General features: G+C 31.1%; 50 protein-coding genes, 5 pseudogenes and 1 other annotated feature (1 of these 56 cut by a window edge). Of the genes and pseudogenes, 44 read left to right on the top strand and 11 right to left on the bottom strand.

Annotated elements, in window-relative coordinates; translation table 11 throughout:
- The 4 genes from C1I91_RS16685 to C1I91_RS16670 all read left to right on the top strand — a co-directional run.
- A protein-coding gene (locus C1I91_RS16685; RefSeq protein ID WP_128213874.1) for a hypothetical protein crosses the window boundary here: on the top strand, positions 1 to 1,147 show its 3' portion. 464 nt of this gene lie to the left of the window's left edge; 1,147 of the gene's 1,611 nt are visible here — the last part of the coding sequence; the start codon falls outside the window, past its left edge; it ends in the stop codon at positions 1,145 to 1,147.
- A gap of 20 nt (positions 1,148 to 1,167) precedes the next feature.
- On the top strand, positions 1,168 to 1,632 hold the full coding sequence (locus C1I91_RS16680) for a pyridoxamine 5'-phosphate oxidase family protein (protein WP_128213873.1): 465 nt from the start codon (positions 1,168 to 1,170) through the stop codon (positions 1,630 to 1,632).
- Positions 1,633 to 1,654: 22 nt separating this feature from the next.
- Complete coding sequence (locus C1I91_RS16675) at positions 1,655 to 2,152, top strand: hypothetical protein (RefSeq protein WP_128213872.1); 498 nt, start codon at positions 1,655 to 1,657, stop codon at positions 2,150 to 2,152.
- 189 nt (positions 2,153 to 2,341) lie between these two features.
- The gene (locus C1I91_RS16670; RefSeq protein WP_128213379.1) at positions 2,342 to 3,487 is read left to right on the top strand and encodes an IS3 family transposase; all 1,146 of its coding nucleotides are present in this window, start codon (positions 2,342 to 2,344) and stop codon (positions 3,485 to 3,487) included.
- A 73-nt stretch (positions 3,488 to 3,560) separates the two neighbouring features.
- Here C1I91_RS16670 and C1I91_RS16665 read toward each other — a convergent pair.
- Positions 3,561 to 3,815 (bottom strand): annotated as a pseudogene (locus C1I91_RS16665) (AraC family ligand binding domain-containing protein); the annotation flags it as partial.
- Positions 3,816 to 4,167: 352 nt separating this feature from the next.
- On the opposite strand from C1I91_RS16665, the gene C1I91_RS16660 reads away from it, so the two are divergent.
- The 3 genes from C1I91_RS16660 (at position 4,168) to C1I91_RS16650 (ending at position 8,026) form a co-directional block, all read left to right on the top strand.
- Positions 4,168 to 5,619 (top strand): UDP-N-acetylmuramoyl-L-alanyl-D-glutamate--2,6-diaminopimelate ligase, encoded by a 1,452-nt coding sequence (locus C1I91_RS16660; protein ID WP_128213870.1) that lies wholly within the window; start codon positions 4,168 to 4,170, stop codon positions 5,617 to 5,619.
- A 436-nt stretch (positions 5,620 to 6,055) separates the two neighbouring features.
- Positions 6,056 to 7,003 carry a glycoside hydrolase family 43 protein gene (locus C1I91_RS16655; protein WP_238475808.1) on the top strand — a complete coding sequence of 316 codons (948 nt, stop codon included), beginning with the start codon at positions 6,056 to 6,058 and terminating at the stop codon, positions 7,001 to 7,003.
- A 378-nt stretch (positions 7,004 to 7,381) separates the two neighbouring features.
- On the top strand, positions 7,382 to 8,026 hold the full coding sequence (locus C1I91_RS16650) for a YczE/YyaS/YitT family protein (RefSeq protein WP_128213868.1): 645 nt from the start codon (positions 7,382 to 7,384) through the stop codon (positions 8,024 to 8,026).
- Between the two features lie 220 nt (positions 8,027 to 8,246).
- On the opposite strand, the gene C1I91_RS16645 is transcribed toward C1I91_RS16650, so the two are convergent.
- A complete protein-coding gene (locus C1I91_RS16645; protein WP_128213867.1) occupies positions 8,247 to 9,560 on the bottom strand; it encodes an esterase/lipase family protein in 1,314 nt (437 codons plus the stop codon).
- A 528-nt stretch (positions 9,561 to 10,088) separates the two neighbouring features.
- Between C1I91_RS16645 and C1I91_RS16640 the strand changes: the two genes are divergently transcribed.
- The 12 genes from C1I91_RS16640 (at position 10,089) to C1I91_RS16585 (ending at position 22,128) form a co-directional block, all read left to right on the top strand.
- Positions 10,089 to 10,817 carry a LytR/AlgR family response regulator transcription factor gene (locus tag C1I91_RS16640; protein WP_128213866.1) on the top strand — a complete coding sequence of 243 codons (729 nt, stop codon included), beginning with the start codon at positions 10,089 to 10,091 and terminating at the stop codon, positions 10,815 to 10,817.
- Positions 10,810 to 11,544: a sensor histidine kinase gene (locus C1I91_RS16635; protein WP_164880566.1), complete on the top strand. Its 735-nt coding sequence runs from the start codon at positions 10,810 to 10,812 to the stop codon at positions 11,542 to 11,544. Before C1I91_RS16640 ends, C1I91_RS16635 begins: the two co-directional genes overlap by 8 nt.
- Before the next feature lie 97 nt (positions 11,545 to 11,641).
- Positions 11,642 to 13,480 (top strand): ABC transporter ATP-binding protein, encoded by a 1,839-nt coding sequence (locus tag C1I91_RS16630; protein ID WP_164880565.1) that lies wholly within the window; start codon positions 11,642 to 11,644, stop codon positions 13,478 to 13,480.
- Positions 13,473 to 14,648 carry an ABC transporter ATP-binding protein gene (locus tag C1I91_RS16625; RefSeq protein WP_128213864.1) on the top strand — a complete coding sequence of 392 codons (1,176 nt, stop codon included), beginning with the start codon at positions 13,473 to 13,475 and terminating at the stop codon, positions 14,646 to 14,648. The genes C1I91_RS16630 and C1I91_RS16625 overlap by 8 nt, the downstream gene beginning before the upstream one ends.
- Entirely contained in the window at positions 14,627 to 15,334 is a 708-nt protein-coding gene (locus tag C1I91_RS16620; RefSeq protein ID WP_128213863.1) for an ABC transporter ATP-binding protein, read from the top strand. Before C1I91_RS16625 ends, C1I91_RS16620 begins: the two co-directional genes overlap by 22 nt.
- Before the next feature lie 265 nt (positions 15,335 to 15,599).
- Complete coding sequence (locus C1I91_RS16615) at positions 15,600 to 15,920, top strand: hypothetical protein (RefSeq protein ID WP_128213862.1); 321 nt, start codon at positions 15,600 to 15,602, stop codon at positions 15,918 to 15,920.
- Between the two features lie 2 nt (positions 15,921 to 15,922).
- Complete coding sequence (locus C1I91_RS16610; RefSeq protein WP_128213861.1) at positions 15,923 to 16,267, top strand: hypothetical protein; 345 nt, start codon at positions 15,923 to 15,925, stop codon at positions 16,265 to 16,267.
- 561 nt (positions 16,268 to 16,828) lie between these two features.
- The gene (locus C1I91_RS16605; RefSeq protein WP_128213860.1) at positions 16,829 to 17,815 is read left to right on the top strand and encodes a D-isomer specific 2-hydroxyacid dehydrogenase family protein; all 987 of its coding nucleotides are present in this window, start codon (positions 16,829 to 16,831) and stop codon (positions 17,813 to 17,815) included.
- Between the two features lie 477 nt (positions 17,816 to 18,292).
- Positions 18,293 to 19,120: a GNAT family N-acetyltransferase gene (locus C1I91_RS16600; protein ID WP_128213859.1), complete on the top strand. Its 828-nt coding sequence runs from the start codon at positions 18,293 to 18,295 to the stop codon at positions 19,118 to 19,120.
- 199 nt (positions 19,121 to 19,319) lie between these two features.
- Positions 19,320 to 20,216, top strand: a complete 897-nt coding sequence (locus C1I91_RS16595; protein WP_128213858.1) for an AraC family transcriptional regulator — start codon at positions 19,320 to 19,322, stop codon at positions 20,214 to 20,216.
- 569 nt (positions 20,217 to 20,785) lie between these two features.
- The gene (locus tag C1I91_RS16590) at positions 20,786 to 21,064 is read left to right on the top strand and encodes a CD3324 family protein (RefSeq protein ID WP_128213857.1); all 279 of its coding nucleotides are present in this window, start codon (positions 20,786 to 20,788) and stop codon (positions 21,062 to 21,064) included.
- Between the two features lie 170 nt (positions 21,065 to 21,234).
- Positions 21,235 to 22,128: a GNAT family N-acetyltransferase gene (locus C1I91_RS16585; protein WP_128213856.1), complete on the top strand. Its 894-nt coding sequence runs from the start codon at positions 21,235 to 21,237 to the stop codon at positions 22,126 to 22,128.
- Between the two features lie 68 nt (positions 22,129 to 22,196).
- Here the strand turns inward: C1I91_RS16585 and C1I91_RS28255 are convergent, their stop codons facing one another.
- Both C1I91_RS28255 and C1I91_RS29015 read right to left on the bottom strand, forming a co-directional pair.
- On the bottom strand, positions 22,197 to 22,355 hold the full coding sequence (locus C1I91_RS28255; RefSeq protein ID WP_164880564.1) for a hypothetical protein: 159 nt from the start codon (positions 22,353 to 22,355) through the stop codon (positions 22,197 to 22,199).
- Between the two features lie 168 nt (positions 22,356 to 22,523).
- Positions 22,524 to 22,754: pseudogene (locus C1I91_RS29015) on the bottom strand (IS66 family transposase); the annotation flags it as partial.
- 557 nt (positions 22,755 to 23,311) lie between these two features.
- On the opposite strand from C1I91_RS29015, the gene C1I91_RS16580 reads away from it, so the two are divergent.
- From C1I91_RS16580 to C1I91_RS29005, 6 genes and pseudogenes are all read left to right on the top strand, one after another.
- Positions 23,312 to 30,523 carry a polymorphic toxin-type HINT domain-containing protein gene (locus C1I91_RS16580; protein ID WP_128213855.1) on the top strand — a complete coding sequence of 2,404 codons (7,212 nt, stop codon included), beginning with the start codon at positions 23,312 to 23,314 and terminating at the stop codon, positions 30,521 to 30,523.
- 20 nt (positions 30,524 to 30,543) lie between these two features.
- The gene (locus C1I91_RS16575) at positions 30,544 to 30,873 is read left to right on the top strand and encodes a hypothetical protein (protein ID WP_128213854.1); all 330 of its coding nucleotides are present in this window, start codon (positions 30,544 to 30,546) and stop codon (positions 30,871 to 30,873) included.
- A 276-nt stretch (positions 30,874 to 31,149) separates the two neighbouring features.
- Positions 31,150 to 31,230, top strand: a pseudogene (locus C1I91_RS29805) (RHS repeat-associated core domain-containing protein); the annotation flags it as partial.
- Positions 31,231 to 31,239: 9 nt separating this feature from the next.
- On the top strand, positions 31,240 to 31,836 hold the full coding sequence (locus tag C1I91_RS29600) for a hypothetical protein (RefSeq protein WP_420808431.1): 597 nt from the start codon (positions 31,240 to 31,242) through the stop codon (positions 31,834 to 31,836).
- Between the two features lie 32 nt (positions 31,837 to 31,868).
- On the top strand, positions 31,869 to 32,324 hold the full coding sequence (locus C1I91_RS16565; protein WP_128213853.1) for a hypothetical protein: 456 nt from the start codon (positions 31,869 to 31,871) through the stop codon (positions 32,322 to 32,324).
- A 478-nt stretch (positions 32,325 to 32,802) separates the two neighbouring features.
- Positions 32,803 to 32,886 (top strand): annotated as a pseudogene (locus C1I91_RS29005) (RHS repeat-associated core domain-containing protein); the annotation flags it as partial.
- Between the two features lie 3 nt (positions 32,887 to 32,889).
- Here C1I91_RS29005 and C1I91_RS29000 read toward each other — a convergent pair.
- The 3 genes from C1I91_RS29000 to C1I91_RS16550 form a co-directional block, all read right to left on the bottom strand.
- Positions 32,890 to 33,066, bottom strand: a complete 177-nt coding sequence (locus C1I91_RS29000) for a hypothetical protein (protein ID WP_238476073.1) — start codon at positions 33,064 to 33,066, stop codon at positions 32,890 to 32,892.
- A gap of 266 nt (positions 33,067 to 33,332) precedes the next feature.
- On the bottom strand, positions 33,333 to 33,737 hold the full coding sequence (locus C1I91_RS16555) for a pyridoxamine 5'-phosphate oxidase family protein (RefSeq protein WP_128213852.1): 405 nt from the start codon (positions 33,735 to 33,737) through the stop codon (positions 33,333 to 33,335).
- Positions 33,738 to 34,083: 346 nt separating this feature from the next.
- Positions 34,084 to 34,320, bottom strand: coding sequence for a TIGR04540 family protein (locus C1I91_RS16550; RefSeq protein ID WP_128213851.1), 237 nt, complete (start codon positions 34,318 to 34,320; stop codon positions 34,084 to 34,086).
- A gap of 602 nt (positions 34,321 to 34,922) precedes the next feature.
- Here C1I91_RS16550 and C1I91_RS16545 point away from each other — a divergent pair.
- The 9 genes and pseudogenes from C1I91_RS16545 (at position 34,923) to C1I91_RS16505 (ending at position 42,427) form a co-directional block, all read left to right on the top strand.
- On the top strand, positions 34,923 to 35,462 hold the full coding sequence (locus C1I91_RS16545) for an ABC transporter transmembrane domain-containing protein (protein ID WP_128213850.1): 540 nt from the start codon (positions 34,923 to 34,925) through the stop codon (positions 35,460 to 35,462).
- A gap of 39 nt (positions 35,463 to 35,501) precedes the next feature.
- Complete coding sequence (gene tnpA, locus C1I91_RS29800; protein ID WP_420808470.1) at positions 35,502 to 35,855, top strand: IS66 family insertion sequence element accessory protein TnpA; 354 nt, start codon at positions 35,502 to 35,504, stop codon at positions 35,853 to 35,855.
- A complete protein-coding gene (gene tnpB / locus C1I91_RS16535; protein ID WP_128213849.1) occupies positions 35,852 to 36,214 on the top strand; it encodes an IS66 family insertion sequence element accessory protein TnpB in 363 nt (120 codons plus the stop codon). Before tnpA ends, tnpB begins: the two co-directional genes overlap by 4 nt.
- 87 nt (positions 36,215 to 36,301) lie before the next feature.
- A pseudogene (gene tnpC, locus C1I91_RS16530) lies at positions 36,302 to 37,918 on the top strand (IS66 family transposase).
- Complete coding sequence (locus C1I91_RS16525; protein WP_128212955.1) at positions 37,905 to 38,183, top strand: hypothetical protein; 279 nt, start codon at positions 37,905 to 37,907, stop codon at positions 38,181 to 38,183. Before tnpC ends, C1I91_RS16525 begins: the two are co-directional and overlap by 14 nt.
- Positions 38,184 to 38,339: 156 nt before the next feature.
- Positions 38,340 to 39,449 (top strand): ABC transporter ATP-binding protein, encoded by a 1,110-nt coding sequence (locus C1I91_RS16520; protein WP_128213848.1) that lies wholly within the window; start codon positions 38,340 to 38,342, stop codon positions 39,447 to 39,449.
- 22 nt (positions 39,450 to 39,471) lie between these two features.
- Positions 39,472 to 40,260, top strand: coding sequence for a sugar phosphate isomerase/epimerase family protein (locus C1I91_RS16515; RefSeq protein WP_128213847.1), 789 nt, complete (start codon positions 39,472 to 39,474; stop codon positions 40,258 to 40,260).
- Between the two features lie 333 nt (positions 40,261 to 40,593).
- Positions 40,594 to 41,796 carry an MFS transporter gene (locus tag C1I91_RS16510; protein WP_128213846.1) on the top strand — a complete coding sequence of 401 codons (1,203 nt, stop codon included), beginning with the start codon at positions 40,594 to 40,596 and terminating at the stop codon, positions 41,794 to 41,796.
- Entirely contained in the window at positions 41,789 to 42,427 is a 639-nt protein-coding gene (locus C1I91_RS16505) for a TetR/AcrR family transcriptional regulator (RefSeq protein ID WP_128213845.1), read from the top strand. The genes C1I91_RS16510 and C1I91_RS16505 overlap by 8 nt, the downstream gene beginning before the upstream one ends.
- 85 nt (positions 42,428 to 42,512) lie before the next feature.
- Here C1I91_RS16505 and C1I91_RS16500 read toward each other — a convergent pair whose 3' ends face one another.
- Together C1I91_RS16500 and C1I91_RS16495 are read right to left on the bottom strand one after the other, a co-directional pair.
- Positions 42,513 to 42,692, bottom strand: a complete 180-nt coding sequence (locus tag C1I91_RS16500; protein WP_128213844.1) for an H-type small acid-soluble spore protein — start codon at positions 42,690 to 42,692, stop codon at positions 42,513 to 42,515.
- A gap of 80 nt (positions 42,693 to 42,772) precedes the next feature.
- Entirely contained in the window at positions 42,773 to 43,228 is a 456-nt protein-coding gene (locus C1I91_RS16495; protein ID WP_128213843.1) for a DUF2798 domain-containing protein, read from the bottom strand.
- Between the two features lie 399 nt (positions 43,229 to 43,627).
- Here C1I91_RS16495 and C1I91_RS16490 point away from each other — a divergent pair, with 399 nt between their 5' ends.
- Positions 43,628 to 44,059, top strand: coding sequence for a helix-turn-helix domain-containing protein (locus C1I91_RS16490; RefSeq protein ID WP_128213842.1), 432 nt, complete (start codon positions 43,628 to 43,630; stop codon positions 44,057 to 44,059).
- A 128-nt stretch (positions 44,060 to 44,187) separates the two neighbouring features.
- On the opposite strand, the gene C1I91_RS16485 is transcribed toward C1I91_RS16490, so the two are convergent.
- The gene (locus C1I91_RS16485; RefSeq protein ID WP_128213841.1) at positions 44,188 to 44,538 is read right to left on the bottom strand and encodes an SdpI family protein; all 351 of its coding nucleotides are present in this window, start codon (positions 44,536 to 44,538) and stop codon (positions 44,188 to 44,190) included.
- Positions 44,539 to 44,968: 430 nt separating this feature from the next.
- Between C1I91_RS16485 and C1I91_RS16480 the strand changes: the two genes are divergently transcribed.
- From C1I91_RS16480 to serS, 6 genes are all read left to right on the top strand, one after another.
- Complete coding sequence (locus C1I91_RS16480) at positions 44,969 to 47,107, top strand: chitobiase/beta-hexosaminidase C-terminal domain-containing protein (RefSeq protein ID WP_238475805.1); 2,139 nt, start codon at positions 44,969 to 44,971, stop codon at positions 47,105 to 47,107.
- A gap of 300 nt (positions 47,108 to 47,407) precedes the next feature.
- Entirely contained in the window at positions 47,408 to 48,046 is a 639-nt protein-coding gene (locus C1I91_RS16475; protein WP_128213839.1) for a non-canonical purine NTP pyrophosphatase, read from the top strand.
- 273 nt (positions 48,047 to 48,319) lie between these two features.
- Positions 48,320 to 49,420, top strand: a complete 1,101-nt coding sequence (locus tag C1I91_RS16470; protein WP_128213838.1) for an FIST signal transduction protein — start codon at positions 48,320 to 48,322, stop codon at positions 49,418 to 49,420.
- Positions 49,421 to 49,434: 14 nt separating this feature from the next.
- Entirely contained in the window at positions 49,435 to 50,421 is a 987-nt protein-coding gene (locus C1I91_RS16465; RefSeq protein ID WP_128213837.1) for a methyl-accepting chemotaxis protein, read from the top strand.
- Positions 50,422 to 50,487: 66 nt separating this feature from the next.
- A complete protein-coding gene (locus C1I91_RS16460; protein ID WP_128213836.1) occupies positions 50,488 to 51,255 on the top strand; it encodes an SDR family NAD(P)-dependent oxidoreductase in 768 nt (255 codons plus the stop codon).
- A 189-nt stretch (positions 51,256 to 51,444) separates the two neighbouring features.
- Positions 51,445 to 51,644 (top strand) — a binding site (T-box leader).
- A 233-nt stretch (positions 51,645 to 51,877) separates the two neighbouring features.
- Entirely contained in the window at positions 51,878 to 53,155 is a 1,278-nt protein-coding gene (gene serS, locus C1I91_RS16455; RefSeq protein ID WP_128213835.1) for a serine--tRNA ligase, read from the top strand.
- A 72-nt stretch (positions 53,156 to 53,227) separates the two neighbouring features.
- Here the strand turns inward: serS and C1I91_RS28580 are convergent, their stop codons facing one another.
- Positions 53,228 to 53,839, bottom strand: coding sequence for a hypothetical protein (locus C1I91_RS28580; protein ID WP_205694224.1), 612 nt, complete (start codon positions 53,837 to 53,839; stop codon positions 53,228 to 53,230).
- A 747-nt stretch (positions 53,840 to 54,586) separates the two neighbouring features.
- Between C1I91_RS28580 and C1I91_RS16445 the strand changes: the two genes are divergently transcribed.
- From C1I91_RS16445 to C1I91_RS16435, 3 genes are all read left to right on the top strand, one after another.
- On the top strand, positions 54,587 to 55,432 hold the full coding sequence (locus C1I91_RS16445; RefSeq protein WP_128213834.1) for a methyl-accepting chemotaxis protein: 846 nt from the start codon (positions 54,587 to 54,589) through the stop codon (positions 55,430 to 55,432).
- Positions 55,433 to 55,924: 492 nt separating this feature from the next.
- Positions 55,925 to 56,122 carry a hypothetical protein gene (locus C1I91_RS16440; RefSeq protein WP_205694223.1) on the top strand — a complete coding sequence of 66 codons (198 nt, stop codon included), beginning with the start codon at positions 55,925 to 55,927 and terminating at the stop codon, positions 56,120 to 56,122.
- A 208-nt stretch (positions 56,123 to 56,330) separates the two neighbouring features.
- Positions 56,331 to 57,620, top strand: coding sequence for a helix-turn-helix domain-containing protein (locus C1I91_RS16435; RefSeq protein ID WP_128213832.1), 1,290 nt, complete (start codon positions 56,331 to 56,333; stop codon positions 57,618 to 57,620).
- Positions 57,621 to 57,671 lie beyond the last annotated feature (51 nt).

The raw sequence follows: 57,671 nt of genomic DNA, 5'->3' as shown, positions 1-57,671 counted from the left end.
GCTTATATTTAAAATCGCTTTTTTAAATTCTTTAATTTTGTTAATTGAGATATTATTTGTTAGGTATACAGGGGAATTTTTACAGCTGATTTTTTACAATAAAACTAAGAAGGTGCTAGCGCAAACAAAGATTATTAGTACTTTGGTTATATTGATTTCACTATTTCTAGCCTATGGCCTGCCATTGCTTAATATATCTATTAGTTTTCAGCATATTCTATTTAGACCATTTTTAGTTTGTTTAATATTTATTTTAGCTTTCTTATCTGTAGTATATGTATTTAAGTATAGGAATTACAAGCTTATTGCTAAGAAGGTTTTTGTAAAAGAAAATATCTTTAATCCAGAAACAGCAAAAGTTAAAATGCAGTTTTCTAATGTTGAACTAAATGAAAAGCGAGTTGGCAAAGAACTTTTAGACTCAAGTAGGTTTGACAAAAAGCAAGGGTATGATTATTTGAATTCCATATTCTTTTATAGACACAGAAAGATAATGATATATCCAATAAAAATCAGAGTTTATTTAATTTTAGCCATTTTAGTATTCTTTGTAGGATATCTTGTTATATTTCCAGGTGAAAAGAGTGGAGTGCTGAAGTATATAGATAGAAGTCAGCCTGTTATGGTGTTTATCCTTTATATTATGTCAACAGGAGAGAGGGTATGTAAGGCTATGTTCCATAACTGTGATGTGAGTCTTTTAAGATATGGCTTTTATCGCGAAAGCAAGACTATTTTAAGCAATTTTAACTATAGAGTTAAGAAAATTATACTACTTAATTTAATTCCTGCAGTGGTATTAATGATTTCTATCATGGTTGTTATATTAGTCTGTGGCGCTTCGGGACGTTTATTTTCAATGATACCATATTTTGTATCTATTTTATGCTTAGCCTGCTTTTTCTCAATACATCATTTATTCATGTATTACGTTGTTCAGCCTTATACTGCAGAATTAACAGTGAAAAGTCCTTTTTATAAGATTTCCAATGCTATTATTTACTTTATAAGTTATTTTTGCTTGAATTTTAAAACAAGTTCTTTTTACTTTACAATAGGTGTATTAGTTGTCACTATTTTATACACCATAATTGCTATTTTACTAACTTATAAGCTTGCGCCAAAAACTTTTAAATTGAAGGAGTAACTTTAATAAAGGAGAATATTATGTTTAAAGAAATGAGAAGAAAAGATAGAAAAATTGAAGAAATAGAGATAACAGAAATATTACACAAAGGAGAATTTGGGGTGTTATCAACTATTGGAGAGCATGGTTATCCTTCGGCAGTGCCGTTGAACTATGTATATCTAGATAATAAAATATATTTTCATAGTGCAACTGAAGGAGAGAAGTTAAATAATATAAGTCATAATAACAAGGTGTCATTTTGCGTAGTATCTGACACTGAGGTTTTACCTGACCAGTTTAGTACAAGATATAGAAGTGTAGTTATTTATGGACATGCTACAGAGGTAAGTGGAGAAGTTAAAGATAAAGCATTATATAAGATTATTGAAAAGTATTCTAATGCTTTTCTTGAAGAAGGAAAGTTGTATATAGAGAAAGCAAAACATAGAACAAAAGTTATAGAAATTGATATTGATAAAGTTACAGGGAAGGCTAGAAGGTAGAAAGATGTAGGGAGGGGGTTAAGTGAAGCGGTTTGAGGGGATATTGGAGAACTCAATTATTGTTAGTATAATGTTTGCAATTGTTGCTATTCTCACACCTATGATGGGTAGCAGATTAGCAGCTATAATTTTGCTTACAGCTTCATTAATTTTTGGCTTAGATTTAAAGAAATTTGATAACTTTTTTGAAAGATATTATTCGCTTCTTTATGGTAAAAAAAGATATATAAGCTATAAGAATTTAACTTCAAGAAAGCAGGAAGAAATACAAAAAAGTAGTATTGCTATTTATTTTGCATATTTCTTTGCAAGTATTTCTTATGTTTTTTTTAATAATGAGAGGATAACATATGAAGCTTTATTTCATAATTTTAGACTAGGTATTTTTCTTATACTTTTAACTTTCGCAATATCAATAGTTGGCATTAAATTATACAATGCTTTCATGAGTTCAGCTCAATATATATTATTTTCACTAGCTTTAATAGGTGTTTATATAACTGGATACTTTATTAAATAGTATATAGTTATAAAGTGTTCTAAAGTTCAAAATGTTATATTGTTATAGAAATGAGTTGTCACTGAAAAGGTGATAGCTCATTTTTATAGTATTGAAATTTATAATGGTCTAAGAAAACTCAACAAAAATATGAGTTAAATATAATGAACCTGATATAATAAAAGTATCAAAAGAAAGCAGGTTTTCATTATGAGAAAAAGAACATTCACACCAGAATTCAAAGCTAAAGTAATAATAGAGCTACTAAAAGGCGAAAAGGAGTTGAGCCAGCTGGCAAGTGAACACGAGATTGCTCCAAACCAGTTGCGTAACTGGAAGAGCGAATTCCTCGAAAACGCCGCCAATGCCTTTGATAATAAAAAGGATGAAAAGCTTAAAGAAAGCCTTAAATCAAGCGAAGCGGAGAAGGATGATCTATATAAGAAAGTTGGTCAGTTAACTACGCAGGTTGATTGGCTCAAAAAAAATCTGAAGAACTCTTTGGACCTGATTGGGAGAGTAAATTTACTCCGCGCCCAAAAAGATAGCAAGGAACTCCCTTTATCCACAGTAGCTGAATTACTGGACGTAAACCGTACCAGTGCATACTACAAGAGTAAAAGTCCGTCTGAAACAGAATTAGCTATAAAAGACTCCATAGATAGAATGCACACTGACAACCCATCCTGGGGCTCCAGGCAGATTTCAAAGCAGCTGCAGCGCCAAGGATTCGATATAGGTAGATTGAAGACTCGCAGGTACATGCAGGATATGGACATACATGCGATCTACCCTAAACCCAACCTGTCCAAGCCTGCTAAAGGACACAAGATATACCCTTATCTTCTTAGGAATGTGGATATTGTAAGGCCGAATCAAGCATGGTCTATCGATATAACCTACATCCGCCTCAAACATGGTTTTGTCTATCTGACAGCCATTATCGACTGGCACAGTCGTCTCATCGTAGGCTGGGAGCTGGACGATACGTTATCCACAAATATGGTTAAAAGCGCTCTTGAAAAAGCCTTTTCTGTTGCTAAACCTGAAACATTGAACTCTGATCAAGGCGACCAATTCACAGGTCATGAGTATATTAGCTTTGTGGAAAACCATAGAGTCAAAATTAGCATGGATGGTAAGAGCAGATGGGCAGACAATATCATGATTGAACGCTGGTTCCGCACGCTCAAATATGACGAAGTCTACCTGAAGGACTATGTTAACATAAGAGATGCCCGTAAGCAGATTGGTGATTTTATCCACAGCTACAATTTTGAAAAGCTCCACTCTGCACTTGGCTATCAAACTCCGGCAGAAAACTACTATCCTGTGCTACTTGGTATTACTGCATAGTGCAACTACATAATGGTAAAATATGGTTCATTGTAAACTTAAATATTTTTGTCTTGACAATCGAGCCACTATAATATGGCTCAGAAGGACTTATCACCGGTAAGTGAAGATCGTCTTTTCCTACTAGCAATATGTCCCAGGGCCTTAGCTTATAGGATTTACCCTCTATTATATAAGTAACATCACCAGATATAAAAAAGATTATTTTACTAAAATCATGGTAATGTAATTCAAATTCAGTTCTTTTTTGATCTCTTAGTTTAAAAAATAGAAAATCCTCATTAAGATAGCCTCTTTTATTATTGTTTGTACTGAATTCTTCGCTCATTTTAATACCTCCTATAGGGATTCTTTATAAAAACTTAATTTATACATGTTCGATAATCCACGCTGCTTTGTATTATGGGGCATGGATAAATTAAGTATCGGATTATTAACCACTTGATTTCAACACAGTACTTAAATAACATTAAGCATTAGGTTAAGATAGATAGCTTTACCATGATTTATTTTATTGTTTATATTATAGCACTATATGCAATAAAATAAGCAGTTATTACAATATAATGCGCAAATGGTGAGTATATAATAATTTATAAGGAAAGTGGTATATGAAAGGAAATGTTATTCAGTAAGTGATTTTAGAAATATTATTGTAAACCAATATGTAGGAGGAAAATATGATATTAAGTACACTTTTAGAAGGAATTAAGTATGAAATATTAGAAGGAAATACAGCTGTTGAAGTAGATCATATAACGTGGGATTCAAGGAGTGTTAGCGATAAAGCTTTGTTTATTGCTGTAAAGAATAAAAATGTGGATAGACATGACTTTATTCTAGAAGTAGCTGAGAAGGGGGCTGTTGCATTAATTATTGAACATGATATTAAAAGCGTACCCCAAAATATAACTGTTATTAAAGTTAAAGACTCTAGAAAAGCAATGTCGATGATAGCTTCAAAATACTTTGGAGAGCCAATGAAATCTCTCAAAGTAATTGGGATTACAGGAACTAATGGAAAAACCTCAACTAGTTATTTTATAGAACAAATCCTCGAAGCTCTTAAAGTTAAATGTGGAGTAATCGGAACAATACAAAATACTCTTTTAGGCCAAAAAATGAAAACTGAAAAATTAAATCCAACCACTCCAGATTCAATAGAACTACAAAGCACTTTTTCAGAGATGGTTGAATTAGGAGCAACACATTCGGTAGTAGAGGTCACTTCTTCAGCTTTAGCTAAGGATAGAGTTTATGGCTGTGAATTTGATGTAGGGGTATTTACAAATATAACTCAGGATCACCTAGAGGAACATGGAACCATGGAAAACTATAAGGTAGCTAAACTAAAGCTTTTTAACATGTGTAAAAATGCAGTGGTAAATGTTGATGATCCATTTTCCATAGAGATATTAGCTAGTTCAAAATGCAAGGTTTTAGGATATGGTGTAAATAAAAAGTGTGATTTTCAGGCGCAAGATATAGAGTATAACAATAGTTCAGTACACTTTAACCTTATACATGATAACAAAACTTTTAAGGTAGAACTTAATGTACCTGGAAGATTCAGTGTTTACAATGTTTTAGCCGCTATTGCTAGCTGCAATCTTATTGGTTTTGAATTAGTGGAGGTTATAGAAGCTGTTAAGGAAATAAAAGGAGTGCCAGGGAGATTTCAAGCCATTCCTAATAATAAGGGTACTTTAGTTATAGTAGACTACGCTCACACGCCGGATGCCCTAAAAAATATTCTTGTTTCAGTAAAGCAAATTAGTAAGGGCAAAATAATATTAGTTTTTGGTTGTGGCGGAAACAGAGATTCTAGTAAAAGAGCTATAATGGGTGAAATTGCAGGCACATTTAGTGATTATTGCATAGTTACATCAGACAATCCTAGAAAGGAAAATCCAATAAAGATAATAGAAGATATTGAAAAGGGGTTAATTAGTACTAATTGCAAATTTGAAAGAGAACAAGATAGAAAGCTAGCAATTAATAGAGCACTTAATATAGCTAAACCTGAGGATGCTGTAATTATAGCTGGTAAGGGCCATGAAAGTTATCAAATCATAAAGGATGAAACTATTCATTTTAGCGATGAGGAGGAGGTTTTAAGTTACTTTACCTAAACATCTTAACAACTAAGTAATCCGAAGAATAATAATGAGCTATAAGTTTGGATCCCTTCAATTAGAAAAAAAGATCTAAGCTTTATAAGACCTTTTTAAATAATTATAAAATAGTGATTGTATTCATTAAATTGGTTTTTGATTAAGGTTTTAGAAAAAATCGTAAAAGGATTTATTGAGTAGGAAAACTCGATAAATCCTCTTATTTTTATATAAAAAGAATATAATTTTTAATGGATATATAAAATAATATATGATTTTTTATTTGTTATGTTAAATTAATTATTTAAAATAAATTTTGTTTATTTTAATAAATATTAAATCAAAGGTATAGAAATTAAATTAGATATGATATATAATGGTGTTAGGTTGAATTGTTTTAGAAAAACATAAAGTGTTTTAATCTATTTAGTTAATGTCTAGGGGGAATAAACGGATGATCGCAAATACTTTTACAAAACCTTTAATTGAGCAGAGAGCAGATCCGTATGTATATAAACATACTGATGGATATTACTATTTTACTGCTTCTGTACCAACTTATGATTATATCGAGCTTAGAAGATCAAAAACCATAGATGGTTTAGCTACAGCTGAAACAAAAGCAGTTTGGAAAAGACATGAAAGTGGTCCTATGAGTGAACATATATGGGCACCAGAAATTCATTACCTTGATGGAAAATGGTTTATATATTTTGCTGCAGGTGAAAAGGAAGATGTATGGAAGATACGTCCATATGTTTTAGAGTGTACTGGAGATGAACCAATGTCTGACCTATGGGTTGAAAGAGGCATGATGCAAAGAGCTGATAATGATCCTTATTCATTTACTGATTTCTCATTGGATGCTACAGTATTTGAACATAATGGGAAGAGATATTTTATATGGGCTGAGAAGGTAGGCGGAGAAGGTGGAATTTCTAATCTTTATATAGCAGAGATGGAATCACCAATTAAGCTAAAAACTGTACAAGTCCTACTAACTACACCTGATTATGATTGGGAAAGATTTGAGTTCTGGGTAAATGAGGGACCAGCAGTACTAAAAAGAAATGGCAAGATATTTGTAACGTTCTCTTGTAGTTCAACTGGAGCTGCTTATTGCATGGGGCTTTTAGAAGCTGATGACACAGCTGATTTACTTGACCCACAATCTTGGAGAAAATCAAGATATCCAGTTTTCGCAACTGATCCTGAAAGAAATATATATGGTCCAGGCCATAACAGCTTTACTGTTTCAGAGGATGGAGATGATCTATTAATTTATCATGCTCGTCCATATGAAAAGATCGTTGGTAATCCGTTATACGATTACAATCGTCACACTATGGTTATGAAGATAAAATGGGACAACGATGGAAGACCACGTTTTGAGTTAGATTAATCGATAAGTTTATATTTTAGCTTAGAATAAAAGAATTTATGATATTGCATCATAAATTCTTTTGTTATTATATAAGCTTACTAAAATTATAGTTCAAAAGTATTACATGGTAAACATATAATGGAAGTGGAATGTGTTTTTTTAATAAAAAAGATAAATTAGTATTGTTTTTTATATCTACATATTTAAGTTTGTCTAAATTTTGTATATTATTATAAGGTATGAAATTTATTTATTAAATTAATAGTTGAGTTAGGAACTCTATGGGTTCACATTAAATAAACTTAAGCTGAGCATTATTTGATAATTTTATATGAGATGATTGTCAAATATGTATAAATGAAATTTTTATAAAAGTTCCCTATAGAAGGAGATTAGATGAAAAAGAGTATTAGTAAATTTATAGTCGTAACTATCAACATCATATTAACGGCAATTGGGGCAAGCCTAGGGCTTAAAGCTGCTATAGGAGTTACTGCATGGGATGCACTCAGTCAAACTATATCAACAGTATTAGTAGTAAAAGTAGGAACTCTTTCTATGATACTAAATATAAGCTGTGTGCTTCTTCAATTACTTTTATTAAAGAAGGAATTTAAAGTAAAACATGCTCTACAAGTATTTGCATCTATACTTGTGGGACTAGTGATAAATTATGTATATTATGACATATGTTCAAAATTCACTGTAGACAGTTATTTTGTAAGCTTAATATTGCTATTTACATGTTTCATTCTTTGTGCTTTTGCAGTGTCTGTTATCATGGCTATTAACTTTATTAGTTTTCCTTTAGAATCTGCATGTATGGTTGTAGCTAAAAGAATTAATAAGAATTTTGGTAGCATAAGGCAAGCAGTAGACCTATTATCTATTATTATTTCTGTTGCAGTTGCATTGATTTTTAGAAACAAGCTGACAGTAAGAGAAGGTACAATAATTGGTATGCTTATCTATGGACCGTTAATAGATTGGTTCATGAGACTTATAACACCTACTTTAAGAAAGTTCAGTTTGGTTGAATAAAATAAAGTACTATTAAGAATAGAAAGCTTTTCTATTCTTAAAAAATAGGCTATTAAAAAAGGTTAATAAAAAGAAATTATTGAAAAAGGCATAAAAGCACTTTTACAAATAGAAGCCATGCATAAAAGGTTAAACGAGCCGACTTTAATGCATGGCTTCTATAAAATTATAAATTATAAATATCTGCTTTTATCTATACCTATAGTGAAGAATTAATAAGCTATTTAGGTAGGTTGTTTAGCATTTTAGCTAAATCAATGAATCTGTTTTGTAGATATTTTTGATGTATAGGATTATCTTGAGATACCACTTCTATATGATCTACATCATTTATTTCTCCCATGTAGTTCCATACTCCCTTTTGTGTAGTAGCATTTGCATTATAGTTTATAATTCTATCTGTGGAGCCCTCATGTGGAGCTATGGCAGATCTAACACTAACGATTCCATCATTTCTCCACCAGGAGCTGTCAACTTGCACTTTACCTGGAGTAGAGTTAGTGTATTGTCCCATAAATATAGAACTTTTTAAAAGTAATGGATCCATATTAACATTAGGAAACTGATGACCTGTAAGTAAATCTTCATGGGTATCTACACAGGCTATGGAGAAGTAATAAATATCACTTTGCGCCTTAACCCAAGTGTTAAGTTCTTTTGCACCTTCTTGTGATAGATCCCATATACTTAAATCTTTTGTTTGTTTCCACAGATTGCTGCTAAAAACTCTATGAGCATAACTGTCAAAGGATTCGCCTGGTTGTTTCTTTAAGCCCCATTGATCCATTCTAAAATCAAAGCAAGGATTGCTCGAATAAATTATTCCGCCTCTACTTGCCATAGCTGCAAAGATTTGATGAAAGAAAGGTTCTAAGTTATCCTGTTTTTCGTCCTCTTGACTTCCATCATGGGGAGTTCCAATTGTAGTTATACTGTCTATCCAATGATGATTTCCTGCGAATAGTGGACTTATATCTTTTGTATTATTTTTTATCTCATCTGGATCTCCATTTTCAAGTAATTGGGCTAATACTCTAATGGTTTCACCACCCATGCTGTGACCAATTAAATGAATTTTTCTAAGGCCATTTGGACCTATTGTTCCAAGCTCTGGATAAACTCCTGGGTAAGTTCTTCCATAACGGGAATGTCCATCTTTCTTTGAATGTTCTTCGCCATAGTCCACGGTGCCGCCTTTTAAGTAAGCATACAATTCACAGGCTCTATCCCAGTTGCTAGATATAGAACCAATGGTTGGCGTAAAGACTTTATAACCTTTTGAGGTTAATAAATCCTTAAGACTATTTTGGCCACCCCAATAGTTAATTCCAAAAAGTTCATCATTTCCCCAGCCAAAGAGACCGTGAACCATTACAATTGGGTAATCATTATTTAGCTGAGGTAATGATGAAGTTATAGTTGAAGTTTGAGTTTGGGAGGTGCTAGCCTTAACTAAGGTTCCTGTAGATGGGATGAAGAAAGATACTATAAAAGCTAGCATTAAAATTAACGATTTTTTAATAGAGTTTTTCATAATGAAACACCTCACTATTTTTTTGTACTGACAAGTACAATATAGCACGAAGTAGAGCATTTGTATAAATCTGTAAAATACCTCTTTAGGTTAAAAAGTTTATTGTACTGAGTAGTACAAATATAAAGCTTTAAATATCTTAGAATAGCAACGATTCTTATATGTTTTAGTAAATTTGTAGTTTAAGTATCTTTAAATATGTACCAGTAAGGCTGTTAAATTATTTATAGCACTTTTAAACCTTAAAAAAGTTTTGAAAATAGATTTTGTGGTGAAGGGATACAAGCTTATTTGAATTAATCTTAAGGTATGTACTTTCTTTTTTAGAACTGATGGGTGAATATAAAAGTGCTACTATAAGTGAATGTGTTAAATAAATGTTGGTGAGGATTATAGAAAAATTTAATTTGTATTTGAATTTGCTATGCGAGGTAGTATATGTTTGAAATGTAATAAGTTGTATTATATAATTGAAGCACAAAGTGGGATTATTAAGTTAAATGGGAAATATTAGAGGGTGGAGTAGGGATGAATGACATAATTAATATAGCAATAGTAGATGATGAAGAGATACAGGTTGAGCTCTTAGAGAAATTGGTTAAGAATTGGGCTTTTGATAAAGCTATGAGAGTTTGTGTGGAGAGATTTCATAGCGCGGAAAGCTTTCATTTTGCTTATAGCATGGACAAAAAATATAATATTCTATTACTAGATATACAGATGAAGGGGCAAAGTGGCATAGATTTAGCAAAAAACATACGCACTGAAGACGAGAAAATAAATATAATCTTCATAACCGCTGTTACTGAGTACATTAGTGAAGGATATGATGTAGCTGCTATAAATTATCTAATAAAGCCAATAAAAGAAGAAAAATTATATCTTAGCTTAGATAGAGCTATAGCTAAAATTTCTAAAGAGCCAGAAACTATCCTTATAAATTCAGATGGGGAAATACATAAATTAGATCAAGAGAATATAATTTATATCGAAGCTTTTGCTCACAGTGTTGAATTGCACACAAAGGAGAAAAATTATACCATAAGAAAAAGCATTAGTGCTATAGAAAAGGAATTAAATATCCAAGGATTTATAAGATGTCACAGATCATACATAGTTGGATTAGCCTATATAAGGAAAATTGGGACGAGTGAGTTAGAATTGGATAGTGGTGAAAAGATTCCCATAAGCAGAAGAATGTATGCAGATACGAATTTAGCCTTTATTAAATATTTTAGAGGTGACCTAAATGAGTAGCATAAAAATACTAGGCATAATTATTGGAGTACTACTTTTAACTCTAGTGATGGTTATAATGCTTAGATACATATTTTATCGATTGGTAAATAATTATGTAGCTAATTATCAGAATGATTTAATAACAAAGCACTATAACGAGGTTGAGAATATATATAAGCAGATGAGAGCCTGGAGACACGATTATCATAATCACATACAAACCATGAAAGCACATCTTGTATTAGAAAAATATAGCGATATGGAGAATTATTTAAATGAATTGGACAAGGACCTAACATCAGTAGATACTGTTTTGAAAACCGGCAATGTTATGGTGGATGCAATCTTAAACTCTAAGCTATCCTTAGCCTTAAGTCATAATATTAATATAAATGCTAAAGCTGCGGTACCTAAAAAGCTAAAAATATCTGATATAGATCTCAGTGTAGTCATTGGTAACCTTATGGACAATGCCATGGAAGCTGTTCTAAAAATAGAAAAAGAAGAAAATAGATTTATTAGAGTGTATATAAGAGAGATGAAGCAGCAGCTTTATATTTCAATCACTAATTCTACCTGTGGATATGTAAAGAAAAATGGCTTGTCATATATAACCACTAAGCTAGGTAACAATCATGGTTTTGGAATAAAAAGAGTTGATAGTATAGTTAATAAATATAATGGATTTATAAATAGACAAAGTGAAGAAGGAGTATTTGCTACTGAGGTAATGCTTCCACTTTAAGTAGTATAGGTACCATTGGTGTCAACATTATAACCATTGGTGCTTTTTTTATAGTTAATTTTAAAATTCTTGTTATCATATGGGTGAGGTGATAAGTATGAGAAGTAGAAGTGAGAAAAATAAACCTAGTTATTCGACCTTTCAAAATGTAAGCTATCTTATAAAAAATTTGTGGAGGTGGGATAAAAAATTATTTTTTGTAGCATTTATACAAATACCTATTATAGTGGCTATACCTTTGTTAGGAATTTATATACCTAAGGTTGTAATAGATTCTGTAACCAGAAAAAGTTCAATAGCTGCTTTGTTTATTAGTCTATGGGCAACAGTGCTTTGTATGGTTATTTTAAATATATTGTTAAACAGTCTAAGATCCTTGTCAATGTTTAAGAGTATAGCTTACAGAATGAAGTATAGTGGACTAATTACAGAGAAAACCTTAGATACAGATTTTGAAAACATAGATGGTCCATCAGGGCAAGAGCGGATTGAGAAGGCATGTACTTCAGTAGATTCAAATGATTCAGCTACAGAGGCTATAATAATGGTGTTAATAGAACTTTTTTCAAACCTTATTGGCTTTATTGTATATTCAAAGATAATATCTAAAATAAATCCACTTATAGTGATGTTTTTAGTGTTTTCTTCAATAATAAATTATTTAGTAGGAAGATATGTAAACAACTATGAACATAGAAATAAGGCTAATATAACACCAATACAAATGAAGCTTAGATATGTAATCAATTGGGCAGGTGACTTTAAGGCAGCTAAGGATATGAGACTATATAATATGTTTCCTTGGCTTAAAGAGATGTTCTCTAGACTAAAAAAACAAAAGCTATATTATAGAAGGAAGAACATATATCGTAGATGCTTTAGTAATTTTGTTGATGGAAGCTTAATTTTTTTAAGAGATGGCATAACCTATGGTTTTCTTATTTATTCTGTATTATATAGAGATATGCCTATAGGTGATTTTGTATTGTATTTTGGAGCAGTAAGTGGGTTTTCTACCTGGCTTTCTGGGATTATTAAAAATTATAACTCGCTAAATTCCATAAGTTTAGATGTATGCGATTTAAGAGAGTATTTGGAATTAGAAGATAATAAAAATAGAAAGCAAGGGGATAAGCTTCCAGACTCTTATGAGCTTCCTCTCGATATTGAACTGAGAAATTTATACTACAAATATCCAGGCGCTGAGGACTACACTATTAAAGGAATTAATGTTCATATAAAAAAGGGAGAAAAGATTGCTTTAGTTGGAGTTAATGGTGCCGGAAAAAGTACTTTAGTAAAGATCATTTGTGGGCTGTATACTCCAAATAAAGGAGAGATACTTATTAATGGAAAAAACATTGAACTTTATAATAGAGATGAGTATTATTCGTTAATTTCTGTAGTATTTCAAGATATACATCTTCTGCCACTATCAATAGAAAAAAATATAGCATTGAAGTCAGCTGAAGAAATAAGTTTTAAAGAAATAGATAGAGTTATTAAGATGGCAGGTCTTTCAAGAAAGATTGATAGTCTGGAAAAAGGGAAGGATACTTTATTAGTTAAATCAATATATGATGAAGCAATAGATTTATCTGGTGGAGAGATGCAAAAGCTTATGCTTGCTAGAGCACTGTATAAAAACTCACCTATTATAATACTGGATGAGCCTACTGCAGCATTGGACCCATTAGCTGAAAGTGAAATATATGAAAAATATAATGAACTTACAAAAGGCAGTACCTCTATATTCATATCTCATAGGTTATCTTCAACTAGATTTTGTGACAGGATACTATTTATTGGAGAAGGCAACATCTTAGAAGAAGGAAGTCATGAAGAGCTTATGAGCAAAGGTGGCCAGTATAAGAAGATGTATGATATGCAAAGTTACTACTATAAAGAAAGTGTAGGTGATGAGAAATATGCATAAGGATAAGTTAAAGAAAAATGGAGCTATGCTTAAGTTTGGCATAAAAGAAATATTTAATCTACAGCCTTGGGTAATACCAGTTACCATTTTGGAAGCCTTTTTTAAAGCAAGCTTTCCGTTTATAAATATCTATATGTCTGCTAAGATAATTGATCAATTAACAGGGGCAAAAGATAAAAATAAGCTGTTCACCTTAGTCATAGTGACTATTTGCTTAAACCTACTAGTTCACCTTATTTCAACTATATTAGAGCATTTAGCCAGGGAATTAAAAGGGGCTATAGAAGATAATCAAAAAATGAGGCTTGATGAGAAGATACTAAATATGTCCTATAAAAACATAGAAAATCCAGAAACGTATATCTTAAGAACAAAGATAACCGAGGCTACAAAGTTAAATGGTGGTGGAATTATATTTCTTATGAATGAGTTAGGAGAGATAGAAAAGGGAATATTTACACTTATAACTTCAATTGCTATGGTTATTAGCTTGTTCAATGAAAAAATATTAGGAGATAGAAATGTATCTTTTATAAACTCAAGTCTGTTTACCTATAGTTTTTTTATACTAATAATTATAAGTGTTCTGATTAGCATAAACTTTCAATCTAAAGCAAACAAGGTGTTCTTCAATAGTTTTTCTAGAATAATAGTGATGAATAGATTTTTTTCCTATTACTTTAATCAGATTTTAGACTACAATGTAGGCAAGGAGATCAGACTCTATAACGAGAAGAAATTGATACTAAAGGAAATGGATTCTTTTAGTACAAATTCTCAAAATTTATTTAATGAGCTTGGTAGTAAAAATGCAAAATACAGTGGAGCTGATGGGCTAATCTCTTCTCTTGTAAGTGGAGCGGTGTATTTATTTATAGGTTTTAAAGCTATTATAGGAGCTATAACAATTGGTAGTATTGTTCAATATATAGGAAGCATTAAGCAGTTCATGGATGGAAGTGGTCAATTTTTAAGATCTTTGGGAAGCATCTTGAATAATAATCAATATATAGAGATATATAAAGAATTCTTAGAACTTGAAAATACCAATGTTAAAGGAAGTCTGCCAGTGGAAAAAAGAGACGACAACGAATATGAAATAGAGTTTAGAAATGTTTCATTTAAGTATCCTGGTAGTAAGATTATGTGCTTAAAAACTTATCCATAAAGCTTAACATAGGGGAAAAGCTAGCTATTGTAGGTATGAATGGCTCAGGAAAGACTACTTTTATAAAGCTTCTTTCTAGACTTTATGAGCCTAATGAAGGACAAATACTTTTAAATGGAATCGATATAAGAAAGTATGACTACGAAGAGTATACTAGGTTGTTTTCTATTGTATTCCAAGACTTTAGATTGTTTTCCTTCTCTTTAGGTCAAAATGTTGCTGCTTCTGTAGAGTACGATGAAGATTATGCTAAGGAGGTTCTATATGAGGTTGGATTTGAACATAGGCTTAAAAATATGCCTAAGGGCTTAAGTACAGCATTATATAAAAACTTTGAAGAGGATGGGGTAGAGATCTCAGGTGGAGAAGCACAAAAAATTGCTTTAGCTAGAGCTCTATATAGAAATGCTCCTATCATAATATTAGATGAACCCACTTCTGCATTAGATCCAATTGCAGAGTTTGAGATTTACTCCAAATTTAATGAAATAGTAGGCTCTAAGACAACCTTTTATATATCCCACAGGCTTTCCTCCTGTAGATTTTGTGATGAAATAGCTGTATTTGACAATGGACAAATAGTACAAAAAGGCAGCCATGAAGAACTATTAAAAAATCAGCAGGGCTTATATTATAGTTTATGGCATGCTCAAGCAAAATACTATGATGATAAAGTTAGTGCCTAGAAATGAATTTTTATAGTATACTTTAGAGTGAAGCGGTATATATTTATAGATTTCATAACTCAGCTGTTAATTTATACAAACTCTAAATTCGTAGAAGTGGAGATTTTCGGGTAATTATAAATTATATTTCCGTATAGGATGTTTATAGGTATCCAACTTCAACTATTAATTTATATATGCCCGATAATCCCCAGAAGCCGGTATTATCGAACATATATAAATTGAGTTTTCATAAAGGTTCCCTATAGTTAGGAATTTATTAATTATGGCATATGAAAAATTATATTTATCAAAACATGGAGAAAAATTTAATGGTTACATTGGTACTCCTACAGGACTTTTTATTTATGATGGACAAGAACTATGCGTAGGAGATACTGTGATATTTAATTATTATGAGGACAATCATGACATTCTGAGCGGAGTCATAACCAATAGCGGCAATAGGTTTAAGATAGATGATGATTATGAAGTTAGTGATTTGCAATTTAAGAGTATTATTTCAGATTATATGGACTTAAAACAAGGTGACAGGGTTGGTACTTATAAACAATTCGAAGTTAAAATATTTAATGAAGGAGTATAGGTATGAAGCAATGTCCTAAATGTAATAGCGAATATGAAGAAGAGTATACAATTTGCAGCGATTGTAATTGTGAACTAGTTGAGAAAGAGGTAATTGAAGAGCCTGAAAATAATAATGGTAAAATAAGCAAGGGGTTTCTATTTATTTTAGCTATTGTACTGATATTGTTTTCACCTATAATTTCTTTTAAATTAACCTTAATATATTTTAACTTAGTAGATGTACAACAATATAGTGCTGAAAACTTTAAATGGATGCTTGGTGCATATCATCAATCTCTTTTGGTAGTAGGCATTATTATTTGCTTACATTGTATTTTATATTTTTACAAGAGCCATAAAAGCTAAGATTAACAGATTCTATCTCACCCACATTTTTTAAATACATTCATATATGGAGATAAAACTTAAACCTATATGCTCATACAGTAATAAGGTTATTTTGGGATGATAAACTAATAATTTTGATGAAAAATATACAACAAACAATCTATGATTTAATTTGTGGTTAAGCATAGGTTGTTTGTTGTGTTTATATTACAGGAGTAAGTTGAAAATTAAAGTTTAACATCTGCAAATAATAAGCTTAAGTTCTGTTCATTGCTATTTTGATAAAATATTAGCTAATATAATGGGAAAGTATCATATCAAAGCTGAAATAATGAAATAATATCAGATTAATAGCAAGAGTTAGCTTCTCATAGTATAATTATTATAAAAATTGTTAAGGATGAACCACTTCAGGTTTAAATATGTTTTGAAACCCTGACGAATTAAGGTTATTGGTTTTAAAATATGGAAATGTTTAATAGTATTGCTGAAATTAAGTGGTATGTCTATATATAAGTAACTAAAATATTATTTTAAGCTAAGATAATATAGATAAAATTAAATTGAGAGGTGTACTTAATGAAATTTATTGCTTATGATACTAGAGATGACGAGAGAAATGATTTTGAAGAACTATCCAAGAAGTTGAACATAGAGATTATATTAGTCTCAGAGGGACTAAACATAAATAATATAGATTTGGCAAAAGGCTGTGATGGTGTTACGATTTTAGGTCACAGTAAGGTAGATTCAGTTATATTGGATAAACTAAAGCAGCTTAATATAAATTATCTTTCAACTAGAACAGTGGGGTACAATCATATAGATATAGATTACGCTAAAAGCTTAGGAATAAGGGTAAGTAACTCTTATTATGCTCCTAATGGTGTTGCTGATTATACAGTGATGCTAATACTTATGTGTATAAGGCACTACAAGCAGGCGATGTTTAGAGGAAATGTTAATGACTATTCACTAAAAGGACTCCAAGGTAAAGAGATGAAAGATCTTACTATAGGAGTTATAGGAACTGGAAAGATAGGTGCAACGGTTATTGATAATCTGAAAGGCTTTGGTTCAAGAATGCTTGCTTATGATAAATACCAAAATGAGAAAGTAAAGGAAAAAGCAACTTATGTAGACTTGGATACTTTGTATAAAGAAAGTGATGTTATAACTTTACACACCCCATTGGTAGATAGTACTTACCACATGATAGATACTGAAGCTTTGTCTAAAATGAAGGATAATGTGGTACTTATCAATTGTGCCAGAGGCGAGTTGATGCATATCCCAGATCTAATTACTGGGGTTGAGACAAGAAAAATAGGAGCCTTAGGATTAGATGTTTTTGAAAATGAAGAAGGAATATATCATTTAGATAGGCGTACCGATATAATAAGCAATAGGGATATGGCATATCTTAGACAGTTTCCAAATGTAATTATGACACAACATATGGCTTTTTATACCGATGCTGCTGTAACTAGCATGGTTTGTAGTTCGGTAACAAGTTTAGTGGATTTTGTTGAAAAAGGCGAAAGTGAAAATGAGATAATAATATAGAAAATAATATTATATAAAGGCATCCTTTTCATATTGAATTGGATGCCTTTTTCTTATACTAAGATATAGCTTAATACAAAGCTTAAAATTACAATATATAAATGTAACACATAACAATAAAACGTATAACTACAAATTCTAACCTCGGAACCCGTAGGAACTTTGAAAACATATTTTTGATTGAGAGGTAGCTTTAGCTGGATTGTAATATCATTAAGATGTTACTTTTTAATTGGTCCTTTATTCAATTAAACTTATCTAAATGGTATAATTAGTATATAGATAATTACGTGACATTATATACTATGGCTTTCTTCTAAAATAGTTTTTAGCTTGAAGTGATAAAGCTTCAAAGAGTTCCTATATGGAAACCTAATGTACTTGTTTGAAAATATCAAGTTCTAGGAATTTTCTGGTACATATAAATTAAAAAATTGAGTTAGGAACTCTATAATAGAATATATTGGAGGTAACTAAATGATTATTAACATATCTAACGCACAAGAAGATCAATATGGAAATAGTAAGGAAAACATATTTATAGCCTTGAGTGATGAGTATAACTATTTAGGAAGTGCCTATGCATATCCATCAATAAACTTTCATCAAATTTATGATACTCCATATTTAATTTTTCTTAGTATAAACATTGAGGACAAATTAGATAAGACCACAGCAGATGAAGTAAAGCAAGAACTTTTTGATAAAGTACTTTTTAGAGCAAAAGAATTAAGAAATATTAGACCTGATTTGAGGGCTAGAATATATTCAGGCTTTGAATATGATATAGATAACTTACAATTCTACATTAAGAATGGTTTTGAAGAAGACTATAGTATTATAATGGAGGCGGAGATTGCAAAAGACTTTTCTTATTCTCTTCCTAAGGGCATAATGGTGAAAGAGCTAAAGCTAAGCTCTGAGAAGGAGCTTGAGGAATATAAAACATTGTATGATGAAATATTTATAACTCCATTAGATTTGGAAAGTTACCAGGAGCAAAAGCAGAGAAGATATTTTAAGAATTTAGAATTTTTCAAGGATGAGGTTTTAGTTGGAGGATGTACCATTTTTCAAAAGCACGGGGTAGGGTATATAGAAACCTTATATGTTTTACCGGAAGCTAGAGGAAAAGGTATCTCTAAATATATAATGAACTATATATTTGATTACTTTATATCAAAAGGCTTATATAAGTCAAGACTTGAGGTATGGCAGTTAAACAAAAAGGCAGTAAAGCTTTATGAAGGTTTTGGTTATAAAGAAATTAAGAAGAAACTTATGTTCCCTGGCATAACAGTCTAAATATTAGGCAATGGTAAAGCACTTCAGTAAATTTAAGTGGTTATTCCTCAGATGCTTCAATGAACTTAAATCTACCCATAAGTTAAAATTAAATTGTATTTAGAATTTTCATAAAATAAAACCTTGCAATATGGTGCATAAAATGCAAGGTTTTATATTTTTAATCCTGTTAAGATAGTAAATGAAAGGGGAGATGGTTATGGATTGGCTAAAAAAGATGAATGGTGTTATAAGTTATATTGAAGAAAACTTAGCAGAAACTATAAGCTATGGAGAGATAGCGAGAATTGCCTGCTGTTCAGAATATCATTTTCAAAGGATGTTTTCTTTTATAACTGATGTGTCTTTAGCAGAGTATATAAGGAGGAGAAGATTGACCTTAGCAGCCTTAGAACTTCAAAGTTCAAATATTAAGGTTATAGACCTAGCTTTAAAGTATGGATATGAATCTCCAGAAGCTTTCGCTAGGGCTTTTCGTAATCTTCATGGAGTCTCTCCAACTTTTGCTAGAGAAAAAGGAGCACAACTTAAGGCCTATCCACCAATTTCTTTTCATATATCGATAAAAGGAGAGGTTGAAATGAATTATAAGATCGTAGAAAAAGCCCCATTTAAGTTTTTTGGCGTAGAAGAAGTAGAGGATATGACCAATGGTAATAATTTGGTGAGAATACCAAAATTCTGGCAAGAATCCTTCGAAAATGGTATAATTGACCGTTTGATTAAGGTTATGCCTGAGGCAAAACTAGAAGAAGGTGCTACTACAGATGTTAATGCGATTATGTGTTATAGAAATACTGGAGAAGATACTTTCCCTTATATGATAGGAGTATTTGATTTAGAAGGAAATGCGGAAGTTCCAGAAGAATTTACTTCAATATCAATACCAGCCTTTACTTGGGTAGTATTTAGAACTGAGGATCATAACACAGAAGAAACTACAAAGAAGATACAAGAAGTATGGGCTAGAATTTTCCCAGAATGGTTTCCAAGTTCAGGCTATGAACATGCAGATGGACCAGAGCTTGAAGTTTATTTCGACTTAGGCAATGGAAGATGCTATTCTGAGGTATGGATACCGATCGTTAAAAAATAATGATCTTCTAATAGTATAAGATCAGTTAATAAATGAATGAAAGTTCATTTTACAAATAGAAGCTTGGCATAAAAATTAGAGAAATCTACTTTAATGTCTAGCTTCTATTTATTTGCTCCGTTTATGCTAAAGAATAATTTTAGCTTCATGGGCTACTATTTATATTTTTGAGGAACATTAGTCATACTAGGTTTAGAGAGGTATATGTAATAAAATTAAGTTTATGTGGAAGGATGAAGTGATTAGTCATTGTGAAAAGTCTTATTTAAGATAGGCAATTTTAGCATTTACATTAGTTGGTGTTAGTAATAATGTAATTCAATTCCTTGGAATATATAGACATATAGGCTAATATTATACTATAATTAAATTGAGCTTAGATTCAAGGTTATATAATTTTAATTTTGATATTAAGTTCTTATTATTTATGAATAGAATGAAAGGGGTATGTTTTTATGACAGAATATGTTATTTATGCGTAGCAGAGGCTATTGCATAAGTTAATAATTAAAATATAGAATAGCCTTTGCTCAATCCTAAAATTACATTATATTTAGGAGGAGCATAAAATGAGCTATGCAAGTGCCAGGGACATTTTCCCTGAAGATATATTAGAAATAATACAAAAGTATGTGGATGGAGAATATATTTATATACCTAAAAAGGAAGAGAACAGAATTGCTTGGGGGGAGCTTACCCAATGTAAAAAAGAGCTTTTAGAGCGCAATAATAAAATTTACGGAGAGTATTTATTAGGTAACTCAGTTAATGCTTTAGCTGAGAAATATTTTCTATCACCTAAATCTATACAGAGAATTATTTCTAAGAAAAAGAAGGAATTAGAGTAGTTATACCCAATCTGAGTATATTTAATTTATGTAAAGAGGTATCACTTTGATTTGAGAAGAATTTTATTACGAAGTGGTATATCCATAAAACACTAGTGAACATCTTGTCATTAGTGTTTTTATTATTTATACTGTACTGATTTGGTGAATAAGGGATAGGGAGAAGAAACATGGAAAGCATAATTATAAAGAATGAAGAGTATTTTTTTATTACCAACTTTAAAGATAACACTTATTATAGACAAAGCTTTAATGAACTAACAAGAAAGACTTTTGGATTCGACTTTGAACAGTGGTATAAGTTAGGCTACTGGGGAGATAGCTATATTCCCTATTCCTTGATTCATAATAACAAAGTTGTAGCTAATATTTCTGTTAGTATAATGGACTTTGTTGAGCTAAACAACAATAAAAGATTTATACAGCTTGGAACTGTGATGACAGACTATAATTATAGAAAAAAAGGATTGTCTAGATTTCTAATGGAAAGAATACTGCAGGAATGGAAGGATAAATGTGAAATTGTCTATTTATTTGCCAACAGCAGTGTATTAAATTTTTATCCTAAGTTTGGCTTTAAGAAAACAAAGCAATATCAGTACTCTAGAAAAGTATCAACTAGGTATGGAGAGTTCTTAGCTGAGAAACTAGACATGTCTATGGAAAGCAATAGACGGCTTTTTATGAATAAGGCTACAAATTCAGTAGTTTTTTCAAAGCTTGCAGCTAGAAATAATTTGTGGCTATTAATGTTCTATTGTCATAATAGTGACTCAATCTATTATATAAGAAAAGAAGATGCTATAGTTGTTGCTGAAATTCAACATGATACTTTAATAATTAATGAAATATTTGCAGCTAAAGAAATTAACTTAGATATATTAATTAGTGCACTTACAGATGAAGATATAAAAAAGGTACTTTTTGGTTTTACTCCTAAGTTTATCGAAGGTTATGATTTAAATATTTTAACAGAAGAAGATACAACTCTTTTTATTTTAGAAGGAAAAGGTTATTTGTTTGAAGAACATAAGTTAATGTTCCCAGTGCTGTCCCATACGTAATAATAGATAAGAGAAGTCAAAAGGTATATTGACTTCTCTTAATTGTTTAGTTAGAAGTTTTCTAACATCTAGAAACTGAAAACCTCATTTGGCTTGCCAGATAATATGTTTGAGTATATAGCTTCACCATGTTGAAGATAAAATACTTCAAAAATTGGATTGTCAGCTGTTTTATAACCTTTTGCTACTAAAGGAGCATTATCTATAACTAATTGCTTTTCAGCCAAATCTTTAGCAAACTCAATTTTTCCACTTAGTCTAACTGTTACAAAGTCTGAAGTTGTTACTATAAATTCAACATAAGGATTTCCTTTAAGTTGAGCAAATGCCTTTTTAGTATTGGCAGTGGTGAAATAGAATTTACCGGTGTTTCTTATTCTACATTTTGGGAACTTTTAAATTTCTGCTCTATGTTCAACAGCTTTAACTTTTATCTTCTGGATATCAACTACTTGTCCAATAACATTTCTTTCCGATTTTACATCCTGTAAGGATGTTCCGCAAATATCGCACTTATCTATAGTAGGAACAAGTATTTTATCAGGATTATCATTAAGTTCAAGAGTTTTTACTTCATGACCTTCCTGACCACCAAGATTTTTATCAGTCTTTATTCTTAAAGTTTTAGTTTTCTTTTTGAAACCGTCTGATGATGGTGGCTTACTACTGTTATTACTTTTTTATTAACTTGGGTTTATAATGATTTAACTCGTGATGTTAATTACTCAATTTGAGCATTTTGTTCTTTTATTTGATTAGATAAATTTTTGATAACATCAGTTACTTCATAAATCCATTCGTTATAGATTTCAATTATTTGGCCTTCGCTCACGGAAGTCACCAGCTTATAATTAGTTTTTTTTAGACAGGCTTTATAATATCAAAAACTAACGATAAGAGAAAGGGTTTTGTGGAAAATAATTCTATAATATTTATGCAGTTATTTGAATACCTGAATAATTACTTTCTTTGTTACGATTTTGTGGGATAATATGTAATGTTTTTAAATTTAGTGACAAAAAGCATAACAAAAAAATAGGGAAATCATTACAGTATTTGACATAAAGGGATATATATAACATGATACAATGAAGTTGTTAAATTATGTTATAGGGAGGGTTTATATGTCAAATACAAAAAACTTATTTCACTACTATTGGTTATTTGTTTTTTAGTTTCTTCAATGCAAATACCTGTTTTTGCTAAAGATAACAAGAGTAATAGTTGCAATGCTGAAAATAGTACTAATACATCTGTTGTAAAAAATCAGAAGTCAAAGAAGATAACAAAAGAATTGACAAATGAAAGAACAGAAAACAGCAAAAAATTTCAAAAGGAAGATGGAAGCTTTGAAGTAGATCAATACAACTCAGCAATTCACTATCAAGACGGTGGTCAGTGGAAAGATATTGACAATACTTTAGAGGAATCGAAAGATAAAGATGATGATGGAAATAATGTATTGGAAAATAAAGAGAATAACATAAAGGTTAAAATTTCAAAGAATTCATCTTCAAAGAAGCTTGTACAAATGAAAAAAGATAAGTACGAAATAAACTGGAGCTTATCAAATGTTCAATCATCAAAAGCATCGGTGGTTACTGCAGATGAAAATAAAATAAATGATGATATAGATAAAAGTGTAGAAAATGAGGTTAATAACGATAAGGAGTTGACAAAAGTAACCTCAGATGAAAAACAACAGATAAAGGAAGATTTGAAGACTAATGAAAAAATTAAGGATTTAAAGAATATTACTTCACAGGTAAATTTTCAAAATGTGTATGACAATACGGATTTGCAGTATATTTTAAATGGTAGTGATATTAAAGAAAACTTAATTATTAATAAATATAATGATAATACTAGCTTTTCCTTTAACATAAATACAAAAAATGTTACGCCAATTTTACAACAAGATAAATCAATAATATTCTTTGATTCTAAGGACAAGTCAAAAAAAGTATTTCAAATAGAAGCACCTTATATGTATGATAAGGTAGACAACTCCAGTGATAAAATTGAGGTAGCTATTAATCAATCTAAGGACGGATATTTATTAACCTTAACTCCTGATAAAACCTGGTTAAGTAGTAGTGATAGAGTATATCCAGTAACCATAGACCCATCAATGCAAACTTCATTAGATTCTAGCAAGATTCACGATACTTTTGTAGCATCAATTGATACTGAAAACAAATGCAATAATCAATATGTGAGGGTTGGTCTAACACCAGGTAATGTAGGCACTTGTAGAACTTACATTAAGTTTGATTTACCTACACTCTCAACTGGAGATATGATAACAAATGCCCAATTGAACTTACTTCAATGCTCAGATGTAAGCAGCGTAGCTTCAAATCAAGTAAATGTCCACAATGTAACTCAAAACTTTGATACAAGTAACTTGACTTGGAGTACACAACCAAGCTATGATTCTCATATTGAGGCCTTAAATATGATTACAAGTAATCAGAATCAATGGGTAAACTGGGACGTTACTAGTATTGTAAAGCAGTGGTTCACAACTGGCAATAATTATGGAATTATGTTGGAACAAGATAATTCTTCAAAGTACACTGCCTTCTGGTCTTCTGATATGAATGATGCTTTTACCTCCGCAAGACCAATGATTTCTTTCAACTATATAAATAATAGTGGAATCGAGAACTACTGGACATATCACTCTCAAAATGTAGGGAGAGCCGGTACATCCTATATTAATGATTATAATGGTAATCTAATATTTACTCACAATGACATTGATATGAGTGGAAGCAGAATGCCTGTATCAATAAATCATGTTTTTAATAGTAATGATATTACTACTTCTAATATAGGTTTTGGATCTGGATGGAGACTTAATATAAATCAAAGATTAGAGAGTCAGACCATAAATAATACTCAATACTATAAGTATACAGATGAAGATGGTACTAAACATTATTTTCAAAATTCAGGCTCAATGCCAATAAATGATGAATTAAATTTAGGACTCTCACTAACAAAAGAAGGGGATGGATCTTTATCAATTAGCGATAAGAAAAATAATAAGATAAACTTTAGTTCCTCAACTAATGACTTAAATTATATAAAGGATGCTAATGGTAATACTATTACATTTACTTATGGTGGAACCTCAAGTAGTGGAGTTAGGAATATTACAAAAGTCACAGACGGATCAGGGAGAGTTACTTCTTTAAATTATAATTCTTCTGGAATACTAACATCAATTCAAGATACAGCAGGTAGGACTACAGCTTATAATTATGATGGAAATGGCAATTTAACTACAATTACTTATCCAGATAATAAATCATCCAGTTACTCTTATGATGGTAATCATAATTTAGTTAGTGCAACAAATTATGATGGATACAGAATCTCTTATCAATATTATGGGATTGCTCCGCATAGAGTAAGTCATCTTTTAGAATCAAATACCAATGGAGCCTTAGGTGATGAATTAAGCGTGTCCTACGGGAATAATAGCACTACATTTACTGATGTTAAAGGAAGAAGAAGTATATATCAATTTGATAATGTAGGAAAGACCCTGTGTATGAAGGATGCAGATGGCAGTGCTCAGTATTATAAATATACTGACAGCACAAATGCTTCAAAGGTAACATCAGAATCAAAGCTTGAAAAGACTGTAATTAACTTACTTGCAAATCATGATGCTGAAAACTCAGATTCATGGGGAGTTGGTACAGATGGTGGTAGTGGATCAAGCAGTTTTACATCAGCAGTTAGTTATATGGGCAATCAAAGCTTAGCGATAAATAAGACAGATAATGTAAGTAGACAGTATTTTGATCAGTGGAATATATTGAAGCCAGGAAAAACCTATACTTTTTCAGCTTATGTAAAGACTGTAAATGTATCTAATACTAACGGAGAAGGTGCGGTAATAAGTTTTTATTATAAAGATAAATCTGGTAACTATCAGCGTATAGATTCTAACTATTTAAATGGAAGTAATGACTGGCAGAAGTTACAAACGACTTTTAATCTTCCTATGGATGCAGCGGATTACAATGTACTAACTAGAGTTAGTATGCTCCAAGAAACTGGTACAGCGTATTTTGATAGTATGCAATTAGAAGAAGGTGGTGTAGCAAACAGATATAACTTAGTAGATAATGGTGATTTAACAGGAGCATCTGGAACACCTAATAGATGGAATACTATTAGCACAGGAGGCTCTGATGGATTAGTTTCTACTAGTGATTCTGATCACCCAGCAAACCTAGATAATTCTGTATATCAAGTAAGTGGTTCTTATGGAGTACAAAAGAAATTAGGTCAATCGATTAATATAAAAGGAAAAGCAGGAGATATTTACACAGTTGGTGCTTGGGCAAAAGCGTATTCAGTTCCAAGCGGTACTTTTCAGTTGCAGGCTGTCTTTAGCGGTTCAAGTGGAAGTCAAAGTGTGAATTTCGATTTCAACAAAGACTCTAATGATTGGCAATATATATCTGGAAGATGCGTAACTAATTCAGATTATTCAAAAATAGATATATTTTATGTATATGGAGATAATGCAAATACTGCATATTTTGATGGAGTCCAATTATACAAAGAAGAGTTTTCGAAGAGTTACCAATATGATTCAAAGGGTAATTTAGTATCCACTGCTGATCTGGCAACACAAAACTCTAAGTTTGAGTATAATGGCAATAATGACGTTTTAAAAGCTGTAGATCCAAAAGGTAACTCATTTAAGTACGAGTATGACAGTAAACATAATCTTACAAGAGGAACATCAGCTGCTAACGTAAATTATAGCTTTAATTATGATAGCAATGGAAATGCAGTTAGTGCAAGAGTAGGCGATGGAGCTGACTATATTCAAACAAAAGCTGATTATACTTCCAGTGGTAACTATATAAAGTCTTTAACAGACAGTATGGGTAATACAGTAAGTTATGATTTTGATGAAAGCAAAGGGTTATTAAATAGTATAACTGACCCGAAAGGAAGTAAGACAAGTAATACTTATGATAGTGTTGATAATCTAACAAGTACTAGTAAGAATGTAAGCGGACAGCAGATAACTAATAGCTATGGTTATCAGAATGATAAAATAAGTCAGATTACCCATAATGGCTTTAACTATAATTTTGCTTATGATTCTTTGGGCAATAATACCAGTGTATCTGTAGGAAACCAAAACTTAATTACTAATACCTATGAACCAAGAACTAGTTTATTAACAAAATCCACTTATGGAAATGGACAATCGGTAAGTAATTATTATGATAATTCTAATAGAATTTTATCGAGGAATGTAGGTGGTAATACTACTGTTGGAGTTACGTATGATGCACAACTTCAAAATATAGGATGGCAGAATCCTTGGTCAAGTGACAACAGTTTAGCTGGGACAACAGGTCAAGGGTTAAGATTAGAGTCTTTAAAAGTTCAGCTAACCAATGCACCTTCTGGTATGAAGATAAAGTATATGGCTCATGTTCAGAATGTAGGGTGGCAGAACTGGGTATATGATGGAGGTATAGCAGGGACTGTTGGACAATCACTAAGTATAGAGGCATTAAGAATTCAACTTGAAGGAGCTCCAGAAGGTTATAATGTAAGATATCAAGTATATGCTGATGGTATTGGATGGATGGATCCTGTATCAAATGGTGATATAGCTGGAACAGTAGGACAGAATAGAAGGATAGAAGCTATAAAGATATTTGTAGAGTTGCCGAGCTATACTTATCAATATGATGCTGCTGGTAATTTAGCTTATAAAAACGATTTAGAAAACCACGTTAGTTATAGATATGTATATGATAATTCTAATAGGTTAGTAAAAGTTTCTGATTCATTTGAAAATATAAGTTACAATTACGACAATAATAATAATATTAGCTCTATAAACTACAATTCATCTGGCAAATCATACACCGTAAACTATAGTTATGATGCTGATAATAAACTAAAGAGTACTACCTATGGAGCCGACGAGTATGATAATAATTATGATTCTTTGGGAAGGTTGACAAACAATGTTATAAAGACAGGAGCTACTCAGTACAATGTTAATTATAGTTATGCTCCAGGGGCTATGGCTTCAGGTATCGGGGTAAACTATAATGGTTATGTAGACACTGTGGGCTGGCAAAAAACAAAATTAGATGGTGAATTATCTGGAACTGTAGGACAATCCTTGAAGTATCAAGAAATCAATATGAATTTAACTAACGTTCCTACAGATACAAATAATCCTCTGAATAAAATGAAAATTCAATATCAGACCCATGTATCTAACATAGGCTGGCAAGATCCTGTTTATGGAGGAACAAATGCAGGTGCTATAGCTTCAAACTATCAAATTGAGGCAATAAAAATAAATTTAGTAAATGCCCCAGCAGGTTATCATGTTTGGTATCAAGCTCAATTACAAGATAAAGGATGGACAGAACCAGTACAGGACGGAGCTATGGCAGGGACTACAGGTCAGAGCCTAAGACTTGAGGCTTTAAGAATATATATAGTTAAGCCAGGATCAGATTCCAAGGATTCCAATAAAATAGGTACCATTAGTAATAATGGGAACAACATAGGTTACACCTATGATGCCAATGGAAATATAAAAAGTATATCACAAAATGGACAAACCATATCTTATACTTATAATGAGCTTAATGAAGTTACAAGAGAAGACAATCAAACATTAAATTATTCTATGGTGTATAGCTATGATGCTGGTGGAAATATTGTAAGTAAAGTACAGTATCCATACACAACAGGAAATTTAGGAACTGCAACAAATAATGTTAGTTACAGCTATGGAGATGGTAATTGGAAGGATAAACTAACTTCTTACAATGGAAAGAGCATAACTTATGACCAAATAGGAAATCCATTGTCTTATAATGGTAATACCTTTGGGTGGAAGTCTGGAAGACAACTAGCGTATATGATTTTAAGCGATGGTCGTGACGTAGGCTTTAAATATAATGATGCAGGAATAAGAACAGAAAAGCGTGTAAATGGAGTAACTACAAAGTACTATCTAGATGGAGATAAAGTAATATCTCAGCAAGATGAAGAAGGTACAAGCATAAGATATAATTACGATGCTAATGGAAAACTAGTTAGCATGATACTAAACGGCACAGAATACTTCTATGTAAGAAATGCCCAAAGTGATATAATAGGCTTAATAGACACTTCAGGAAACCAAGTAGTAAGTTATACTTACGATACTTGGGGAAAACTTATATCAATAACAGGAAGTCTAAAAGATACTGTAGGAGTTAAAAATCCTTATAGATATAGAGGGTATAGGTATGATACCGAGACTGGATTATACTATTTACAATCAAGATATTATAATCCTGAATGGGGTAGGTTTATTAATGCTGATTCAGTAGCTGGTAGCTTAGGTGAATTATTATCCCATAATGTATTTGCATATTGTGGTAATAATCCGGTTACTAGATTTGACCCAGATGGATATGACTGGATGGATAATTTAATATCTTGGATGTTTGGAGAATCTGGTAAGAAACCATCGCAATCTCAAAAGATGTGGGAAGCATATTTTGCAGGAATTCAATCTGCCATAAACAACTTCGCTCAAGAAATTAGTTCGATGGTAGAAGGCTTATGTCGTAGTATAGCTTCCGAAGAAAGAATAAATGAAATTGTAGGTGCATGCTCAGAATTTAATTGTTTCGTAGCAGGAACAAAGATTCAAACGGAAGATGGTATTAAATCAATTGAGAATATAAAAGTTGGGGATGAGGTTTATTCTGAAAATCCAGAAACAGGTGAAAAAGAGTATAAGAAAGTGAAACAAACCTTTGTTCACGAATTTGATACACTTGTTCATGTAAGTATAGGTGATACTAAAATAGATTCTACAGAAGGACACAAGTTTTGGGTGGTCGGAAAGGGATGGATAGAAGCTAAAGACTTAAGACAAGGAGATAGCTTACTAGAGTCTTCAGGGAAAATAATAAATGTAACAGATGTTCATATTGAAAGGCTTAAGGAAAAAGTTAAGGTATATAACTTTGAGGTTGATGATTTTCATACTTATTTTGTATCGAATTTAGGTATATTGGTCCATAATACATGCAATGTACCAGTCTTTAGAGGAGGTAATAGTATGACAGTAAAATTAAATGAAGTCAAAATTGATAAAATTACAGGCTTACTGAAGACAACTCATGGAATTTCAGTAAATATTAATGCAGATAAAGTCTCAAGATTTGGTGGAGCTTTTAGAATAGATAAAATACCAGATGGATTAGATGTCATACAGAGAGGTATGGATCAAGGGCATTACGAAATAGTACCATCAAGATCAATGTCATTAGACGAATATCAAGATTTGTTAAATAAAATAGAATTATTTCCTATGAATTAAATATTAAATGAGGTGATCAAATGAATCAAATTGAAATATATTTTATGGATAATTCTGAATTAAGTGAGTTTGAGGCTAATGAGAAGGGGTATAGATTAGATGTATATGTGCGAATTGATGATAAGTTATATAATTTGAAGATATATGATATGATAAGATTAAAGCAAGATTTTTATGATGAAATTGAACAGCAATCTTATTATTCAATTGAATCTAATTTAATTATAGTTAAACAAGTATCAAAAAAAGAAATATGCATTACAATAGAAGGGTTATTTAAAGAAAGATACTTTGATGATTTAAAACCAGTTAGTGATTTTGATATATCTAGGTTAGTCAAAATTAATTAGTTTAGTGAATTAGTTAGAATCTCAATGATTAATTATAACAAATTTAAATAAATATTTAAAAGGGCAATATCAATAAGTATGATTTTTTCTATTATAATTACTACAAACTAATATAAATTGAAGAAGGTGCCAATGGATTGTAAAAATCTGCTGGCATTTTGTTTTTAAGCTAACAATAAAATAAATGAAAATATTACTAGTGTATATTGTACTTAATTTTTATTAAAGATCAATTAGTTCAGGTATAGGTATGATACCGAGACTGGGCTATATTATCTGAATTCGCGTTACTACAATCCTGAATGGGGTAGGTTTATTAATTCGGATGGAGTAGCTGGACAAACTGGTGAACTGTTATCTCATAATATGTTTGCATATTGTAAGAATAATCCTGTGAATATGCATGATAACGATGGATATAGGCCTAATTATATTTGCAATGATGGTGGAGAGATAGGCATAGCTGGAGATAGTATAGGTTCTACTTTTAGTAAGATATCAAATAACAACGGTTCGAACAAAGTACTTGATAGGATTTCATCAGTGGTAACGTCCCTCAGAGGTGGGATTGCTGGTGGTGTAGGTGATTCATTTATAGGTAAAGGTGCTTCTACAATTGTATCAAAGATAACAAAACCAATTGATTATCTTTTCTCTATTCCTAAAGTTGCGAAAATAAGCTCAGGTATAGGAAAGGTAGGAATACTAAATACTATTGCTCTTGGCTTTAACATAAGAGATGATGTATCACATTACAACAAATGGGATGCAGCTGGTAGAGTAGTTATAGATTTAATTGGATTTGTCGGAGTAGTGGCCTTTGCAGGTTTAACAGCAGAAATATGGGCTCCTACACTTGCAGGTTTTTTAGTAGGATCATCAATATCAGTAGCAGTTGGAGCAGGTTTGAATTTTATAACTACAAAATTAAAAGATAACTTATTCCAAACAAAGAAGGAATAAAGGTTTTTGATAACATTTAAAAGGAGGTACAAATGAAATATAATAGAGGTTTAATGAATCAAGTTTTTGTACTGCTTGGTGCGTTGGGATACTTGGGGTTAGCATATCTACCAATTGAGTTTAAGTCAATATTTTTTATTGCTTCTACTTTTGTAACCATAGTGTATTTGGCTCAAAGTATTCGAAAAGGATATGGTAAACTTCATATTGTTATGAGCTTACTAGCTTTATTATTATTTATCTCACTGTTTATTCACTATTTAGTAATTTGTAAATACATAGAACTTTCGTACGTAGATAATTACACTTATGTGTTTTCTACAATAGCTTTTGTTTCTATGTTTATTATTGCAGCAGTTAATTACTTTAAAAATGTGGGGAAAAGAGAAAGTTTTTTTATGAAGATATTAATAATAATATTAATAATACTACTAATATTATTATTAATATTAGTAGTATTAAAAAGATACAATTTTTTACCCAATTAAATTCAAACAACAATATTAGTTTTTTCATTCAAAAATATATTGAAGCTAATAAGGTAATTAAGATTAGGTATATAATTGTAATTTTAAAGATTATTATAACAACAAAAAAACCTCAAGTACTAATAATACTTGGGGCTTTTGTTTATATGAAAATTAGTGGCAAAATTACAAAATAAGTATGAGAATTAGCGTATCATTAGAAAAACAAATGAAAACTAGTAGAAACATATCTTAAACCAATGAAAATACTTGATGTAATGGAAAACTAATGGTTCTACAAGTTTTCTAAATCATTGTAGAAACTAAGCTGATTTGGCAACAGCTTTTGAAACGGACAGTTCTAAGTTCATTAGTATTAGCAATGGTGTACTGTGGCTAGTCTAACTAAGCCAGTGATACCAATGAATTTCAGGTTTGAGAAAATTGGATAGATACCAAGACTTTGGAGTTTGGGTAAAGGTATGATACCGAGACTGGATTGTATTATCTACAATCAAGATATTATAGCCCTGAATGGGGTAGATTTATTAACGCGGATGGTATAGTTGGCACTCCTGGTGAGCTTCTATCTGCGAACATGTTTGCTTATTGTTTGAATAACCATGTGAACATGGCTGATTATAGTTGTAACTGTCCTTTTGTACTTATTTTCTTCGTAGAAGCTTTGGGTAGCAGCTGTGGAAGTAGTAGCAACAGTTTTATCGGCACCTGTAGTTGTAGGTGGTGTATTAATTTGTGCCACTGGACTACTGATATACTAGGCTTATCAATATTATAAGAGTAATACTATAAAATATTCTGATTCAGAAACAGGTTCTACCAATAAGAGCGTTAATAAAGGTAAAGGAAATACTTCCAGTATTCCTAATAAAGGATAGGAAGAAAAGGTGATTTTTTTGAAGAACATAAGTTAATGTTCTACGTGCTGTCTCATACGTAATAATAGATAAGAGAAGTCAAAAGGTATATAGACTTCTCTTAATTGTTTAGTTAGAAGTTTTCTAAGATCTAGAAACTGAAAACCTCATCTGGCTTGCCAGATAATATGTTTGAGTATATAGCTTCGCCATGTTGAAGATAAAATACTTCAAAAATTGGATTGTCAGCTGTTTTATAACCTTTTGCTACTAAAGGGGCATTATCTATAACTAACTGCTTTTCAGCCAAATCTTTAGCAAACTCAATTTTCCCGCTTAGTCTAACTGTTACAAAGTCTGAAGTTGTTACTATAAATTCAACATAAGGATTTCCTTTAAGTTGAGCAAATGCTTTTTTTGTATTGGCAGTGGTGAAATAGAATTTACCATCTTTTATTAGATGAATATGATGAGGTCTACCATGAGGTTTGTCATTCTCAGATGTAGCTAAAATGCCTATATTGTTCTTTTCTAAAAACTCGATTATCTTGTCCATATGTAATCTCCTTAATGTAAGTAATTTTATAAATCATTCCAAGTAAACAATAGATTTATAAGTTGAGCATGATTTAATTGGATGCAATTTACTGTGATAATAATATAACATAGTAATTGTAATAATGCAATTAATATTTTTTGTAGTTGCGGTTTATGGATATATAGTATAATAATGTTAGTTGTTGGAGAATTATAGGAAAAGATAGATTTGAATTTTCGAAGGTAATATACAGTAAATAGATTAATTTAAGAGTTAGCTTCTGAAAATATGATTTATATACCATAATAATTAGAAAAGGGAAATAATCCTATGGCGTAGCCAGAAATTATTTCCCTTAAAAATCTTATTTAGTTATCTTGCTTGCAACTTCATCAATAAGCGCTTTTCTATCTTCACCTATTATATTGATAAGCTTAACAGGCATAAAACCATTTTTGTAGATTCTGTCTTCATTCTTTTCTATAAGAGTAAGAATGGTACTCTCAAATTTTTCGTAAGTAGTTAAGCCCTCTCTATATGAATCAACTACATCTAATAATTTTGTTGCTAATTCTTTAGGGTTTTTGTACACTGCTTTCATACTTATACTCCTTTTTGTATAGATTATGTATGCTGAAAATAATTTGTTAGTATAATAAATTATTCTTATACTACATATTCTTAGATATTACATAAATATGATACATTGTTTATAGGCTTATTGCAAATAAAAGCTTAAATTATTTTGTTCTTTAGGAAATTATATTTGGGAGAACGCTGTAGTTAAGCATGTGTAAGTGAATATGACTAATTTGAAAAGAGGTATAAATAAAATTGAGTAACAATATAGCATATTATTTTTTACTGCCTAGGAAATATATAAAAGTTCACTGAAGAAGGTAGCTTCATAAACCTTTTTACAGTATAAGGTTGATTATTTTGATTATTAAGCAAAGGTGGAATAATTGTGAGACTAAAATTAAGTAGCTACTCAGTACAGTTAAAATAATCTGTTGGCAGATTGTACTGAGGCTAATAGAAAGATTTGCTAGCAGTTTTAGCTGTACTAAAGATGTACTGCTTTAATGATGGAAGATTTGCAAGGAACATATATCTTATTGTATAAGATTTAGAATTGTTAATTTCATTATGAGGTGATGCATCCTATATTTGATTCTAAATAAAATTAGAGGGAGTACAGTTATGAATCATTTTTTAGATATTTTAAATAAGAGAAAGACACTTACAAGCGCTTATATTTTTATAGGAGTAGCTATAGCTTTTCTTAATACTTATAGTGCTAGCTATCTTCAAAAAGTACTAGATGGTTTTGGATATGGAACACTTTCAGCAAAGGTCATATTAATTTATGGAGCTATATTAATCTCTACCTGTATACTTAATTATATAGACGAGTATCCTAATAATAAGTTGTCTAACGGTATTTACTTGGATTTTAAGCTGAAGGTTATGAGAAAAATAAGTACTATAGATTATAGTAACTATCAGACTCTCGGAACCGGAAGTCTTATTCAGCAGGTTGAAAATGGAGCGAGTTCTGGAAAGAGTATAATTTTTGATTTCTATTTTCAAATGATTCGTGAGCATATTCCAAGCGTAATTTTTAGCTTGATTTTTATAGCAGCTATAGACAAAACTATTATGATTTATATACTGATAGGCTATATTTTAGTATTTATAGTAACTAAGGTTGTAAGCGATGGAACAAATACCGTCATGTAAATAGACCTCTAATTTGATATGCTTTATTAAAGCAATCAGATTGGAGGTTTTAATATTATATCTAAGAATGAAAATTATACTCTCTGGGAGCAGAGAATAAATGAAAAAAATAAAAGCGGTCTAACAATCAAAGAGTGGTGCGAAAAGAATGGAATCAGTAGACATAAGTACAATTACTGGAATCACCTATTGATAAAGAGAAATGAAAAACCTGTTGAAGAGACGACCTTTACTGAAGTTACAACAATTCTTTCAAAACCTGATAATACAAATTCAAACCCAAGTAAATCTGATGATTTTCAGATACTTTATAAAAATATACAAGTTACTGTTCCTAGTAACTTTAATCAAGATTCTTTAGCAGGACTGATGAAGGTTCTGCAAGACTTATGATGAATCATATAGCCGATGGGGCGGAGCACATCTATCTTGCACTCGGTGCCACCGACTTCCGCAAGCAACAAAACGGACTTGCCGCATTGGTTTCATTAAAATTTAATCTTAATCCTTACTCTGGCACAAGTGTTTTCTTATTTTGCAATAAAAGACATAGCTGTCTTAGGGCACTTCGATGGGATAAAAACGGCTTTATATTGGTTACAAAGTTTCTTTGTGATGACATGAAATTTCAATGGCCTAAAACAGAAGGAGAAGTACGTGATATAACAAAACGACAAATGGAATGGCTTCTAGATGGTTTACAAATTGATCAAAAAAAGCACATCGAGAAAGTATTGATACTGCAGGAATGATTTTCTAAAAATGGCTAAAAAGCTAGTAAATAGCCGTTTTTCTGGTATAATATAAGTAGTTAATTAACCAGAAAGGAGCCTTGAATCATGCAGTTTTTAGATAGCAAAGAGTTACGAATTAAAGAACTTGAAAATGAAAATAGAAAGTCGCAGGAAAGGTAACTATGCTAGAGCATGATGTTGAACTTCTCACTCAAGCAGTTTTACATGCATCAAAACAACGTTTTGGAGCATCAAGTGAAAAAACTCCTCAAATAGAAGGACAATATTCTTTTCTGGATGAAATAATTGATCCTATTATAGATGAGGCCAAAGTTATTAATATAAAAGAACATAAACGACCTGTGAGAAAAAAAGGCGACAGAGAAAAATTGATTAAATCATTACCACATGAAATAGTTGAATGCGTTATTAATGAAGAAGAAGCAGTGTGCAAAATATGCGGAAGTTATCTTAAAGTTATTGGTAAGAAAAAAGTAAGATCCGAAATGGAATATATTCCAGCAAAGCTTATAATCAAAGACTATGTTCAATACGTTTATAAATGTACTGAATGTGGAAAAAATGACGTTAATCCATATGATTCTATATATTGTGCACCTGTGCCAGCTCCAGTGCTTACGCATTCCGTAGCATCGCCTTCGATTACAGCGTGGATAATGTATCAAAAGTATATGATGTCAGTACCTTTATACCGCCAAGAAAAAGACTTTAGAAGAATGGGTGCAGAGCTTAAAAGAGATATGATGGCAAACTGGATAATACGAAGCACTGAATATTGGCTAAAACCTCTATATGAAAAGATGCATGAACAATTATTAAAGTGCAGTATTATTATGAGTGATGAAACTACTTGGCAGGTAAACAAAGAGAAAGGTAAGAAGGCATCTAGCAATTCATATATATGGATACATAGAAGTGGCAACTGCGAAAGCTTACCGGTAATTTTATACCAATATACCAGAAGTCGTTCAGGTGAACATGCAAAAAAATTTCTTGAGCAGTTTAAAGGGTATCATGTCTCCGATGCATATGCTGGATATGAAAAGGTTGAAGGAATTACTAGATGCTTATGCTTTAGTCACCTACGAAGATACTATCTGGAAGCTATTCCTTTAGATTCTAGAAAAAAAGAGATTCCGAGCTCTGGCGGAGCGGTCGGCAGGGCTTATTGTGATAAACTCTTTAAACTAGAAAGAAAGTGGAAACAGCTATCTCCAGATGAAAGAAAACAGAATAGACTTATCTATAGTGTCCCTATACTGGATGCCTTTTTTGCATGGGCAGAAAAAACATTTACAACACAAGATATGTTGAGAAAGGCTTTAAATTATACACTGAATCACAAAAAATATTTTACTAACTTCTTGCTAGATGGAAGAATACCCCTATCTAATAATTTATCAGAAATCGCTGTAAAGCCTGTAGCAATTACAAGGAAAAACTCATTGTTTTCCGATTCGGTAGCCGGGGCGGAAGCATCCGCAATTGTATTTAGCATTATAAATACAGTCAAATGCTAATAATTTAGATCCATATAAATATCTGCATTATATTTTTTGCCAGTTACCAAATATTAATTTTGCATCGAATCCATGTTTACTTGAAGAGTATTTACCATGGGCGGAGAAAGTACAAGTTCAATGCAAAGCAACTACAACAGAAACTACTCCAAAGGAGGAAAAAACTAGTGAGTCAGCCTAATATAGATTTCATGATGACTATGACCAAGGATTTTCTAAACGAAAAAATTGATGAAATAGCTTATACGCTTGATTTTCCATATGAACTTGAAAAAAGATACAAGAAAATGCACAAAGAAGATGATGATTATGCAGAATTGATTTATGAATGCCTTTATGAAGAAGGCATATGCTTGTTCGATGACCTATCAGATTCGGAATTTAAGAAACTTATTCGAAAACAATATAACTATATAAAGCAAATTGCAAAAGAAGGATTTTATTAAAATATAAGCTTCACAAGTTTTTGTGAAGCTTATATTTTTCAATACGGTATATGTTCCATCGCTTACACTAAGGTTTTGCTCAAATATCTTTACAGCATTAAATCCGTTATTCTAAATAATGAAGAGATATTTAATAAATATTTAGTAAGAGGATTTATGGAGTTTGTTGTTTTTAGGGTAAATAATAAGTTTGCAAAGGAAATAAGAAAGGCTGAATATGCTTCAGAAGAAATAGTTAAATCAAAAACTAAGATGAAGATGATACATGAAGCTTTTTTTGCTATTTTTGCAGCTTTTGTAATTATAATTAAAATAATTTTGATTTATATTAGCTGGAAAGAGGACAAGATGTCTGCAGGTGCATTAATAGCTTTACTTACTTTGATTGATAAAGCTTATTCTCCAATTGCTATATTTAATGTACTATTTGTTCAATACAAGCTAGATAAGACTTCCTTTCAGCGTTTAATAAATATACTCAACATGCCAGATGAAATAAATCTAAATTCAGGAAAAGTTCTTATGTCCACAGAGGGAAATATATACTTTGATAATGTAGGGTTTTCCTATAATAATAAGAATATATTCAAAAAGCTAGAATTAAGAATTGAATCAGGTAGTGCAATAGCCCTAGTAGGAGAGAGTGGAGCTGGTAAATCAACCATAGTAAAATTATTATTAGGACTAGTAAAACCTAAAGAGGGTAAGATTTTTATAGATAGTTATGATTTATCAGAGCTTAGATTATGGAAGTACTATGATTTTATTTCATATACTTCTCAAGAGTCTCCTATCTTTAGTGGTACTTTGCGCGAAAATATTATCTTTGATAAAGAGGCTTCAGATAGCGAGATAATAAAAGCAATGTATCAGGTCGGATTAGAGGATTTTTATAAAAGCTTACCAATGGGGCTGGATACTGAGGTTGGTGAAAGAGGAATAATGTTATCAGGAGGAGAGCGACAAAGAGTTGCTTTAGCTAGGATATATTTTTCAGAGGCAAAGATTGTTATTTTAGATGAGGCCACTTCGGCTCTAGACAACATTACAGAACAGTTAGTTATGAGAAGGTTAAAAGAATTCTTAAAAAATAAAACTATAATCACAATCGCACATAGATTAAATTCCATAAAGGATTATGATGTAATATATGCATTTAAAGCAGGGGAAATTGATGGACTGGGTAGCTTTGATCAATTAATTAGCGAAAGTCAGTACTTTAAGAAGCTTTGGAATAATGAAAATCACAAAAATTATTATATATAATGCTAATAAAGGATGTATAAAAATGGATGATATATTATTTGGAATGCCAACCTTAATAGAATGTGATTCCTTAGAGCAATGTGTCTATCTATGTAACAGTTTAGGTCTGGATTTTATTGAGATAAATATGAATATGCCTCAATACCAACAATGCAATATGGATATAGAAAATATGAGAGAAATGATGAAGAATAAAAATATATTTTTCACTTTACATCTTGATGAAAATCTAAACATATGCGACTTTAATGAAGCTGTTTCAAAGGCATATTTAGAAACCGTTAGAAGCACTATAGAAATTTCTAAGGAACTGAAAATACCTATTATTAATATGCATATGGCTAAAGGAGTGTATTTCACACTACCATCAAAAAAGATATATCTATTTGAAAAGTATAAGAAAATATATTTAGAAAAATTACTTTCATTTAGAGAATTATGTACAGATTTGATCGGTGAAGAAGATATAAAAATATGCATAGAAAATACCAATGGTTACGAAGCTTTTCAAGAAGAAGGAATTGAGTTGCTCCTTGAAAGTAAGGTATTTGCTTTAACCTACGATATTGGACATGATCATAGCATTGGTGGTAAGGATTCGGCATTTGTTAGAAGAAATATTGATAGATTAATTCATATGCATGTTCATGATGCTACAGCTAATAAGAATCACCTAGCTTTAGGAACAGGTGAAATTGATGTAGCTTCTAAACTAAATTTAGCCAAAGAGAATAACTGTAGATGTGTTTTAGAAACAAAGACAGTAGAGGGACTTAAGCAATCTGTTAAATACATTAACTCGTATTTTTAGATAGTTGTAGTAAAGCTTAAGTTTATAAGTTATAAGTTTTATGAGTTTTAGAAGTTATTATAGAGTGGGATAGAAAATTAAATCTATCCTACTCTTTTTTATCTTTGAACTTAGGATACGTTAAAGTATGGTTTTTAAATTAAGTGGTCAGTCATCTGATCCTTGAGCAAAGAATTAATATGATTTTATCATATACTTTTAAAAGCTACTCTAGAGCCCAGAAAAACTTTTAAAATGGATATCTTAAAAAGCATATTTACAAACAATAAAAGCTATTATAAAATGGTATACGTTGAGTAAATCATTTACACTGTGTAAACTATGGAGGACATAATGATTAATAAAGTAAATAAAAACAAATACCCATTGCTAATTTTGATGCTTAATCTATTTATAGCACTGCTAGGCCAAGGAATGGTGATTCCTATATTGCCTGATTATTTAAAGCAATTTAATGCTGGTGGGGCAGCAGCTGGGTACTTAGTTGCAGCTTTTGGAGCGGCGCAATTTATATTTTCTCCTATAGGTGGAAGGCTTTCAGACAAATATGGAAGAAGAAAATTGATATTAGGTGGCTTATTGCTAACCGTTATTTCTGATTTCATATTTGCTATTTCTCATGTACTATTGGAGCTTTATATTGCACGTTTTATAGGTGGCATAGGATTGGGTTTAATGGTGCCATCGGTTTTGGCTTATGTTGCAGATATGACTACAAAAGAAACTAGAGCGAAAGGAATGGGATACTTAAGTGCCTCAATGAACTTAGGTATGGTGCTTGGACCAGGTATTGGAGGAATAATAGCACAGCTTGGAATAAGAGTACCCTATTTTTTTGCTTCTGGATTAGGCCTTGTAGCAACGCTTCTTACAATAATTTTGCCAGAAACACTGCCGCTAGAAAAAAGAACTAAAGGAAGGTCTGGTAAAAAAGAAGATTCTATAACCAAACAACTTGTACAGTCTGTACATACACCATATTTTAAGTATCTGCTTTTAATTTTTGTAATGACTTTCGGACTTGTGAACTACGAGACTGTATATTCTCTATATGTAAAGCAAAGATATGGACTAGCAGCTGATAAAATCTCTATATTGATAACTCTTGGTGCAATAATAGGAATTGTAACTCAAGTGGGACTTATTGATAAGGCTATTAAGAAGTTCGGTGAATATAAGTTGATTAAATTTTCGCTTTTAATGTCTGCTGTAGCTTTATTTTTGATGCTTGTGAAGGTTAATTTCTTATATCTTTTAGTGATTTCTTCTGTGTTTTTTGCATTTAACTCTTTCTTGAGACCTACTGTAAATACTATGCTAGCTAACGAGGCTGGAGATCAGCAGGGATTTGTATCTGGGCTTAATACTACTTATACTAGTATAGGAAATGTACTTGGTCCAATACTGGCAGGAAATCTGTTTGACAAACATATAAACTTACCTTATACTGTGGGAGGTTTCATATTGCTTGGAACTATATTTTTAACTAAACAAACAAAGAAACCACTTATGAGTGAGGTCGTTGAGAATGAGTGATAACTGGCATCAAAATGTGAAGAGTAAAAATCGTGAAGAAATAATAACTGCAGGGAGAGCATTATTTCTAAAGCATAACTTTATAAATGTAAGCATAAAAGATGTTTGTGAGTTAGCAAAAGTAAGTAGGGTGACCTTTTATAAGCATTTTAAGTCAATAGAGCAGTTAATATTTGAAGTACAGATAGATATACTTAAAAATATGACTGAATTTATAAAAGAGAATTCCCAAAATGGAATAGATGGAAAAGGTAAGCTTAAGAAGATGCTTTATTCTTGGGTAAACTTTGCTAAAGAAAATAAAGATCAAATGAAGTTCATCACGCTTTTTGACTTGTATTATGAAGCATATGATTCAAATGAAGAACTAAAGATAAGTTATGAACAGTTCGTTAAAACTGATAATAAATACTTCTTAAATATCCCCATACTACAAGGTATTAAAGAAGGAGCTTTTAGAGAAGATTTAAATCCAGTAAAGACAGGATATTATATATTTCAAACTATCATGGGAGTCTTGCAAAGGATGAGTTATACAAAAATTCCTGAAGACTATGAGATGGTAACTTTTGATGACATCACAGATTCTGTAATAGATATGATTATAGGTTCCATAAGTAATATAACCTAAAAAATGCCTGCTTTGAAAAATTTAAAAGTAGATGTATAAAAGACTCACTGAAGTGATTTTCAGTGAGTCTTTTATATAAGCAAAGTTATTGTTCTTGTAGGGAATCCAATGGAACATCTTGTCTATTGGTAGGTTCGCTTATTGGATGAATGCATGCCTTAGATGCATTACTATCCACGCTTTCAATGTATACTGGTTGACCATTATGAGTTACGTCTATCATATCTTCTGAATCAAGAATCTGCTGTGCTCTTTTTATATCCATACTAAAGTCTCCTTTTCAATTTAATTGACAATAGTATTTTTACTTAAATCTTATAAAATATTCGATAGTGAGCAGTTTTATTAAGCTACAGGATATATCCTAAAGAATATAGCTCTAGCAATAGGGCCAACTATAATCAATTGAAGAGGTAAAGCGCATATAAAGTTTTTCCATAGAGAACCTACAAAAACTAGCGGTAATTCTGAGTTTATTCCTTGATGCATGGTTGAAACAATTAAAGTTATTGAAAAACACATACCGCATACCATAAAGAAAGAAGTAAGTAAGATCTTCTTTATTAATGGAGAGTTTTTGTCTATTAACTTTGAAACAAAAAACTTAGCAATCTTTCCAACTATAAACCAATCTATAATCAATGCAATACATAGAATAGGTAAAAATCCTACTAATACATCTTTGACCAAAGAGGAGGTTACTCCTTCTCTAAGTAATACATTATAAATAGACATACCAAAAACCATTAAAGCTGCGCAAATTAGTGTAAATATAAAATTTTCTTTCTTATTCTTTCCCATTAAAAAAACTCCTTATTATTATATTGTCATCTTGGTTGACAATTGATTCTATCACGAGATTGTCAAGAATGTCAACTGAGGAGACAATAATATTTTTTATAAATTTACATGGAGGATAGAGGTGTGGATAAGTATTTATGATAGCTTAAATGTAGATATGGGAGGAAGAACAAAAAAACAAAAGTTATGAGGTCTGCCATATGTTCCTAATGTACATTCGAAGCATATTCGCAAAGAAGAATCGTTAAAGAAGGCCATATTAGTGATTCTCTTCGTTGTGTGGAAAATATAAAACTGAGCTAGTTTATATGGATATATGGCATAATAATATGTTAGTATAAAAGTAAAGTGATATAGCAATTATTTCTTTGGTAGAAGAGAAACCTGAGGTGTATAAAAATGAATGAATACTTAAAAGAGCTTAATTTGATAGATTTAGTAAGTGAAAAGCATAAGAGATTGAGAAGTGAGGTTATGAAGCGCTGGATAGATAAAGATGGAGAAGAAATAACTGATACTGAGTCACATTTTCTAGCAATGTTAAATAAAAACAGTATGACTATTGCGCAGGCCGCGAGGAAAATAAGAGTGTCTAGGCAAGCAGCTCATAAGTGTGCTATGAAATTGATTGATGAAGAGTACGTAAAAGTAATTCCTATTGAGGGAAATAAGAAGGAAAAATTAGTGCTATTAACAGCTAAGGGCCAATCTTATTGCGACGAGATGTTAAAGATAAAAAAGAAAATAGAAGATGAAATCAGTTTAAGGATTGGAAAAGATAAAACTGAAGAGTTGAAGGTACTGCTTAGAACTGACTGGATTGATGAGTAAGTATTACTATGTCTTAGTTGGTGCCAAAATATGAATTGATAGCATTTTTAAAATGATAAGTATGTTTAAAAATAATGCTGATAAAACTTTATTTTAGAGGGAAGTTTAATGACTTCCCTCTAAATACATTACTTTCTAATTCCAGTTTTATCGAATATAATCTTTAAATGTATTTCAGTATAGACAATACATGCTATGGCAATCACTAACAAACCCATCAAGGATATTCTTAGTGATAGGGATATATTATTGATATATAGATATCTAAAAAATATAGAGAAGGGTATAAAAATAATACCACCTATGAAAAGCATTTTGCCACAGAAACGATTACCTTCCTTCCATGTTTCTTTATTTTTCATTGCAAATGGCGTTTTATATCCAAGACTGCTATTTATATTCTCTGGCGGATATTTCATCAACATCCATCCAATTAAGGCAAAAACTAGTCCAATAATGAAACTCACCAAAATACTCATATAACATCACCCCACCTAATTCATTCAATATTATTATACCACATATTTACATATATTATTACCGGCTGGCAATACTTTATAGATTCTTTAATTATTATAGGTTTTACACATGGCATTTTGCAACTCAGGTATCCATGTACCACTTGGAAATAAAATAAACAATTGAGGAATTTAGATTATTTGTAAGAATTTATTTAATAAAAATTAAAATTAGATTAAAAAAGCAGTTTTTGTGTCTAAAAATGTAGAATGAGTAAAAAAAATAGTTTATAATAAAGTTGAGTGAAAATTCAGTGAGTTATTGAAAATATTGATGGGGGAGGGGCTATTGATATCTTTAAATTTCGTTAGTAGGACAAGCTATTTAACTAAGGAGGGACTATAATGAAACTAAAAAAAAATTAGTGGAGTTTTAGTAGCTGCTATGGTATTGTCATCATCATTTGGTTGGACGAGCTATGCAACTACAAAGGATCAAAGTGTTAGTACAACAACTGATCAAAGTGGAACAAAGAGATACATAATAAAGTTCAAAGCTAAAAGTGTAAACGGTAATCAAATAGTTTCAAAGTATAATGGTAAGTTTAGACGTCAGTTTAAGAATGTTGAAGCAGCTGTTGCTGATATTACAGCACAAAATCTTGCGAAAATTAAGAGTGATCCTAATGTGGCATATGTAGAAGAAGATCATGTGGTAAAGGCGGCTGCTACAACCACAAGCACTCAAACTAATTGGGGGGTTACTGATATTGGTGCACCAGATTCTTGGCAATCAGGGTTGACAGGCAAGGGAATTAAGGTTGCAGTTATAGATACTGGTGTTGCTACTCATTCAGATCTAGCTGTTGCTGGAGGAACAAATGTAATAAGCGGTGCTAGTACAACATCTTATGCTGATGATAATGGTCACGGTACACATGTTGCTGGAATAATAGGAGCTAAAGGAATAGATGGTGGAGTAGAAGGTGTGGCACCAGATGCTTCAGTTTATGCTGTAAAGGCTCTTGATTCAACAGGAAGTGGGTATACTTCTGATATAATTTCAGGCATAGACTGGGCTATTGACAATAAGATGGATATAATTTCTATGAGTTTGGGGGCAAATGAGTCGGATATATCACTACAAAATGCAGTAGATACTGCTTATAACTCAGGGATACTTGTAGTTGCTGCCGCTGGAAACGATGGAAGTGCGGATGGAAGTGGAACTAGTATAGACTATCCAGCAAACTACTCATCAGTTATAGCAGTAGGTGCCGTGGATTCTTCAAATACCAGAGCATATTTCTCTTCCACAGGAAGTAAGCTAGAAGTAAGTGCCCCAGGAGTTAATATATTAAGTACATATTTGAATGGTGGATATGCTCAAATGAGTGGAACTTCCATGGCAACACCTTTTGTAGCAGGAGATTTAGCTTTGTTAAAGCAAAAGCATCCAACTTATACTAATGTGCAGCTTAGAAATCTTTTAGATAGTGGAGCTGTAGACTTAGGTACTTCAGGTAGAGATTCTTTATATGGTTATGGTTTAATTAAAGCTCCTACTGGTACAAGCCAAGTGGTTATGCCTAGTGCGCCAGTAGCTAATTTAGCTTCAGGAAGCTATACATCTGCTCAAACTATTACTTTAACTGATTCTACTCCAGGTGTTTCTATATACTATACACTAGATGGAACAACACCTACAGCAAGTAGTTCGTTATATACTTCGCCTATTACAATTAGTTCAACTGCAACATTAAAGGCTGTAGCAATAGATAGCAATGGTAATACTTCAAGTGCATTAAGTAATACTTATACAATAATAGCGCCTGTTGTTTTACCAGCTAAACCAGTAGCAAGCATACCAACTGGAACCTATAATTCAGCTATATCAGTTACTTTAAGTGATAAAACTGCTGGAGTTTCAATTTACTACACTGTTGATGGTTCAATACCAACTTCGAAAAGTAATTTGTATTCTACTCCAATTACCATAGGAATAACTTCAACCTTAAGGGCAATAGCCATAGATTCAAATGGAAAAACTTCAGAAGTTCTTACCTTAAATTATAAGATAAATACTGCTTTAGCAATACCGACACCAACTGCAAGTGTGCCAGCTGGAACTTATAAAACACCACTATTTGTACAGCTTTATTCTAAATATCCAGGATATTTGAAGGCTTATTATACTTTAGATGGAAGCACTCCAACTACTAAGAGCATTCCATATGCAGGATTCATAAGTATAAATTCATCTTGTACTTTAAAAGTTATTGCTGTTGATATTTATGGAAATACTTCAGGAGTATTAAGCAATCAATATACTATTATTAAGCCGCCTGCAAATCCTATAATCAGCCAAAGAAGTGGTGTTTACAAGGTAGCACAAACTGTAGCCTTAAGTGATAATACTCAAGGAGTATCTATTTATTATACTTTAGATGGAAGTATTCCTTCTGCTAAGAGTAATTTATATACTGGTCCTATTACAATAAAAAGTACTGCTACTTTAAGAGCGATAGCTATTGATAAGAATGGAGTTACTTCTAATATAGTAGCAGAGACTTATATTATTAGAAAATAGAAAAGTAGAATTAATTAAGTATTAACTTTAGGCGCTGTTAAAGTATTGTGTTGAACATAGCTTAATTTTTAAACTCACTGAAGGAGGCAACTTCAGTGAGTTTTTCATTTTATCGGCGAAATTTGAGGAAACTTATGATATAATTACTAATAATTACATTACATAATATAAAAGTTTATGACTCTTAAATCAATAAAGTTACAAGAGATAAGATAATTATATAAGGATTAATTAAAGAGTTTCCATATTTAAACGTAATAGTTGAGTTAGAAACTCTATATAGGGAAAGGAAAAAGTTTAATGAATTTGATTTATGGTACATATAATCCGTCTAAGCTTAAAAGTATGATTAAGATGCTTGAGGGGCTTGATATTGAAGTAACAGGTCTTAGCGGATTTGATATGAAATTAGTAGAAGCTGAAGAGAATGGAAAAGACCCACTTGATAACGCTGTGGAAAAAGTCACAACCTATTTTAAACAAATTCAAGTGCCTTTATTTTCTTGTGACTCAGGCCTATATTTTGAGAATGTTGAAGAAGATGATCAACCAGGAGTGTTAGTTAAGAGAATTCAGGGAAATAATTTAAGCTATAGAGAAATGCTTGACTTTTATAGCAATTTAGCAAAAAAATATGGAGGAAAGTTAACGGCTTATTATAAAAATGCTATCTGTCTGATTATGGATGAACATCATATTTATAGTCATGACGGAGAGGACATATGGTCTGAAAAATTTTACTTAGTAGATACCCCTCATGAAAAGTATAGAGAGGGGTTCCCGCTGGACTCAATATCTGTAGAAATTGAAAGTATGAAATATTACTATGATTTAGAGGATAATAAAAGCGAGAATCTAGGAATTCTTTCTGGATATAGAAGTTTTTTTATTAGAAGTTTAAATGACTATTTGAAGTCTGAAGTATTTAAAGGTAAATAAAGAAATGAAGGCTGAATGTGACTTGCTTGATATATTATAGATATTTTAATAGTACTTTAAAAACAAAGAAAAATGTTGTGGTTTTAAGATTAGGGCATATGGTTAATTTTATTTAACTATATGCCTTATGTTGTTGTAATTGACTTATATTTGTAATTATACTATAATTATCATGTCGATAAATGTTAGATAAAAGCAAATTTAGTCACAATTTATAAATGTTAAATTAAATATTTATTAATAATATATTTTTTATTTTAGAAGGTGTAGGGTATGAATTATAAAATAGGAAAAAGTTCTAAAAAAAATCCATTAGAGGCTGTTACAGAAGCTACCAGTGGGCTAATTGCCCCAAAGTTGATTTTGTTTTTTTCAGAAGTCAATAATTTTGAAAGCTTTACTACAGTCATAAAAGACAAATTCAAAGACAGCATAGTACTTGGATCAACCACCTTTGCAGGTTTTTGTAAAGAAGGTGCGTATAAGGATTCGCTGCTTGTAATGGGAATTGAAGAGGGGATAGAATGTTATGCTGATATACTAGAAGAGGCAGATAAGTTCCCAATAAAATATATTGATAGAATAACCAACTGTGTTGACAAGTTAAAGGACACTAAAAATACAGTTTGTTTTGAGATTTCTTCAGCTCTAATCAGCTGTGAGGAGCTAGCTTTGGCCACTTTAAATTCTGTACTTGAGTTAAATAGTATTCCGCTTTTTGGAGGCTCATCAGGAGATCAAGGAAAAGCTGAAAAGACTATGATATCCTTTAATGGCAAAGTATATGAAAATGCTTGCGCCTTTGTTTTAATAAAAAACTTAGGTGGTAAGATTAGATTATATAGAGAAAATATCTATAAACCTACTAATCATTACTTTACTGCGACAAAAGTGGATGTTAGAAATAGAATAGTCTATGAATATGACAATAGGCCGGCGGCTAAAGTGGTTGCAGAGGCGTTAAACACTACAGTAGAAGGCTTGAATAAATACTTGGATACTAATCCATTAGGAAGAATCATAGGTAATGATATGTATATTACTGCTAATCAAGCTGTTACAAGTAACAACGGCATGTCTTATCATGCAAGAGTTTATAACAACTCAAAAATGGTTTTACTTGAACCTGATGATTATAAGCATGTAATAAGTGAAACTATAAAGCAAGTAAAAAAGGATGTTCCTAATCCTTCATTTTCCATAATGATAAACTGTCTAGCAAGATCCCTGCTTTTTGAAAAAGATGGCTATTTAAATGAATTTGCTAAGAGCATGAGCAGTGCTTTAGGAAATTATATAGGTTTTGCAGGTTATGGAGAACAGCTTGATCATCAGCATTTTAACCAAACAATGGTTATTGCTGTATTTGAATAAGTGAGGTATAAGAGATGAAGTGGTTTAAATCAAAGAAAAGCGTAGTAGAAAATAATAGCATAGACCAGAATATAAATATGGAACAATGGAACAATTTTGAGATAGAAAAGCCTCAGGATAATAATGATACATACATAAACTATGGACTCTTACATATAGAAAAGAAATTGAGTGAGTTTATGGAAGAAGAAGTTAAAGTTACTCAGACAGTTCAAGATATAAGCAATACATATGGTAAAATTAATAATATACAGAAAATGCTTAGTAATCTAGACTCAAATTTTAATGATTTTAGTCAACATGCTAATAAGATAGACGGCGTAATGAATCGTTCAGATGTGGCAGTAAAACAAGCTGATGACAGAATGGGAACATTAGCTGAGAAATTAGATGGTACATGCATCCAGCTTAATTCCATCAACGAAGCTTTTCACACATTAGAGAATAATTTCAAAAGTATACAAGAAATGTCGGGGGATATAACTAATATAGCAAGTAGCACAAATTTGTTAGCATTAAATGCGTCTATAGAGGCTGCCAGAGCTGGAGAAGCAGGAAGAGGATTTGCTGTTGTAGCTGATGAGATAAGAAAATTATCTGCATCAACGGCTCAGTTAGTAAGTGGTATTGACAACAGTGTTAAGTCTTTATATGAAAGTATTGACTCCTTAAGGGGAGAGATAGATAACACTAAAAGTTCAATTCGAGATAATTTTGAGTATGCTAAAAATGTTCAAAATGATTTTAAGCAAGTAACAGACTGTACACAAGAAGTTAAAGATTTTAGTAGACATATAATAACCGGGATCGAACGTACTAGCTCAGAGATAAATGGTGCTGCTACTGGTGTTGGCTCTGTAGCTGAGATTGTTACTTCTTTAGGGGACAAACTAGATAACTTAAACCTAAGAATGAGTAAAAGATCTGTACTAATATGTAATGTTACAGAATTTTTACAGCAATTAGAAAATATGCTCTCTAATTCTTTAAAGAAAAAATAGATTTAGGATTGAAGTAGTATGTCCGCTCAGAGTGTTATTAATATTAGGGATAGAGGAGAGAGATAAATGGTTAATAATGACACGGTATTAATAACAGGTGCTTCAAGTGGAATTGGTTATGAACTTGCAGAAGTTTTTGCTTCTAAAAAATATGATCTTGTTCTAGTAGCTAGAAGTACAGAAAAACTTAAAGAGATATCAGATCAGCTATCAAAGAAATATCTAATAAAGGTTTTTATAATATCTGAGGATTTAACTAAGGAGAATGCAGCAGAAACTGTGTTCCAAAAGGTGAAAAACAATAATATAAAAGTAAATATACTAGTAAACAATGCTGGAGCTGGTAAAGTAGGTTTATTTCATCAGATGGATGCTTCGGAAGATTATAAGATGATACAACTAAATATAGCCTCATTAACTCATCTAACAAAACTATTTATAAGTGAAATGATGGAACAAGGAAGTGGAAAGATCATGAATGTAGCTTCTACTGGTGCTTATTCTCCAGGTCCATTTATAGCTACTTACTACGCAACTAAAGCCTATGTTTTATCACTTTCAGAAGCCCTTTACAAAGAGCTTAAGCCTTACAATATAACAGTTACAACACTTTGTCCAGGAGCTACCAAAACAAACTTTACTAAAAATGCAGGAAAGAAGGATGCCCCAGGAGCAATGGAGGCAGCTAAAGTTGCTAGATGTGGTTATGAAGGACTTATGAAGAATAAAAAACTAATTGTGCCAGGCTTAATTAACAAAATACTAATTAGACTTCCTAAGAATTTAGTTAGTACTCTGAACTTTAAATCTCAGAAGAACCTAGCAGAAAAATAGAACTGTACCGCTTCGATTGAAAAATAAAAATTTTATTACGAAGTGGGAGCTATATGAATAAATTATGGTTATATAAGAAAAAATATAATTAAATTAATATAGAATGTAATAAAAACATTTAAAAAACATATTCTCACTTGAAACTTTCAAAAATATTATATATAATTTAAACATAATATTTTATATTAATGTACAGTGATTATAAAAGCTACGATTTATGAATTTCTTTAGAGAGCCGATGGTTGGTGCAAATCGGTGAAAGGATTAATCTTTCCACTTTTGGAGCTGTCGATGATAAATCGAAGGTTGGTAACCTTTATATTACTTTTCGAGTGGTTGATTTTTTATCAACAATTTGGGTGGCAACGCGGATAACTTCCGTCCCATTTTATATTTTTGGGATGGAAGTTTTTTTACTGCTTGGTAATAGCCCATGAGGGGCAAAAATCATCAAAGTATAATAAAAGAAGCTTTCTTTTTCGTAGGAAAGTATAATCTTTTACATTACCTAAGCCTATGAAAAGCTAAGGTTTTTAATGGTATATTTAAATGTTTTTTCATTTTTAATATTTATGCTTTCAATATATATATAAATAGATACAAACTACTAGGAGGGTAAATCATGTTAGATTTAAAATTTGTAAGGGAAAATCCAGAACTTGTTAAACAAAACATAAAAAATAAGTTTCAAGATAGCAAGTTAGGTTTAGTTGATGAAGTTATAGCGTTAGATGCTGAGCTAAGAAATGCAAAGACAGAAGCAGACTCTTTAAGAGCAAATAGAAATAAAATTTCTAAAAGCATTGGTGCATTAATGGGCCAAGGAAAAAAAGAAGAAGCAGAAGAGATGAAGAAACAAGTAGCTGCAAATTCACAGCGTTTGGCTGAGCTAGAAGTTAAGGAATCAGAACTTGAGAAAAAAGTAAAAGATATAATGATGGTTATACCAAACATAATAGATCCAAGTGTTCCTATAGGAAAAGATGATAGTGAAAATGTTGAAGTTGAGCGTTTTGGTGAGCCAAAGGTGCCTGATTTCGAGATTCCATATCATGCTGAAATAATGGAAAGATTAAATGGGTTAGATCTTGATAGTGCTAGAAAGGTTGCTGGTAATGGATTCTACTACCTAATGGGAAATGTAGCTAGACTTCATTCAGCTGTAATATCTTATGCAAGAGATTTTATGATAAATAGAGGATTTACATACTGTATTCCTCCTTTCATGATTCGTAGTGAAGTTGTAACAGGAGTTATGAGCTTTGCAGAGATGGATGCAATGATGTATAAAATAGAAGGTGAAGACTTATATCTAATAGGAACAAGTGAACATTCTATGATAGGTAAATATATCGATACAATATTACCTGAAGCATCACTTCCTCATACTTTGACAAGTTATTCTCCTTGTTTTAGAAAAGAAAAAGGAGCTCATGGAATAGAAGAAAGAGGAGTATATAGAATACATCAGTTTGAAAAACAAGAAATGATTGTTGTATGTAAGCCAGAAGATAGCATGACTTGGTACAATAAATTGTGGAAGGATACTGTAGATCTATTCCGTTCATTGGATATTCCTGTAAGAACTTTAGAATGCTGTTCAGGCGATCTTGCAGATTTGAAGGTTAAATCTGTAGACGTTGAAGCTTGGTCACCTAGACAAAAGAAATATTTTGAGGTAGGAAGCTGCTCTAACTTAGGAGATGCGCAAGCCCGTAGATTAAAAATCCGTGTAGATGGTGAAAATGGTAAGTATTTTGCACATACCTTAAATAACACTGTTGTTGCACCACCAAGAATGTTAATAGCGTTTTTAGAAAACAACTTAAACGAAGATGGTTCAGTAAATATACCTGAAGCATTGCAACCATATATGGGCGGTATGAAAGTAATAAAATAAAAAAGGTTCGCTGAAGATATCTTCAGCGAACCTTTTCATATAAGTGGACGTACATTTTTTAGTAAGGCTTATTCAAAGAGAAGGTAGCTTTTCAATTATATAACTAATAAGAGTTTTTTTGCTCCTTTTTTTATATAAGCTTTCACTTATGTCAAAGCTTGAAGACTTTATTAGTTCAATTAACTCTTTCTGCTTTAGAGCATTAAGCTTTTTTTCTAAATCTTCTTTATCTAAAGACTTAAGTTCATCAATAGGGCTTGAACTTGATTTTTCTTTTAAATCGCAAATACACTTATCTTTAGAATCTACAAGGTCAATATCATTAGTTGAAGCAGATGCAATTACTTCAGTATTTTCATGTTTCTGTACTTTTTTCTGTATAGATATACTAATATCTATATTTACTGAATTGGTTTCAGCATCTTCTAACAATTGAAGAATTTCTTTTATTTGATCTATCGCTTCTTGGTTAGAGATATTAGAATTTATGGATTCTGGAATACCAGATTCTAGTTCTGGTTCTGGGCATAGTGGTAAGTTTTCTTCAGGGATAGGTTCACATAAGATAGCCTTTTTAAGAACTTGTTTAACGTATTTTTTACCATAGCCTTTTTCTACTATCTCTTCGATATTAAAGCCTTCCTCATATAGTTTCAGGATATCGTCTTTTTTACTAATTTTCATTCATATCACCTTTCATATTTAATATTTCTCATTTAAAGATGTACTACTTCGATTAAAAATCTATTTTCAAAACTCTTCTGGATCTGATAGGAAAATTTGAAAATATAAATTTTATTACGAAGTGGTGCACACAATTTAATAAATTGAGGAGTTTTATGGATATGAAGTTATTGATGTCTAAAATCGCATAACATTATCTGAATATTTGCTACATTACAATGAATATGACTGGGATATGAGAATTTATACCTAATTTCAACTTTAAAGGAAAGGAATTAATAAAATATTTTGCTGCTGTAAAAATTCACGAACACTAGGACAATATTAGAAGTTTTTATTGTTAAAGAAGTGGTGAAAATAAATTATATAGGTACGGTATTTTATACACAATAATATAATGATAGTACTATTATATCAGTTAAGTACTTTTTTTAAATATTACAGTATATTTTGTAAAAAAATATTCACTTCAGCATTATTCTTTTAGATAGCCAAAATAAAAATTGAGGGAGATAAAAGTAATGAGATTAATGTGTTATGTTATTGGGATAGTTTTATCAAGTATATTTGTTTATAAATTAATTAAGGCTACTATAAAAGATAAGAGTAAATAGTATAGTTTATATAAATACTAATAATATAGTGAAGTTAATATATATAAATACGATAATAAAGATGTAATAAAATTTGAATGCATTAGTTAAAGAAAATTATGATATAACTTAAGATAAGTGGGAGGTATGTATTTTGAAGATACATCAAGAAACGTCAGAAATTTTAAACTTTTTTATAAACTATGCTACGTTGTTGCAGAAATTAGTACCGATTGATTGTACTATAGGAATTACTGATACTGAAAAGTTTCTTTGTACTATACCTGGAGAAAAAATTAAAATGCCTGGTGACATTATAGGGAAGGCTATTCCACATGATGATGCAATATACTTAGCGATAAAAAGTGGACAGCCAAAAGAGGTAATTGTACCAAAAGAAACATTTGGCTTTTCTTTTAAGGCTTCTGCGGTACCTATAAGAGATGGTAACGGAAAAATTATAGGTGGCCTTGGCCTTGGTATAGCCTTGGAGAATAGAAATCAGCTAATAAATATTGCAGATTTGGTTTCTACTTCTACAGAACAAACTTTTACTGCAGTGGAAGACTTAGCGAAAAATGCAGAAAGCTTAGCAAGTCAACAGCTTACATTAAGCAGTCTTTCTAATGAAATTGAAGGAAGTATTGGACAAACAAAAGGAATAATTGAATTTATACAGGGAATATCGAAAAATACAAATTTACTTTCTTTAAATGCATCTATTGAATCTGCTAGAGCAGGGGAAGTAGGGAGAGGGTTTGCAGTAGTAGCCTCAGAAATGCGTAAAATGGCTGATGATACTGCTAAAAGTATAAAAGATATTCAGAGTATACTTGAAACAATAAAAAGTAAGATGTCTCAGATAGCCGAAAAAATTGACGAATCTGTTGGTATAAGTGAGGCTCAAGCAGGAGCTACAGAAGAAATTTCTGCAACTATTAAAGAATTGGCTTCTTCAGCAAAGATTCTTAAAGATTCAGCTAATAATGTAATTGGATAAAAAACAAGTGTTTTTTCTTATAAATTAAGGGATATAAAATATTTTAACTAAATCAAATTGAATAGTATTGGGAAGCTTTATAAAAAGCTTCCCTTTTTTAATGTCTAGGAATTGTCTATCATGACTAAAGCACTTACAAAGTATAAAAATTTTTATTGGCTAAATCAGCAGTAACATGTAATCCTAATAAACTTTTTATAAGTATATGAAAATAAATATAAGTTTAGTAAGCCAAAGTCTTAATAATATGGAAACAACTTAAATATAATATATAGAATGTCATACTACTTTTACTGCAGTATTAGTTCCTTGCTATAAAGATACAAGTTGACTTTATGTAACTTTATAGTGTTATTCACGAAGATTTATAGTGTAACATGACATAAAAAATAGATTCACACCGGTTTAATAGAACTAAGTATTTTTAATAGTTCTTTAAGAGATGTAGTTTAAAGCATAATCTTTATTAACACATTTCAAAAAGAGGTGAATATGTTGTCAAGAAAAGAAAAGGTCTATGATATCGAAAAAATACTATATTTATATGAAAAGTATGGTACCTTAAATGCGGTAAGAATGAGGACTGGATATGGTTCGAAAAAGATTAAAGAAATACTAATAGGTAGAGGAATAGAACTAAATAAGTATATACCAGAAAGATGGGACTTTAAAGAAAAGTTGAGATATTAGCCTAATTAAATAGGGGTAAGGGGTTAGCGCTTTATCCCTAGTAGTTCATTTTATATAAACAGTTATGAATGACAAGGTCTTGGCAAAGTATAATGAAAGATAAAATATATTCCACTGCTAAGTCTTTTCATATATTCGGAAAGAGAGCTGGGTAAAAATTATATAGGTGTGTGCAGAAGTTAATTATATTAATTTTGAGGTGATCGAATTGAAATTCTATGATCCTAGTGAAAAAATAAAAACCATAAGAAAAAAACTTCATATGAACCAAATAGAATTAGAAGGTAAGAATATGACTAGAGCTTTTATAAGTATGATGGAAAGTGGTAAGCGTAAAGTAAGCTCCAATAGTTCTATGCTACTAGCTAAGAAGTTTAATGACAAAGCAAAACAACTTGGAGTGCAGATAAACTTAGATGATGAATATTTTTCAAGGAAACCTTATGAAGATGCGAAGATTTACTGTGAAAGTGAATTAGCAAAGGAGATAAGTCATGATAAATATGAAGAATTGCTAAAGATATCCTTTGATTTTAAACTGGATATTATTGCTATGAAGGCATATAAAAAAGATGCAGATAAGTATTTTAATGAAGGAAACTATGAAATTGCTTTTGAGAAGTATAGCAATGCATTAGGAAAGCTGAAAGAATTAAAGGAAATAGATGAACAAAGCTATGTTTATAACCAAATGGGAATTTCAAAGCTTAATAGAAGAGAGTACGAAGAAGCCATATTTTATTTTAATCAAGCTATTTTCTACGCTCATAAGGAAATGATGGAAAAACAGATTATTGAAGTAGCTTATAATTTAGCTAAAGCATACTCAAATATAAAATTACATAATGAAAGTCTAAAAATAATAGATAAATATATTTCAGATGAGGATGGTTTAGTAAATACAGATTTTAACCTTGGAGTGAATATTATATTTCTGAAGACTAGAGAATTATATTACAGTGGTAAAAAGAAAGAGGCGGTAATTAAATACCTATATCTAATAGATTTAATAGAAGATAGAAACAACTTATTACTAATAGAAGTATTTAATGATCTAGCAGATTATTATTACAATATAGCTAATATACAAGAAAGTTTGAAATATATAAACCTTGCTCAAAGATTAGAAATTAGAACTGATAAAGTATTGAGTCCTAAAACACTGTGTACAAAAGCAAAAATCTTCTTTGCTCAAGGCTTAGTAGATGAAAGCATAATGATTTTGGAGTTAGCTATGAATATATCAGAACAAGTAAAAAACTTTGCAAGTCTATTTTCTACATACAAAGAATTAGCTATAGTATTTAAATCCCTAGGAGATTTAGAAAGATTAAAAGAAGCCTCAATGTTTTTTCTAAAGGTACTTGAAAAATATAATAAAAGTGAAGGCAAGGAGTTTGCTCTATGTAACCTTGTGGAGATTTATATAAGTCAAGGTAACGAAAAAGAATCCATAAAATTACTAAAGGAGTTAGAAGAAATTTTTGAAAATCAATAGAGTTGACATAAAAATGACACAGAATAAATATATAATTCAAAATGTAGAGTT

Origin of the sequence: Clostridium manihotivorum (assembly GCF_004015185.1) — a bacterium.
Lineage (GTDB): Bacteria > Bacillota > Clostridia > Clostridiales > Clostridiaceae > Clostridium_AR > Clostridium_AR manihotivorum.
This window is presented reverse-complemented; position numbering and strand designations above follow the sequence as displayed.

What these genes read in the sequence shown, in the direction of transcription:
- C1I91_RS16580 (WP_128213855.1), top strand. Translation starts at nt 23,312, where the DNA reads ATGCAAATACCTGTTTTTGCTAAAGATAACAAGAGTAATAGTTGCAAT.
- C1I91_RS16625 (WP_128213864.1), top strand. Translation starts at nt 13,473, where the DNA reads ATGCATAAGGATAAGTTAAAGAAAAATGGAGCTATGCTTAAGTTTGGC.
- C1I91_RS16490 (WP_128213842.1), top strand. Translation starts at nt 43,628, where the DNA reads ATGAATGAATACTTAAAAGAGCTTAATTTGATAGATTTAGTAAGTGAA.
- C1I91_RS16640 (WP_128213866.1), top strand. Translation starts at nt 10,089, where the DNA reads ATGAATGACATAATTAATATAGCAATAGTAGATGATGAAGAGATACAG.
- C1I91_RS16555 (WP_128213852.1), bottom strand. Translation starts at nt 33,737, where the DNA reads ATGGACAAGATAATCGAGTTTTTAGAAAAGAACAATATAGGCATTTTA.
- C1I91_RS16655 (WP_238475808.1), top strand. Translation starts at nt 6,056, where the DNA reads ATGATCGCAAATACTTTTACAAAACCTTTAATTGAGCAGAGAGCAGAT.
- C1I91_RS16615 (WP_128213862.1), top strand. Translation starts at nt 15,600, where the DNA reads ATGGCATATGAAAAATTATATTTATCAAAACATGGAGAAAAATTTAAT.
- C1I91_RS16650 (WP_128213868.1), top strand. Translation starts at nt 7,382, where the DNA reads ATGAAAAAGAGTATTAGTAAATTTATAGTCGTAACTATCAACATCATA.
- C1I91_RS16660 (WP_128213870.1), top strand. Translation starts at nt 4,168, where the DNA reads ATGATATTAAGTACACTTTTAGAAGGAATTAAGTATGAAATATTAGAA.
- C1I91_RS16585 (WP_128213856.1), top strand. Translation starts at nt 21,235, where the DNA reads ATGGAAAGCATAATTATAAAGAATGAAGAGTATTTTTTTATTACCAAC.
- C1I91_RS16645 (WP_128213867.1), bottom strand. Translation starts at nt 9,560, where the DNA reads ATGAAAAACTCTATTAAAAAATCGTTAATTTTAATGCTAGCTTTTATA.
- C1I91_RS16470 (WP_128213838.1), top strand. Translation starts at nt 48,320, where the DNA reads ATGAATTATAAAATAGGAAAAAGTTCTAAAAAAAATCCATTAGAGGCT.
- C1I91_RS16590 (WP_128213857.1), top strand. Translation starts at nt 20,786, where the DNA reads ATGAGCTATGCAAGTGCCAGGGACATTTTCCCTGAAGATATATTAGAA.
- C1I91_RS16485 (WP_128213841.1), bottom strand. Translation starts at nt 44,538, where the DNA reads ATGAGTATTTTGGTGAGTTTCATTATTGGACTAGTTTTTGCCTTAATT.
- serS (WP_128213835.1), top strand. Translation starts at nt 51,878, where the DNA reads ATGTTAGATTTAAAATTTGTAAGGGAAAATCCAGAACTTGTTAAACAA.
- C1I91_RS16670 (WP_128213379.1), top strand. Translation starts at nt 2,342, where the DNA reads ATGAGAAAAAGAACATTCACACCAGAATTCAAAGCTAAAGTAATAATA.
- C1I91_RS29600 (WP_420808431.1), top strand. Translation starts at nt 31,240, where the DNA reads ATGTTTGCATATTGTAAGAATAATCCTGTGAATATGCATGATAACGAT.
- C1I91_RS16680 (WP_128213873.1), top strand. Translation starts at nt 1,168, where the DNA reads ATGTTTAAAGAAATGAGAAGAAAAGATAGAAAAATTGAAGAAATAGAG.
- C1I91_RS16635 (WP_164880566.1), top strand. Translation starts at nt 10,810, where the DNA reads ATGAGTAGCATAAAAATACTAGGCATAATTATTGGAGTACTACTTTTA.
- C1I91_RS16520 (WP_128213848.1), top strand. Translation starts at nt 38,340, where the DNA reads ATGGAGTTTGTTGTTTTTAGGGTAAATAATAAGTTTGCAAAGGAAATA.
- C1I91_RS16610 (WP_128213861.1), top strand. Translation starts at nt 15,923, where the DNA reads ATGAAGCAATGTCCTAAATGTAATAGCGAATATGAAGAAGAGTATACA.
- C1I91_RS16475 (WP_128213839.1), top strand. Translation starts at nt 47,408, where the DNA reads ATGAATTTGATTTATGGTACATATAATCCGTCTAAGCTTAAAAGTATG.
- C1I91_RS16630 (WP_164880565.1), top strand. Translation starts at nt 11,642, where the DNA reads ATGAGAAGTAGAAGTGAGAAAAATAAACCTAGTTATTCGACCTTTCAA.
- C1I91_RS16515 (WP_128213847.1), top strand. Translation starts at nt 39,472, where the DNA reads ATGGATGATATATTATTTGGAATGCCAACCTTAATAGAATGTGATTCC.
- C1I91_RS16600 (WP_128213859.1), top strand. Translation starts at nt 18,293, where the DNA reads ATGATTATTAACATATCTAACGCACAAGAAGATCAATATGGAAATAGT.
- C1I91_RS16505 (WP_128213845.1), top strand. Translation starts at nt 41,789, where the DNA reads ATGAGTGATAACTGGCATCAAAATGTGAAGAGTAAAAATCGTGAAGAA.
- C1I91_RS16565 (WP_128213853.1), top strand. Translation starts at nt 31,869, where the DNA reads ATGAAATATAATAGAGGTTTAATGAATCAAGTTTTTGTACTGCTTGGT.
- C1I91_RS16575 (WP_128213854.1), top strand. Translation starts at nt 30,544, where the DNA reads ATGAATCAAATTGAAATATATTTTATGGATAATTCTGAATTAAGTGAG.
- C1I91_RS16460 (WP_128213836.1), top strand. Translation starts at nt 50,488, where the DNA reads ATGGTTAATAATGACACGGTATTAATAACAGGTGCTTCAAGTGGAATT.
- tnpB (WP_128213849.1), top strand. Translation starts at nt 35,852, where the DNA reads ATGATGAATCATATAGCCGATGGGGCGGAGCACATCTATCTTGCACTC.
- C1I91_RS16605 (WP_128213860.1), top strand. Translation starts at nt 16,829, where the DNA reads ATGAAATTTATTGCTTATGATACTAGAGATGACGAGAGAAATGATTTT.
- C1I91_RS16495 (WP_128213843.1), bottom strand. Translation starts at nt 43,228, where the DNA reads ATGGGAAAGAATAAGAAAGAAAATTTTATATTTACACTAATTTGCGCA.
- C1I91_RS16500 (WP_128213844.1), bottom strand. Translation starts at nt 42,692, where the DNA reads ATGGATATAAAAAGAGCACAGCAGATTCTTGATTCAGAAGATATGATA.
- C1I91_RS16545 (WP_128213850.1), top strand. Translation starts at nt 34,923, where the DNA reads ATGAATCATTTTTTAGATATTTTAAATAAGAGAAAGACACTTACAAGC.
- C1I91_RS16440 (WP_205694223.1), top strand. Translation starts at nt 55,925, where the DNA reads ATGTTGTCAAGAAAAGAAAAGGTCTATGATATCGAAAAAATACTATAT.
- C1I91_RS16510 (WP_128213846.1), top strand. Translation starts at nt 40,594, where the DNA reads ATGATTAATAAAGTAAATAAAAACAAATACCCATTGCTAATTTTGATG.
- C1I91_RS16465 (WP_128213837.1), top strand. Translation starts at nt 49,435, where the DNA reads ATGAAGTGGTTTAAATCAAAGAAAAGCGTAGTAGAAAATAATAGCATA.
- C1I91_RS16595 (WP_128213858.1), top strand. Translation starts at nt 19,320, where the DNA reads ATGGATTGGCTAAAAAAGATGAATGGTGTTATAAGTTATATTGAAGAA.
- C1I91_RS16550 (WP_128213851.1), bottom strand. Translation starts at nt 34,320, where the DNA reads ATGAAAGCAGTGTACAAAAACCCTAAAGAATTAGCAACAAAATTATTA.
- C1I91_RS28580 (WP_205694224.1), bottom strand. Translation starts at nt 53,839, where the DNA reads ATGAAAATTAGTAAAAAAGACGATATCCTGAAACTATATGAGGAAGGC.